Origin of the sequence: Edaphobacter modestus (assembly GCF_004217555.1) — a bacterium.
Lineage (GTDB): Bacteria > Acidobacteriota > Terriglobia > Terriglobales > Acidobacteriaceae > Edaphobacter > Edaphobacter modestus.
The window spans coordinates 3,169,470-3,225,804 of sequence record NZ_SHKW01000001.1 but is presented as its reverse complement, the minus strand read 5'-3'; the positions used below and the strand labels follow the sequence as shown (position 1 = coordinate 3,225,804).

Here is a 56,335-nt window from a genome sequence, read left to right as displayed (position 1 = left end):
CTTCCTGTAGACCGAGTTGTACCCTCTGCACCACGTCCATCGAAATATTGAGCGCGAAACAGGTGGCGAAGACCGCCAGCGCGGGGCCGGCCTCCGCCCTTGCCTGCGGAGAAGTGACACGAAAAAAATCTGCCCAGTTGACGAATCGATAGATAGCAAAAAATAGAACTAACAGCAGCGTGGCGATCATGTTAAGAACCGCGAAGCCACTGGAGACAGCTTTACGGATTCCCTCTTTATCGTCTTTCCCGAAAGCCTTGGCTACGGTATTCAGAACGCCATTGCCGATGCCAAAGTCAGCAAATGTGGCCATTGCCAGCACGGAGCTGATGGTCATCCATAGTCCAAAACGTTCATTTCCCAGGTAATTCAGAGTAAGAGGTACGGTAATCAACGAACTTCCGACCTGAACCACACGCGCAACCGTTGCGACGCTGCCGGTAAGCACCGCGCGACGGTTCCTTTCCGCGCCACGCGTTTCGTCGCTCATGCTTTCCGGGTCTTGAGGAAGCAGCCAGAGCCGGATTCTCCCTATTACTCCCTTGATCATCCAGCGACTCGCGCGACAACAATTCTGTTTCCCACGTACGAGCTTCGATAAAGGCGATTGATGCAACCAGTATTGAACAGGGAACCGCATCCTTCGATGCCATGAATCTCATATCCTTTGCGCAAAAAAGGCTCTGTCAGATACACCCCGTCTTCTCCAGTAATCAAAGCAATCTTTACAGCGTTAGCCCCTGATCCGGTATTGACCAATGATGCTAAAGAATCAATTATATCGGTCAGCTATAGTGGGCGTGATCCATCCAGAACGATGCACTGGTGCTCTTCCAAACCGGATATCCGCCCCATCAGTCTAATTGCCGGCGTTAGTTGGGACTGGATGCGATATCATTCTGTAGGAAATGAAAGCTGCGCAAACACTAGAACCGCTGGCCAACGGTGATCTCTATTCAGGGAGCGAGGATTCCCGATATCTGAGAATGCTTTTGATTCTGCTTCGAAGCCGACTGCGCATTGCGATCATTACCTTCGGTTCGCTTCTCATCGGAGCAGCCATTGCATTTTTGATGAAAGTCACCTTTACTGCGACTGCGACAATTCTCCCTCCCCAAGCCCCGCAGTCCACTGCATCAGTCCTGATGGGACAGCTGGGTTCCCTGGCAGGACTAGGGGCAAGTGGGGCTGCAAGTTTGCTGAAGAACCCGAGCGATATTTACGTGGCAATGCTCGAAAGCCGGACGATCACGGACCACATCATCAATCGATTCCGGCTCGAGTCTCTGTGGAAACAGAAAAAACTGGAGGATACGCGCAAAATACTTAAGGAACACGCGCAGTTCGACGCTGCCAAGTCGGGGTTAATCATCATCACAGTGAAAGATCCAAACCCGAAGTTAGCCAGTGATATGGCAAATGCATTTGTGGATGAGCTGTATCAGATGAATTCAACCCTGGCAATCACTGAAGCCGGCCAGAGGCGGTTATTTTTCGATCGGCAAGTTGAGGAAGAAAAGAGCGCTCTCGCGGCTGCTGAAAACGACCTTCGAACAACTCAAGAGAAAACCGGCCTCATAGAGCTGAGCGGGCAATCAGCAATGGCCATCCGAAGCATCGCAGAAACCGGCGCTGAGTTGAGAAGCCGCGAAGTTGAATTGCAGGCCATGCGAACCTATGCAACCGACGAGAATCCCGATCTCAAGAGACTGCAAACCCAGATTGACGCCCTTCGCCAACAACTATCTGCTTTGCAGAATAACCAGAAGAACATGCTCCCTGGAGACACTCAGGTGCCTGCCGGGCGGGTTCCGAAAGAGGGTATGGAGTATGTCAGGAAATTGAGAGAGGTCCGGTACCATCAGACGCTCTTCGATTTGCTGTCAAGGCAATACGAAGCCGCCCGCATCGATGAGGCAAAATCGGCACCAATCATCCAGATAGTCGACCACGCCGTGCCTCCAGACAAAAAGTCTGGCCCGCCTCGCATGTTGATCACTTTGGGTTTTGGCGTAGTTGGATTTTGCCTCGCATGTTTTTTGGCTCTTGGGCGAGAGGCCCTTATGCGAATGCGAGAGGATCATAGGTCTGCAGTCATATTGGATCAAGTGAGCAAGATTCTTCACGTTCGCTTGTAGGCAGGATAAGTGTCGACATTACAAAAACATATGGGAATGCGTAGTGCCGAGAGAAGCAGCTCGTCTCAGATAATCACCAGACTGTTTGCCGTGATCGTCATTTACAAGATGCAACCTCTTGATTCTTCGACATTGCAAACGCTTCTCGCTTCAGTTGAAAACACTTCCCCAGACAACTTCGATCTAAAAATATTAGTTTGGGACAACACGCCGGGCGGTCAAGACATCGGGAAGCTCCCCGGCGGAATACTGTACGAATCGGCGCCGCATAACCCGGGCTTGGCGCAGGCTTACAATCAAGCCTTGGAACAGGCTGAAGCCGAGGGATACGAATGGCTACTGACGCTGGACCAGGACTCCTGCCTACCGGTGGATTTCTTGGCAAAAATTGCAGACTTTGCCAGTGAACTGAGCCCGGACAAGACGATCGGAGCGATTGTTCCTCAGGTTATTGCAGACGGCCGCATCGTCTCCCCTTTTCGGTTTGTATTCGGTGTGCCTCGTTGGTTCGGCTCAGGATTTGTAGGCACCTCAAAGAGGGCGGCATACGCAGCAAATTCTGGGTCTACATTACGAGTGTGCGCACTCCGAGAGATGGGTGGCTATGATCCTATGTTCCCGCTCGATCTCAGTGACACCAACCTCTTCCATCGTCTTCACGACTCCGGCAAGAGCGTTTTTATTGCCGGTGATGTCTTGGTACACCATGACTTCGCGCTACTGAATAAGCCTGCTCGAATGAGCATTGAGCGATACAAAGAATCCCTTCTGGATGATTGTGCTTTCTGGGATCTCTACATGGGTCCGGTCGCAAGATTCGAACGAATCATACGATTCGCAGGTAGAGCTTGCAAAGACCTTTATTTTTCCAAAGAATCCGGCTTCTGGAAACCAACTCTGTCAGAGTTGAAACGGCGCCTGTTCACTCCAAGACAGAGACGTATTGCCGAGTGGAGGAAGTGGGCAACGTTGCGACGCAACAACTCCGTCCGAGGACCGGGAGGGCAGTCTATCGTCTTGAGGCAGGGTCAGCAGAATTATCCCCAATCGTGAAGGGGCTTCATTGTTGTCAATAATTTGTGTCCAAGCCAACCGACGGATAGCTATTGTATGTTGATCTAGTGCATCAGTATCAGTATTAGCTATACTAGCGAAAATGAAGATATTGATCACCGGAGGTGCAGGATTCATTGGGCAGCACCTCACACGTCACCTGCTCGCACTCCGACACGAGATGACCATATTAGACAGTTTCCTGGATCAGGTGCACGCAGGGAACCGCGTACTGCCAGGTGATCTTGACAAGCATGTAAGGCTAGTGGTGGGGGATGTTGCGGACCCGGCTTCCCTTCGGCCTGCCCTGGAAGGCCAGGACTGCATTGTTCATCTAGCAGCGGAGACAGGGACCGGCCAATCTATGTACGAGGTTTCCCGTTACGAGCGTACTAACATTGCGGGAACGGCACTGCTGTACGAGCTCCTTTCGAAGGAGAACTGCCTCCAAGTAGAGCGGATCGTCGTTGCCTCCTCGAGGGCAATCTACGGCGAAGGGGCATATTGCTGTGAGCGTGATGGAGTGGTCTATCCCGTCTCAAGGTCCGTCGAAGAAAAGCAAGCCGGTCAATTCGATCCCCTCTGTCCCCGATGCGGCGGCGCTTGCGAGACTATACCGACACCGGAGACGGCACCTCATCAGCCGTCCTCGTTTTACGGACTGACCAAGCAGGTGCAGGAACAGATGGCGCTCATGTTTGGTCAGGTCCGAAAAATACCTACTGTTGCCTTGCGCTATCAGAACGTATATGGCCCCGGACAATCACTTCAAAATCCGTACACAGGAATATTAGCAATATTCTCGAATCTAGTCAGGGCTGGACGTCCGATCCATGTTTTTGAGGACGGGCTGGAGAGCCGGGATTTTGTCTATATCGACGACGTTGTGCGTGCAACCTCAGCCGCTATCACTACCCCTTTTGCGGGTTGTGATGCGGTGAACGTTGGCTCCGACGAACGAACCACCGTTCTGGATGTCGCAAGACTCGTCAACGAATTCTTTGGTTCTCCTTCGGAACTGAAGATCACTGGAGCCTTCCGAAACGGCGATATAAGACACGGAATGGCAGATCTGACTCTGGCTGGGCGACTACTGGACTACGAGCCACAACACAAGTTTGGCGAAGGATTGCGAAAGTTTCTGACATGGGCGAATCAAAACGAGCCCAATTGGAATGGATACGAGCGGTCGCTGGCGGAGATCAAGGTGCATGGTCTTTTACATCAGAGATCTTAGAAGAATGGAACGCCAAAGAACGAGCTCGTGATTGCTCGACGAGGAGCCGTTCACTTCGTTAATCAACCCACGTATTACTTTTTTGACATCTAAATCGAATGTTGGATGCAAGACAGTCCGGACTAACTTACGCTGTAGAAGCAGCCCCGCCCCCCCCTGGTCGTAAGTTCGGGCGGCACATAGCTGGTTATGCTTTCGGCTTTGCGGCACTTTGGCTAGTCTTCTATGGAATATTCATCCTATTTCCATTCATTAGCATAGGAGCTGACGTCGTTTACCGTGCCAAATTACAACAAGAATTCCATGGAACAGTGTTTCCCGAGAATCATTCTAGCCAACGGATTTTAATCTTTGGAGACAGCAAAGTTCTTGCTGGATTCATCCCAGATGAGTTTGACCGACTGGCCGCCGCCGACAAGTTGGATTATTACTCTTATAACTCTGGCTATCCTGCACGAGCAGCTTTCGTACCCGAACTCCGCGAAATGGTGAAAAGAGAGTCAGAAGTACCGGATATCCTACTTTTGACAATTCCATGGGAAACCACAACAAACCGCGCCAGCATCTTCCGTCTTCCATGGAACGACCACGATATTGCAGAAAGAATTTTTCCTTTCAGATATCTTGTCCGAGATTTCTTTAGCTTCCTGATAACCTCACGCCAACATGGAGGACCACTCAATTATTACCGGGAGGGCGGTGTCAATGTTTCAAAAATGTTGAAGGATAGAGGCTATTACTTTGTCTACGAACAGAGCCACTATCCGAACGACAGTCTACCTGATGATTTTCACTTGCCATCCGACCAGCCTACGTTAACCATGACACGATCTGCGGATACCGAAAGTGCACAGCTTTCTGAACTCAACCAGATCATCGACGAGCATCATATCCGGTGCTACTTCGTTCCTCGATATGAGCGAGAGGGAGAATATGCCTTGGCCCCAAAGATGGATCAAGCGTTCGCCGACCTTCTCCGACTCAATTCATCCTGCAAACTGCTCGGGCCTGATTACCTTCTGTATGCCAATCGGATGTTCTCTGATCGCGCCCATCTCAACCGCGCAGGAGCACAGGTTTACACGCGAGCCGTCTACGACTTAGTTTCCAAAGAAGAACGCAGGGGGCGCTGAGATTGCTCTTTAATAGTTTTCAATTTCTTCTTTTCTTTGCGGTGAGCTGGTCGCTGTTCTTAGTGCTGCGTGGTACCCCGCGTAAGATTTTTTTACTTATTGCCAGCTATTACTTCTACATGTGCTGGAATACGAAATATATCGTCGTTATCTGGGGCATCACACTTATCGATTTTGCGGCTGGTCTACTAATTGAAAAAAGTAGGATTGGAACTACGAGGAGATTTTTCCTTGGCCTCAGCTTATTTTGTAATATCGGACTCCTAGTCGTTTTCAAGTACTTGAATTTTTTTAATACATCTCTCACCGAGATAGTCCATTTTTTCGGTGGACAACAAGATCTTCCAATCTTTCGGATTCTTCTTCCTGTTGGCCTGTCTTTTCACACATTTCAGGCAATGAGCTACACCATCGATGTTTACAAAAAGAAAGCTCCAGCAGAAAAAAATATATTAGATTATGCGCTTTATGTAGCCTTCTTCCCGCAAATGGTGGCTGGCCCAATTGAACGACCGCGTCAGTTGCTCCCACAGTTCCATCATGAGCCGGTGCTCCGTTCTGATCGCATCAAATCTGGCATCACTCTTGCAACCTGGGGCCTCTTCAAGAAGATGGTCATTGCGGATTCGTTGAGTGGGTTTGTAAATCTAGTTTATGCTAGCCCTCGATCCTATTCCGGAGTCGAATTACTGCTTGCCACTCTAAGCTTTGCGATACAGATTTATTGTGATTTCTCTGGATACTCTGATATCGCTCTTGGAATCGCCCGAATGATGGGTTATGAATTGCGTTTAAACTTTGCGCAGCCATACTTCAGCCGATCGATTGGGGAGTTCTGGCACCGCTGGCATATTTCACTCTCAACTTGGTTTCGCGACTACCTCTATATTCCATTAGGTGGAAACCGAGTGAGGACATTTCGTTTGTACTTCAACCTGCTAGCGACTTTCTTATTAAGTGGGCTTTGGCATGGAGCAAACTGGACGTTCGTGGTCTGGGGAGGACTCCATGGGATGTTTCTCATCTGCTCTCATCTGACAGCCGAATTCAGAGGTAAAGTTCGAACCGCGCTCCGTCTTGATAGGTATCCGAAGGCTCTCGAATCCCTGCAGCTCCTCTTTACATTTATCTTGGTAACGATTGCCTGGGTACCATTTCGCGCCAGCGACATTCGCTCAGCCTGGTACATTCTCACTCATTTCTATCCATTTGGCGGAATGAGCTCAATGGTCCTGGCTGCGGCGGGTATCCCGCGAGCAAACACCCCGTTTTTGCTCGGGTTTGTGACTGTTATGTTCTTGGTAGAATGGTGGATCCAACATCCCCACAAAGCGCCGAATCTTTGGCAATCTTTTTCTTTTCGCATCTGCTGCTATTACGGATGCCTCTACAGCATCATTTTCTTTGGGGTCTTTGGACACACCGACTTCATTTATTTTCAATTCTGATCGACACAGCGATCAGGGGATCAGCATGTCTGCTTCATTGCAGGTCGCCGTACGTTGCACGACTAGAATCGAGTGCATAGACGACCTCATAAGGTGATATGTCACAGCTGTCGTTGTTTCAAAAGCTAAGAGCAGCCCGATGCGCAATCAACAGAAATGCAATCGACCAATACGCTATTAGACATGACCATTATCTTCCCGAACTACAACACAAGGGAATTGTTGAAGCAATGTCTGCCTTCGATCTATGGCTACATGCATGGGATCACATTTGAAGTCATTCCGGAAAGAGCCGCTCAACGAAGACTGGTTACCGAGTGGGACGGATTTGGATCACATTATCAAAAACCTGCATTTCGTACCCCGGGAAACGACTTACAACGATATCGTGGAGTTCGAACAAAGTTGGATATCCATGATGTCCGTCGAAGCAAATGGCATCATCAATGAGAAGGACGTGGTCCTTGATCGGATGCCGGAGAATCGCTTCAATCTCTGCACGAATCGGACATCGAACATCTCCCAAAGCGGTAATCCCCCCTGAGTAATGGCCATCGAGCCAGAACAGGCAACGCTCATTGATGCCACCCAAGACACTCTCGATTGCAGTTGCGCTATCACCGGCAACAAGATGAATATGTGGGTACTTCCTAAATGCCGACTTTGCCCTTTCGTGCAACTCCTCACTTAACTCGATGGAATAGATTTTCTTAAAGTGATCTTTCATCGCAAAGATCATATCCCCGAGGTAGGTTCCGGTCTCTACCAGAGTATCTATATGAAATTTTTGTGCATGATCCAGCAACATGCGCTGCTTAATAATGTGGGGCGGCCCAAATCGGCCTCCTGTTTCCCATGCCTTTTGCTGCTTTCTGGCCCTCATCCCCATTAACAGGTTCAACACGGAGGAGTCCCTGGCCAAAACGCGGGCCTTCATTTTCCAAGTGAAATGCATTTACGGAATCCTAGAAGATCTGCACGGGGAATGCAACCGTGGAAGGCAAGGGTATTGGATCAAAATGGAGAGTTCTTCTTCAAGTGGCAGAGGACTCTCGCAATGTAGCTTTGTTTCCGCAAAACGGTGGTCGGGCCCAGTTGAACGACCTCATCATGAGCCGGTGCTCTGTTTTGAAGGGCTTAGTTTTCCTGTACCAAGAGCAGTGTTAGTCCCGGCCGGTTTAGGTTGCAGCTGATCGCATCAATCGGGCATTTTGGTTTCGATATAATCTATGTTGATGAGTTGCAACACTACAAGGAAACGCTAAGGTTGCTTCGTGCAGCTATACGAAGTAGTTCTCAAAGGCCAAAGAGCAATCCGATGCGCAATCAAGGAAGATGCAATTGACCAATACGCTATTAGACATAACCATCATCATCCCGAACTACAACACCAGGGAGTTGTTGAAGCAATGTCTGACTTCGATCTATGACTACACACAAGGGATCACATTTGAAGTCATCTGCATCGACGATAATTCGTCGGACGGCAGTGCCGACATGGTTGCAGCAGAGTTTCCCAAGGTGATTTTGGTTCGCAATACATCTGGTCAGCTGTATGCAAAAAATAACAATCTCGGCATGAGGATGTCTCGTGCGCGTTATGCATGCCTGTTGAACAGCGACACAAGATTGATTGCAAATGCCTTTCAATCGCTCGTCGAGTTTATGGATAAGCATCCCGATGCGGCAGCCTGCACGCCCAGGCTGCTGAATCCTGACGGTACCACCCAAATGTGCGTCAGAAGATTCGCTCGGATGGGAACGCTCATCCTTCAAGGCTTAAACTGGCACAAGTTGTTCCCAAACGGAGTCGTTAGCACCAACTACTACGCCTCAAACTTTGACCATTCCCGCGAGCAGTTGATCGAGGCCTTAGGAAGCACAGCGTTTGTCATTCGAAGGACAACCTGGGAACAGGCGGGGATGCTTGATGAGCGTTTCCCACTTTTCCAAGTCGATTTAGCGTACTGTTACATGCTAAAGATTAAAGACTATAAAATATATTACACGCCCTGTGCGGATATCATTCATTTTGGTAGCCAAAGCGTTAATCAGAAGGCCACGGCCAGTATTCGGATGCAACACCAAGGATTCATTGATTTTAGCGACCATTACGATTACTTTAGCTCCAACCCTTTAACAAAGTTCTTGATCCGGCAGGCGGTTAGGCTACGGTACTGGCTAAAGCTGGCAGAATTTCATCTAAGTAAAGATAAGCGAGTCATTAAAGGCCCCGGAAGGGCGCCGATAACCAGGAGCAGCTGAAGCTGCTACTTCTAAGCCCATCGGTCATGATCTAATTCATTACTGTGCGGAACGTACCGAAACACATGCCAACGATTACCTCACGTGTTTTCCAAGTCCGAGGGCCATCGCAACTGCCGTTTTATTGCAAACCTCTCAGCCTGTTCGTCGCGGTTTGGTTGCTCATGCTGGGCGCTCTTCAGCTCCGCATCTCATACACTTCCTATCCTGACATCTCCCTCGGCCTGATCCTTTTTGTAGCCTCACTTCTCTCTTTTCTATTTGGATATGCCACAATCCGTGTAGCGTACTTTTCCATAGGGTACGTTCCTTCTGGTTACTCCCACTACCGAATTGACATTACAAGATTGCGACGCTTTCATTTGTTCCTGGTCGGAATAGTGCTTGCAATTATGATCATGAATTGGAGACTGCACGGGTTACCGCCATTATTCGGCTTTATTGGTCTGGATACCCTCGACTACCAGGAATACGGATCATTGCGTCAACTACTCTTTCCCTGCATTCTCCTTATTTTTATATCGGCTCCCTTGGAGACATCTTTACTGCGCAAGGGGTGCCTACTTCTATTTGCACCATTATGCCTTTTAATTTATGTATCTCGCGGCTTAATGCTGATAATGCTATTCCAAGCTTTGGTAGTGTTCTCTATGAGAACGTCGCTCAGCAAGAGGAAGATTTACCTCGTCGCGATATCGACCCTATGCTGTGGACTTATGTTGTCCGACTTTATTGGAAACAGTCGCAGTAGTGTCGGTAGTGCGGGACTACTTAGTTACATGCAAATCAAGAGGATATATTACGACTGGCCAACGGCGTACCTGTGGATGGCCTCGTATATTTCTACGCCGATTTCGAATCTATGCTGGATCGTCCATGTTTATCGTTACGAACATGCATCGTTCTCTTTCCTCTACTCGGCACTCCCCATAGTAATGACGGGTAAGTCTCTTGAGGTTGCGGACCTGGGAAGCGACATGATCGTTGACGGTGTCCACACCTACATCGCCAAATATTTCTTGGACTTCTGGTTCTTTGGAATTTTTGGTATTAACTACATTTGGGGTATAATTGCCGCTTACGTAAGTGCTGGTAATCGACTGACGAGAAGATATCTGCCTGCGGCAGTCTTACTGGGCTGTTTGGGTTTTATTTTTTTCTCCGACTTCCTATCGATCCTCTACATCCTCATTGAATTTTTCGCAATGAGTGTCGCGCAGCAATATTTTACAATTGGGATTAACGATTCTTCGAACGGCACGGTCTTGGACAATGTCTCTCTAATTTAGAGACAGCTTCAGCCCCCGAAACCTGCGACTCCAACACCAAAACAAGGTTCTTCTTTATTCTTTCAGAGATGATACCGAGAACAAATGCGAACACGCGAAGGCATGAAACGTCGCGAGCAGTTAAGCCTCTCGTTTCGATCATCACCGTTGTCTTTCGTGCGCGACAAGATCTTCCGGATCTAATTGAGAGTGTTGCCCGCCTCAAAAACGATAAAAATGTTGAATTCATTGTGATCGATGGCGGATCACAGGATGGAACCTGCGAACTGCTAAGTCAGTACGATTCCGTGATCGATTATTGGGTGAGCGAGCCAGATAAGGGTATCTACGATGCAATGAATAAAGGTATCACTGTAGCCCAGGGTACCTTTCTCTTTCATCTCAATGCGGGAGACAGGCTTCTGCATATCCCATTTCGCGAGCTTGAGGCCGCCAAATCAAGACATGTCGATGTTGTGGCATTCCGCGTCTCGATCGATGGCAAACACGAGTTTCGTCCCGGTCGTGGAATCGCGTTACGACTCAAGAACACCTTGCACCACCAAGGAACGTTCTATAAGAGAGAGGGTTTTCCGTTTTACGACGTGAACTATCGGGTATTTGCCGATTTCGACGCGAACCAACGGCTTGTGCGCAGCGGAGCCCGCATTGAGATCTTCGATCAGGTGGTAGCTTCCCATCAGGGCGGCGGCCTTTCCGATGCCCACACAGAAGCGAACGTTAGTGAGTTTTTTAAGGTCATCAAGAGAAACTATGGTTGGACACATTTGCCTCCGGCCTGGTTGATATGCAAATGGCGAGGTATGAAAACCCGGCTCTCGATGATGCGTCAAAGGTTCTAAACAGAAGATCCGCAAAACCCTCTGTTCAGAACTTTCGCGTAGAAAGGCATCTCGTCATGCCCACAAGATGTGAGCCTAATGTGGTTGCCCACGAGGTTCGCTGCTCTAACCGAACAGTGCTCATTGTCTTCGCGACCATGGTGTAGTGCTGCCTTAATAGTAGTTGTGCGACCGTAAGCGCCTGGTCTTCCCCTGTTGACCAATGGGTGGTCGAAACTGATCTGCGAAGTGTCCACTTATTTTAAGTGGACACTTGGAGAAGTGGTGAAGAGAGTGCGGAAGTGTCGGTATTGTCTACGGCGGCGAGGCCATCTTTCGCGAACTGGGGCGAGACTTCTCAAGACCGGTTTTGGTAAAAGAGCTTTGATTAAACGCTTCATCTTCCTCCAACGACTGAGGGCTGAAATGAATCAGCCACTCGAAATAGACTACCGCACCCAGATAGCGAGCAATTCATACACCGACAACCAGCTCAAACCCCGCGCAAAACAAGAGCATAGGAACTGATCCAAGAAATCTATTCTTCGTCGGATATAACGGGGCGCGGGCTGCTCGTCTAATCGTCCGCCGGCGATTTTGGAAGGAGGTTATGTTACGCCCTGCCCTGTAACCGGCGGGGCTCGATTCTGAGCAGGAAGTGGGACGAATAACTGGGCTGGGCAGTAGAGGAATTGCGGATCCGCAGCCGTGAGAAGGAGCATGAGGCGAAACATCATCTTCCGATATCGGCTCCCTGAAGGGAACCGCAGGGTTCTGGCTGATGTGTCCCCGTAACTTGCCTGGATTGGCAAGCGGAATGCGTCCGGAGCGTCCGGTGGCGAATCGACATCCGTTCGATGACTCGTGACAGCGTGGCGAATGTTAGATCGCCAGGGTCAGTTTCCGGCGTGGCTTGCTCTATCACACCGTTCAACCACTTGGACTCGCTCGAAATCGGTGACGAATGGGGTTGCACGGTATTCGGGAGGGCATCCATGAATCGAGAATTGGCTTTGAAGATTGTGTTGGCGGTGGTCGGGTTGCTTAATTACCCGCTGGCGATCTTTATGCGACAAGAAGCACATCCTTGAGGCCGGCGCGCACCTTCTCTGATTCGAGAGCCTGCTTGGCTCATTGAGGAGTGAGTGGCGAAAACATCCATGATCGCGTGGAGGATCTCTTGTGACAGATCGGGGGAATCCTTCGTGCATTCGGGAGGTTAGCGATATCTTAGCCAGCAGCCTTATAAATCGCCCTCTTACACACCGGATTCTTTCCACCTTCAGGTGCGGAAGGGGCGTTGTGAATTAGGAAGATCGACCACGATGGGTGCGTGAGCAAGCACGTACCTTTCATCTACCACCGCACAGTTCACGAAGGTCGTGCTACCATCGGCGGCCTCCTTCCCGTAGCCACCATGGATGTGTCCGAACACATGGAGTCTGGGCTTGATTTTGGAGACAACCTTGGCAAGCTCCTCGCACCCCAGGTGAGAGCCGAGGATGTTGGCCTTGTCTAACGTCTCGAACGGTGGGCCATGAGTGATGAGAACATCAGTATTGGCCGGAATCTTTTTCCAATAGCGACGAATCGCAGCACCACGATCGACATTGAATGCCCAATTATGAAAAGTCGGCTGAATGGGTGAGCCCCAGATGCGTAAGCCCAAAACCTCCGCTCCAGCGTTTTCGAGGTATCGCGCGTTCTTCAATCTGGCCTGTGCAAGCTCGGGATAAGCCTCAAAAAGTAGATCGTGGTTTCCCGCAACGACGATCTTGTGCCGATGGGGCAGCGTCTCCAGCCAATCGTCAAAATCGACAATCTCCTCCAGGCGTCGACCAGACAGCATAAAATCGCCTGCGTGAATAAGGACATCACCCGCCGACACTTTCAATTTGCGATGCTGCCCATGCGTATCACTAATGCAGACTATGCGAATCGCAGAAGTTTTTGCCACAAAGCCATCCTAAGATTTCCTGGGCGCTCTACATCTCATCTATTACCGGGTTGAACCCAGCCCGTCATACGTCTCAGCTATCTCCCGAAGCGCTTCTGAAACCCTGCCGGTCATTTCCTGCGCGACATCCTTCCTGAACTTGGTGTATCTGGCCTTGGCCAATGCGATCGCTGCTTCTTTGACCTCCAGCGGCATCTCCGGGGTGTAGGTCATGAAAAGCTTCACAAAAGTATCGAACGCAGCGTATTGGACTAGAGCGACAGTTTGGAGCTTATGTAGATCGCGGCTCTGCCTTTCCAGTGTCGCGAGAATGCGCTCCTCCGCCTCACTCAAGGCTCTAGACACACCATTAAGACTGTTCACGCAGGCCTGGCGGATATAGGAAGAAGGAGAAGCATATCCCTCCGCCTTAGCCGCCTTCTGGATAGCCTGAATGAAGGCATGCTCACACCGAATCGTCACTACCTGCTGCTTTTTTGCCATATGGGACTCCTTCTTTGAGTACTTAAATCCGTATCGCAAATGTCATACAGAGCGTCAAATTGACATACGCGATAAATCGCTCATGAAGCAACGGTTACATGCCAAAAAGCCACGCAGTGTAGTGCTTATCCTTTATGTTCCACTACGGATCGTCTGTGGTGATCTTCGTCTTCGTATTGCCGAGAAGTGTCCCGAATTGTTGATTCTTGTATGAAAAGTGTTGACCACCGAAGTTGAGCACGAAATGAGATGTTGAGTTCTGTATGAAGACAGTATGATTTCTGTTACCTACACCGAGAGCGAGTACGCATGTTGTTGACTTTTGTATGAAAGTTGTTGAGTCCCCAAGGGCTTCACGCCGCATGGGATAACAATTGGCATGAAGTACTATTTCCAACCTAGGATCCGCGAAGAGGTCGTTCTTTTTCATCGCGGTTCTGCGGATTCGCCTTGTCATCCCTTGTGTGCCTCAAATCAGCGGTGATGTAACGGGTCTAAAACCACATAACTCCGAGCTCAAAAGGACCGCCATAGCGTGGATCTCGAGTGTCGGAGTGGCGTGAGTGATGTTCCGGGTATGTCTTCACAGTCGTTAGGAGACGTCCGTAGAGGGTGCGGAAAACGCTTTTCCACTGATCCACAATTTTCTTGTCGCCTAACCTCCTGCTAGACCTCTTGAACCTCTTGTACCTCTTGCTTCCTTATATGCGGTTCGAAAACCTACCGGGAAGTCCCCTTTTCCATACCTACAAGTCCCCTTTTTCATACCACCAGGTCCCCTTTGGCATACCTACAAGTCCCCTTGCGATCACGAATTTCCACCCCGAGTTTGTGGATTTCTTCATGAGCAGGGCGCACCGCTCAGCACATATCAGGATCAGGAGAGTCTCCTTCTGATCGCAGCACCAGGCGTCAGGTACACACTGCGATCTGGAGGTGCTACACACAGCCCTTTGGTCGTAGCCTCCGCTCTCAACTGGGGCCAAATCGCACGAAGAACTCGAATGGCTCTTGCAAACCGTTCCCTGATGCGCCATTCATTGGTGTCGTCTTGCCAGAGCTGCTGGCGTAGATACTCCCAGGGAATCAGAGATTCGTTTTGAGCCGCGTAGCACCGCCAGCACAGGAAGAGCACGTGATCCTGAAGCTGCGACTGCCTGCGAGTTGCCTGGATGAGCTCTTCAGGGATTGGAACGTGGTGGCGTATCAACTCCTCGAAAAACACCTCATCGATTTCAATGCCGTATGCTTCCTCGTCCAATTGCAATCTATGCTGCCCGTACCGCTCAGCCCTGCGTTCTAGCGAGGTCGGCAAACGCGAGCGTCGGATAACAGGCATAATCTCCGCCTCACTCGCAACGGCAGTCCTTCGCTCCACTCCAATCGTCAATCCGCGGAGCCTGATAAAACGCTCTCGTAGATCCCGCCGATTTTTGCCGCCTTGTGCCATCCTCATCGCCAACAGAAATTCTGTTGCGGTTTCCCAGTTTACAAATCTCGATTTCATCTTCACCGCCTTGTCGAGTAAGAAATGCAACAGGCTCCGATCACTTCCAAAAGGCATCGATCCTTCGAGGGCCGTGCTGAAGGTCACACTCACCCTATTTCCATTCGCCAGGATGGCTTGTCTTGTGATCTTGCTCTTCGACGTCGGCTGATATGGAAGACCGCACAGGATAAGCGCCTGCGCCACCTGATAGACTTCGCCGCTGACTAGCTCAAAATGTTGCGAAGTGGCAAGGTCGATCACTCTCTGGTCGAAGTGAGGACTGAGATTTTGTCTGCGCCGATGGGGTGGTAAGGACATTCCGCCTCGTCCTAATCGATCCCAATGACTGCTGCGATCCTGACTGTGGAAAAGTACACACGTCTTCCCAACCTCACACGCGCAGCGTTGATTTTGGAAGCCAATTCGTTCTCTGAGCGAAGGCCAATTCTGAGTCCCTCGACGGACCGATCGAGAATCTTTGCCAGCTGAGCTAAGGTGAGCAACGGTCCGTATTGAGCGATGAGTATTTCAGCGGTTGACACCGTAATCTACCTCCTGACTTGCGATAGAGCTACGGTAGCCAAGGAAATCCTCTTCAAAAGTAGGTGCTATTATTTGATCGATATGGTTGACAGAAAAAAGCCTCTCAACCGACCGGACGCCGACCCAATTCAGATCTATCGCGGATGCAACTCCAGAGTCGCATCCGCGGTCAATATGTTTTCGAGACAATGGGCTCGCTATTCGGTTCGATCGCGGCGATACCCGATCTATGTGCTGCTCGCGGATATTGTGGATGGCGCCTGGCGCGATTACATCGCCACGTTGCCTGTGGCTTACCTTGGACGAGTTCTCTGCGAAGGCCAACTACTTAGCATCATTGCTGAACGGAACGGGTTTCCATTTTTCGATGATCTGTTTGCTTGCGTCGTGAATAGCACAGAAGGCGATCGAAAGCTGAACGACTGGATCAGATCCAGAGATGGCGTGCTCCCTCCGGTTGGCGAGTTCAATCTTGAGCAGATCCACCATGAGTTCAGAGCGACGGTAAGTACATTGCGAGAACTTGCATCCCGATGCGAAGGCAAGGAACCCAAGAAGATAAGAGTGGGAAGATTGAACGCCCGCAGACTGAAGCCCTATTGTGAACTCTGCGGTGAAGCAACAGAGTTGGGAATGATTCTCAAAGGGGCTACGTGGCCATTGCAAGACCCAAACAAAAAGGCATCACTCAGCGCGAGGTATTGTTCAAGTCATCGCCCTAAACATCATGATGGAACGTGGAATCCAAGCTATCAGAGAGCGAGAAGAAGCAAAGAAAAATTCGAGTGGGAGATTTTTAAGATTAAGCATCATACAAGCAATGTCCCAGATATTTCCCTAGCGAAGGGCAAAGGAATTGGCGATCCTTTTCTCTGGAACTTGGCACATCAGTTAGACATTGTTCTGTTTGAAAGTGACCGCATTCGGAATGTTGCACGGCAGTTGGTGGACGCAAGAATCAGCATCCGAAAGAGGCAAGCCATCATGCTTCTGACTGCTGGAATCAGTCAATCGGAAATAGCAAGGCGGCTCGGAGTTTCGCGCCAGGCAATTTCAAAGATAGCGTCATCGGAACCGTTTCAAAGAATTTCCATGATGTACCGCTTTGGCAATTAGCCACATCACTAGACCGAACAATCTATGCCACACTAGCGGTGGTTTTTCTGTGAAAGAGCTTGGTCGATGCGTGCAACCAAGTCTTCCGCTCGGAGATGGGTGTAGCGCTTCAACATCTGCATCGATTTGTGACCGCTGATTGCCGAAACTTCCTGATCGGAAAATCCAGCTTCGACGAAGCGGCTTACCGCTTCATGCCTTAGATCGTGAAAACGGATGTCGCCGAGCCCTTGCTCACACTTGATGTTCAGCCATACAGGATTGAATTGGTATGGGCGTCGTCTGCCGTCTCGGCCTGGCTCGCCGAAAAAGATTAGATCCGTGTCTATGGGGCGAATCGGATGATTCAGTGCGTCGCGAAATAGCTCTGTTGCAGTAGCGCTAAGAGGTACGGTGCGCGGCGACGTGTTTTTGGTTTCGAGCAGGCGCACGATGCGTCGCTTAAGATCGACTTGCATCCTACGCAGCGTGACAATTTCCGATGCGCGCATTCCGGTTTCGAGAGCAATGCGCACGATCCAGCGCAGCATTGGATTTGAATGCTTATCTACAGCGGCGAGTAAGCGTATCTCTTCTTCTTGGGACAGACGACGATTGCGTCCCGGTCCGGGAGCAGGCCTGCGGATGTTCAATACTGGGTTCGACGGAAGCCCGACGCCCCACTCTTTGATGGCAACGGTGAACAGATGGCCTAACAATGCCAGGTCGAGCCGGACCGTGTTGTTAGCGCGCGGCAGCGATTTGCCTTGCTTATCTTTGCGGTCTTCCCCGGCGAGACGCATATCGCGGAAACGGGCGATGATCTCCGGTGTCATTGCTGCAAGGGAATACTTGCCAAGGTGCTTGAGCAGGATCACTGCGTGCCGCTTTTCGGCGACCTGCGTCATGGGTCGTTTGGTCGGAGTGATTTCGGCGACGTAGCGCTTGAGAGCGTCCGCAAGGGTCATTCGATCTGCAGATGCCCTCTGCACGTAAGCACCACGCACCATTTCATCTTCAGTACGGCGCGCCCAGTCATCGGCATCTCGTTTCGTGCGGAACGTTTTCGATGTTGTGGGCCAGCCAGTCTTACGGATCAGAGCTTTCCAAGTACCAGATGATGTTTTGACAATGGTCGCCATAGGGCCCTTTCGGTGCAGTGTTGGAGGACAGCACTGTACCGAAATTGTACCTTTTAGCCAAAGTACAGTTAGCCTCATCTTGGACCCAATTGACTGGCCTAGAGAGATACTCACTGTAAGTTATTCATATATAACTGCTAATTGTGATTTACTAAATCGGGATTCGGTGGGCCCGGAGGGATTTGAACCCCCAACCAAGGGATTATGAGTCCCCTGCTCTAACCGTTGAGCTACAGGCCCGAGAAGGTGGATGTACGGATGCGAGGCCGGATGGCTGGGCAAGGTACGCCTTCGGTCTTTTCAGTGTCGCATAGCAGCTCGGGTCCGCGCACGGCCTGGCGTCAGGGCCGGATCGGTGGAGACATTTTTCCCGGCTCGGAGCACAATCACCGCGTTCGCCGTTCTGGTCCGAGTCCGTGATGACTCTCACCCCTGGGAACCCCCGTTCAGTTTTGATGAGTTCTACTGCTTACGCATCCATTTGCGCGCAGTCCCGTTCCATACGCAGTCCTTCAGAGGACGCTCTTGCGCATCCTTATCCTCATCTCGTTCCGGAGCACCGTTGCTGAGTCGGTGTTTGCGTCTTCTTCGTAAGAAACAGGCCGGCGGTGATACGCGTCCTCGGCCTGTTCTGTTTTATGCGCGAGCCTCGAATACGAGGTTGAAGGGAGTCTCGGCTGCGCGGCGGAAGTTGCTGAAGCCACCGGAGGAGACGACTTCCCGCATACGCGCCTCGCCGGCCTGTGCTCCGAGGGCCAGGCCAACCTCCTGCGAACGGGAGGCGGGTGTGCAGATCATGGTTGATGCGGAGTAGTAGATTCTGCCGACGGGATTGAGATTGTCCTCTACCTTGTCGTTGGCAAAGGGCTCGACGATCATCCATGAACCATCTTTGGCGAGCGTGGAGCGGACATGCGTGGAGGCTCCGGCTGGGTCGCCCATATCGTGCAGGCAGTCGAAGAAGGTTACGAGATCGTAGCCGTTGCCGGGATAGTCTTTGGCGGACGCAGTTTCGAAGGTGATGCGGTCACCGACACCGGCGTTTTTTGCCGCTTTGCGCGCCCATTCGATCGAGGCGGGGTGATAGTCGAAGCCGAAGAAGGTGGAGTTGGGAAAGGCCTTCGCCATGAGGATGGTGGAGGAGCCATGCCCGCAGCCGACGTCGGCGACGCGGCCTCCGGCTTCGAGTTTTTGTTTAATGCCGGTCAGCGATGGAATCCATTGCGAGATGAGATTGGCGGCGTAGTTGGGACGGAAGAAACGCTCGGTTCCCTGGAAGAGCTCGGTGTCGTGTTCGTGCCAGCCTACGCCTTTGCCGGTGCGGAAGGCGTCGGTGATCTTTGACTCGTCGCGCATGACGGAGCCGATGATCTGGAAGGCTCCGGGGAGGAAGGCGGGGCTGTCATCGACGGCGAGGGCGAAGGCCTGCTCGGGGGGAAGGGTATAGGTTTGGCTGCCGGGGTCGTAGGTGAGATAGCCGCTGGCGGCGTTGGCGTTGAGCCATTCGCGGACGTAGCGCTCGTCGGTTTTGGTTTTGGCGGCGAGCTCTGTTGGTGTAACAGGATTAGAGTCGGACATCGCCTTGTAGAGACCAAGCTTGTCGCCGATGATGACGAGCGCGGCATGCATGGCCGCCCCCATGTCCTGGAGAGCCTGGTTCATGAAGGTGTTGAGTTTGGATTCGTCGAGAGCGGGTGAAGGAGCGGATGCAGCCATTTGGTTCCCTCCGTTGCGCGGCGATTCGCGCATCTCTTTGGGGCCCGGGTGAGATGCCTACCATGCTGCTCCGCGTCGCAGGGCGATGGCAAGGGGGGAGTCAGGTATCTTTCGATTTCCTGCGCGGGCGATTATTTCTCCGGCGCGGTGCCAGGCGTCGCGTTGGTGTCTTCGGGGGAGGGGTTGATGTGTCCTTCGGCATTTTCAGGAGTGTCGGAACGTACGGACGTTGGTCCGGGTCCTGCTGTTCCAGGATTATCCCCTCGTGGGCCGGAGGGCTCTATCCCATGTCGCTTGGTATCAGGGGATTTGCTGTCGACGGGGGTTCCTACGGGTTGCGGATTCGTGGCCATGGGTCTAGATCCTTTCGCTGTTGAGTAGGAGATCGGGAGTGTGAGCTCCGTTGCCTCGGAGTGGAAGGTAAAATGCAGTGCTGTACTCTGATTTGAGCACCCGGCAGTCTGCGGGCAGGGCACGCGAGGCGACGCTGGTTCCGAGAGGAGTCTTACGAACGACATGGATGCAGAGCAGAGTCTGAGTGGAGGGAATGGAGCGCCCATTCTTGTAACCGGCGGAGCGGGTTTTATTGGCTCGAATTTTGTACTGGAGTGGCTGGCCGGGGGCAAGGGCCCCCTGGTGAGTCTCGACAAGTTGACCTATGCGGGAAATCCGGAGAACCTGACCACCGTAGAGAAGGATCGCGACTATACCTTCGTGCATGGAGATATCTGCGATGCGGCTCTGGTGAAGGAGCTGTTCGAGCGTCACAGGCCGCGGGCGGTGGTCCACTTCGCGGCAGAGAGCCATGTGGACCGTTCGATTCTTGGGCCGGAGGCGTTTCTTCGGACCAATATAGACGGCACCTTTACGCTGCTGCAGGCGGCGCGGGTCTATCTGGATTCACTGGGAGCGGAGGACCGCGCAGGCTTCCGTTTTCTGCATGTGTCGACCGATGAGGTCTACGGCACGCTCGAGCCTGAGGATCCGGCCTTTCACGAGGAGACGCCCTATGCGCCGAACTCACCCTATGCGGCTTCGAAGGCCGCAAGCGACCACTTGGTGCGGGCGTGGGTTCATACCTATGGCTTGCCGGCGATCATCACCAACTGCTCGAACAACTATGGACCGTACCAGTTTCCGGAGAAGCTGATTCCATTGATGATTGCGAACGCGCGCAAGGGTAAGCCCTTGCCGGTCTATGGCGATGGCCAGCAGGTGCGGGACTGGCTTTATGTTGCCGATCACTGCCGGGCGTTGATGGCGGTTCTCGAGCGTGGCCGCGTGGGCGAGACCTACAACGTGGGTGGAGGAAACCAGCGCAGCAATCTTGAGGTGGTCACGACTTTGTGCAGCCTGCTGGACGAGCTGCTTCCGCAGTCGGAGTTTGGTCCTCACAAACAGCTCATCAAGTATGTTGCGGATCGTCCCGGGCATGACCGCAGATACGCCATCGATGCGCGGAAGCTCGAGGGCGAGCTGGGGTGGCGCGCTCAGGAGAGCTTCGAGACCGGGTTGCGCAAGACAGTGGAGTGGTATCTGGCCCATGCGGCCTGGGTGGAAAACGTCACCAGCGGAGCGTACCAGCATTGGGTGACGCAGAACTATGGCGGCCGCGAGACTGCGGATACGACGGCGGGGAGCGCACGATGAAGGGAATCATCCTGGCCGGAGGCTCCGGCACGCGTTTGCATCCGGTAACCCAGGCAGTGTCCAAGCAGCTGCTGCCGGTGTACGACAAGCCGATGATCTATTACCCGCTCTCCGTGCTTCTGCTGGCGGGGATTCGGGAGATCCTGATTATCTCGACCCCGCAGGATACACCCCGGTTCGAACAGCTTCTGGGCTCGGGCGAGCAGTGGGGCATCCGACTGGAATACGCCGTCCAGCCTTCGCCGGATGGGCTGGCACAGGCGTTTTTGATCGGCAAGGAGTTTCTTGGCGGAGAGCCATGTTGTCTCGCGCTCGGCGATAACATCTTCTACGGGCACGACATGGTGAAGACGCTGCGGCAGGCGGCGGCGAACCGCGAGGGAGCAACGGTTTTTGCGTACCCTGTGCTCGACCCGGAACGGTATGGGGTGGTGGAGTTCGACGCGAATCGTAAGGCGATCTCGATTGAAGAGAAGCCGGCGAACCCGAAGTCGCGTTATGCGGTGACGGGAATTTATTTTTACGACTCGCAGGTGGTCGGGATCGCCGAAGGACTGAAGCCTTCGCCGCGGGGCGAGCTTGAGATCACGGATGTGAACCGCTGCTATCTGGAGCGCGGTCAGTTGAAGACCGAGGTGCTGGGCCGCGGAATGGCCTGGTTGGATACGGGAACGCATGACTCGCTGCTGGAGGCGGCTTCGTTTATCCAGACCATTGAGAAGCGCCAGGGATTGAAGGTCGCCTGCCTGGAGGAGATCGTTTACCGGCTGGGATATATCAACGAAGATCAGCTTCGCGACCTTGCGGGCAGGATGGGCAAGAGCAGCTACGGACAGTATCTTGTGAGGTTGTTATCGGAGCCGGTGTTCTGGGGATGAGTGGACGGATTCTGCTGACAGGGGTGACGGGACAGGTTGGTGGGGAGCTTGCCGCTACGCTGGCAGCGGTGGGCGAGGTTGTCGCTCCGGCCCGAGACGAGATGGACCTGGCGAACCCCGCGTCGGTGCGGGAGAAGGTGCGGGCGATTCGGCCGCGGTGGATTGTGAATCCTGCGGCCTACACCGCCGTGGACAAGGCCGAGAGCGAGCCCGATCTTGCGTATGCGATCAACGCGGAGGCGGTGCGTGCGATTGGAGAAGAGGCACGGAAGATTGGCGCGGGAGTAATCCACTTTTCAACCGATTACGTCTTCGATGGTACCGGGAACGCTCCTTATCGAGAGACAGATGCAACCGGCCCTGTGAGTGTGTATGGAGCGAGCAAGCTGGCCGGCGAACGTGCTCTCGTAGAGAGTGGTGCGGGATACATGGTCTTTCGTACCAGCTGGGTCTATGGCGCGAAGGGAAAGAACTTTCTGCGGACGATCCTGAAGGCTGCGAAGGAGCGTGAACGGCTGCGGATTGTGGCGGATCAGCATGGCGCTCCGACATGGAGCCGTGATCTTGCGCGCATGACGGCCCAGGTGATCGGCCGGATCGAAGCGTCGGGCGCGGGGCGGGAGCTGACAGAGGCGCTCGGGGAATCGGGGGGGATCTATCACGCTGCCGGGGCGGGGGAGACGACCTGGTTCGGGTTTGCGGCGGAGGCTATCGAGAGACTGCGCGAGCGAGAGCCCGGCGCAAAACTGGCGGAGGTGGAGGCGATCACGACCAGCGAATATCCGACGCCGGCAAAGAGACCGCTTAACTCGCGCCTGAGCTGCGCGCGACTGGCTGCAACGTTTGACTGGAGAATGATGGACTGGCGGGACTCTCTGCGCGAGGTGATGACGGAGGTATGAGCAGGTTGAAGTTCGATCACATTGGGCTGGTGGTAGGCGATATGGCGAAGGGGAGGGAGTTCCTGGAGAGCATGTTCGGGATCGACCGGTGGACCGAGGTCTTCGAAGATCCTGGAATCGGGGTCTATGTGCAGTTCGGGCGCGCGGAAGACGGACCCTGTTATGAGCTGATTTCGCCCCTGGGCGAGGCGAGCCCGGTGACAACGGCGCTGAAGCGTGGCATCAATATTCTGAATCACGTGGCGTACCTGACGGTTGACCTGGATCGCGACGCGCGAAGCCTGGAGGCGAACGGGTCGATTATGGCCGGTCCTCCCAAGCCTGCGGTCGCCTACCGGGGCGCGCGGGTGCAGTTCTGGATTACGACCGAGCGTTTCATGGTGGAGTTGATTGAAGCTCCGGGACACGAGCACGCCTACAGGATCAAGGAATGAGCGAGAGAGCGCTGTTTCTGGATCGCGATGGAGTCGTGAACGTTGAGATCGGCTATCTGCACCGCATTGAGGATGTGGAGTTTGTCCCGGGAATCTTCTCCCTGTGCCGGACGGCGATGCAGCTGGGGTATCGGCTGATCGTGGTGACGAATCAGGCAGGGATCGCGCGGGGCTTCTATAGCGAGGCGGACTTCGATTCGCTGACGGTGTGGATGCGAGGCGAGCTGCGGGCTCAGGGGGTGGAGCTCGACGCGGTGTATTACTGCCCGTACCACCCGGAACGTGGGATCGGGGAGTATCGGCGGGATCATGAGGACAGGAAGCCCGGAACAGGGATGCTGCGAAGGGCGATGCTTGAGTTTGGGGTGTCTCTGGCGGACAGCGTGATGGTGGGAGACCGCTGCAGCGATGTCGCGGCAGCGAATAGCGCGGGTCTGCGGCAGGCGTTCCTTATCCATGGCACCGAAGAGGCAGGGTGTGGCGGAAGCTACCTCGGGGTCCAGAGCCTGGACGAGGTGGAGAGATGGCTGTTGGATCGCGGCTGAGCGTGAGAGCCTTCCCAGGAGAAGGCCCGGCTGAGTTAACGATCCAGATTCCCGTCAGATCGCTGATTTGGGATTCAGGGAAGTTCGGCGGATTCAAACAGGCTACCCTGGGCGTCCTTACCGCTTACGCAGGGGGAGGCGCCGCCTAACTCTTCCAGGGGCCAGCGGATGTTGAGGGTGGGGTCATTCCATACGATGGAGCGCTCCCCCGCGGGATGGTAAAGATTCGTCGTTTTGTAGAGAACCTCGGCGGAGTCGGAGAGGACAAGGAAGCCGTGAGCAAAGCCCTCCGGGATCCAGAGCAACTCGAGCTCGCCGGATTCGTTGCGGGGACGGAGATGAAAGCCGGCCCATCTTCCGAACTGGGGCGAGTTACGGCGCAGATCGACGGCGACATCCCAGATATGACCCGTAAGAACGCGGACGAGCTTTCCCTGGGGTTTACCTAATTGGTAATGGAGCCCTCGCAGGACTCCCTTCGCAGAGAAGGACTGGTTATCCTGAACAAATTCAGCGGGCAGACCAGCGGAGGAGAAGGCGGAGGTGTTGAAAACCTCTGCAAACCAGCCACGGCTATCGCTAAAGCGGCGGGGCTGAAGGATCTTCACATCGTGCAGCGGGGTATCGTAAACCTGCATCCGACAAGTTTATCCGACCAGGCGCGGGGATGCTGGCCGTTCCGGATTGGGAATGTTGGCTGGAATTGGCCTAAAATAGATTTGTGTTAAACCGAAGCACAGTGATTAGAATGAACGGACTGCGATGATGATGAAATGCCGATGATGATGAAATGCTTTGTCTCCGAGAGGGAGCAATATGTGGGCTCGAAGCGAGGTTTGACGAAAGAGGCTCTGTTCCACCAAAGATAACCCTCGGACGCAAACTGTGACGTGGAGTGGGCAGGGAGTAAGTTTGGAGATTCTGTAGGATTTAGGTCACTGCCGCGACATTTTTATGCACGATAACCAGTATTCCGGGACCAACGCGAAGAAGCGGGGGTAGCGTTATACAGACACAGGATTTCAATGCAGGCAGAATATCAATCTCCTGAGTCGCGGACAGCGGCTATCGAAGATTCTTATTCGTACACAGAGGCGATCAGCAGGCCGGGATCCAGGACGACGTATCCGCTGGATCGAGTGCCGTCCGGACTTTTTCGTTACCGGGTCATCAAGCGCTGTATCGATATCTGTCTGATCCTTATTTCCGCACCGATCGTTCTGATTGCGTTGGGGATGATCTCGCTGCTGGTGATGTTCAGCTCGCCGGGGCCGATCTTCTACTCCCACCGGAGAATCCGGAACCATGGTGCTTTCTTTTCGATGTGGAAGTTCAGAACGATGTGCGTGAACTCGGCCGAGGTTCTCGAGGAGTATCTTTCCCGGCACCCGAAGGCGCGGGCAGAGTGGAACAAAACGCACAAGCTGCGTCATGATCCGCGCATTACACCCATCGGATCTTTCCTTCGCCGCTACAGCCTCGACGAATTTCCTCAGCTCTGGAATGTTCTGGCCGGACATATGAGCCTGGTCGGACCGCGACCGATCGTGGCTGCAGAGGTGGAGAAGTATGCGGATTCCTTCGAGTACTACTGCAGGGTGAAGCCCGGTTTGACCGGACTCTGGCAGGTCTCCGGACGCAGCGAACTGACCTATGACGAACGGGTTGCACTGGATTGCGACTACGTAAACCGCTGGTCTCTGCGCCGGGATCTCAGAATTCTTCTGAAGACGTTTGTGGTGGTTTTGAAGCAGGATGGAGCGTATTAAGCGAATTCTGCTTAAGCGAATTCTGCGAAAAAGTCCGTATGCCGGTGGATGTCGCCTCCCTTAGCTGATCCGCCCGCTTGAGACGTAGAATTGTGCTGTCAGCTGTTTCTGTTCCATCTCCGTCGAAGGCCGGTTTTGAATCCCGACCGAAATCGAAGGATCGCGGGCGAGCTCCGATAAATTATGCAACGGTTTCGGGACGTAATCAGGTTTGGCTCCCACAGCGGGTTGAGTGCGCTCTCAGCCCAGGATCGCCTTGCGATGGCGTGGGTGGTCGTCTGCGGAAGGGCTCTTGCCGGGCGGGGCAGCGTGGTGGGCTATGAGCAAGGCTCTGTCCGAATCGAAGTGCGGGAGACTGCCTGGCTGGAGCAGATGAGGAGCATGAGTGAGCATCTGGCGCGGGAGCTGGCGCGAGTCGCAGGGATGAAGGTAACCGGGCTACACTTTATAGTGAAGAGGTAAGAATCAAAGCGATGAACGGCCAGTCTGGAGTAACGATCGAAGACGTGCGCAGGGTGGCGGAGCTCGCCAATCTGGAGCTGACCCAGGAAGAAGAGCCTCGCATGCAGCGGGACTTGAACGCGATCCTGGATTATGTGGCCCAGTTGAACGAGCTGGACACGAGCGATGTCCCTCCGATGGCGCAGGTGGGCGAGATCCTGGAAGGCGGGGCGGTTCACTCGCACGGGGAAACGCTGCGCGGCGATCGTGTGCAGCCCTGCATTGACCGGGCGGAGGTCATGTCCTCCGCGCCGGAGACCGATGGCCGGTTCTTCAAAGTTCCAAAGGTCATTGAGCGGTAGGTGGCCGGTTCGCCGGTTTCGTGGAGAGATGGGTTTGACAGCAGAGAGTCTGAAGAGTTTGACAATCGATGAGGTGCGGGACGCGATTGCAGCCGGACGCACCACCGCCACGGCGCTGGCCGAGGCGCACTATGACCGGATTACAGCCGAAGACAGGCAAATTAACAGCTATCTTTCCTTGAGCCGGGAACGGGCCCTGACGCAGGCCTCGAAGATCGATGCGATGGCGCAGCGCGGCGAAGTTCTGCCCCCACTGGCCGGGGTTCCGGTGGGCATCAAGGACGTTCTGGTGATGCGGGGGGCTCCGGCTACGGCCAGTTCCCTGATTGTGAAAGGTTACCGGCCGCCTTACGACGCTACGGCGGTGGAGCGGCTCGAGTCCGCCGGGGCTGTCCTGCTGGGCAAATTGAACTGCGACGAATTCGCAATGGGGAGTTCGAACGAAAACTCGGCTTACGGACCGGTTCGCAACCCCAGGGCTCTCGATCGGGTTCCGGGAGGATCGAGCGGTGGCTCTGCCGCTGCGGTGGCGGCGGGTTTTGCCGTGGCGACGCTTGGAACCGATACCGGAGGATCCATACGGCAGCCGGCTGCATTCTGTGGCGTGGTTGGGGTGCTTCCGACCTATGGTCGGGTCAGCCGCTACGGTCTGATCGCTTTCGCCTCATCCCTCGACCGCATAGGACCGTTCACAAAGAATGTGAAGGATGCGGCAACGATGTTGGAGGTGCTCGCCGGGAAGGACGCCTTGGACGCAACTTCCTCAGACAGACCCGTGGAGGGCTATCGAAATGCGCTTGACGGTCCTGTCGAGGGGCTGAAAGTTGGGGTTCCGGAAGAGTATTTCGGTGACGGACTGGACACGGAAATCCGTGCCGCTATTGAGAGGGCGCTGGATGGGCTGAAGGCAGCCGGATGCGTTGTAAAACCGGTTAGTCTGCCTCACACCAAATACGCCGTACCGACCTACTACGTGATTGCCACAGCCGAGGCATCTTCGAATCTCTCACGATTCGACGGCGTGCGCTTTGGTTTACGGGACGCCGAGGCGAAGACTTTGTCGGAGATGTACAGTAGGACGCGAGATGCCGGTTTCGGAGCTGAGGTAAAGCGACGCATCTTGCTTGGAACCTATGCTCTAAGTGCCGGATATTACGATGCTTATTACAAAAAAGCTCAGCAGGTACGAACCTTGTTGACACGGGATTTCCTAGCTGCGTTTACAGATGTTGACGTCCTGGTTGCTCCGGTAACGCCGACGCCTGCCTTCAAATTGGGTGAGAAGACCGATGACCCGGTCAAGATGTATTTAGAGGACATATATTCCGTTGCCGCAAGTCTGTCAGGTATCTGTGGCATGAGCGTTCCGTTGGGAGAAACTAGGGACGGGTTGCCGATAGGCTTGCAGATTCTTGGGCGTCATTTCGGCGAAGCTACCATGCTGCGGGTGGCGAGGACCGTTGAGATGGGGTAACCCCAAAACTAGGGAGCGCCGGTATCGCGGAAGTTGCGTCCTTCCCTTTTCTCCGAGTGAGAAAATCGTTCGAGTATGCTCAAGACAGCGGTTTTGAACTGCGGATGCAGCCTCGCCAGAGGCCTTTCGCGAGGAATGTTCAGAGAGGTTAATCGGTTTGCGAGAATTTGGTAGGGAGCAGTCTGGTTTTGCGCGGCTTCGCGGGTTTACCTATGCCGTGGTTTTTCTGTCTTGCGGAGTTGCAGCTTCGGGACAACTGCCGGTCCAGAGTCTTGGAAGTTCGCCGGGACAAGAGCAGAGTTCGTGTACTCCTGGAGATGTGAATTGCGGGGGGTACAGTGATCAATATCGAGCGCCGCAGACATCGGCACCTTCATCGCCTCAGGGAATTGTCCTGCAGCCCAATTCTGCTGCACAAATGCAGAATGGGAACCAGAACCAGAATCAGCTACAGCAGACGTTCAACCCATTCTCCATATTGCCACTTGATCCTCCAACGGAATTCCAGCAGTTTGTAGCGAACTCCACTGGAAAGATGCTTCCCATTTTCGGGGCTGCTCTATTTCGCAATCCTCCCTCAACGTTTTCCCCGGTCAATACCGCTCCTGTTACTCCGGATTATCTTCTAGGGCCAGGCGATGAACTTCTGATTCAGTCCTGGGGACAGGTCACTCTCAATGGCCGTTTCATCGTAGATCGTTCCGGGGGGATCTTCATCCCGCAGGTTGGAACTGTTCAGGTTGCAGGCTTGAGGTTTGAGCAGGTACAGCCCTATCTGAAGTCTCAGATGAACAAGTTGTTCCGTAACTTTGACCTCAATGTGAACATGGGGCAACTGCGCTCGATCCAGGTTTTTGTGGTTGGGCAAGCCCGCCGTCCTGGCACCTACACGATTAGCTCGCTTAGCACTTTGGTGAATGCGATCTTTGCTACGGGTGGGCCATCTCCCCAAGGCAGTCTTCGACATATTCAATTGAAGCGCGGCGGCAAACTGATCGTAGACTTCGATCTTTATGACCTGCTTGTTCGGGGCGACAAGTCAAACGATGTCGCCCTTCTTCCGGGAGATGTAATTTACATTCCTCCGGTAGGGCCTCAAGTAGCCGTGGCGGGAAACGTGAAGGTCCCGTCTATATACGAGTTGAAATCGGCCGATAGTACTACGGTGGGTGATGTGTTGGACCTGGCCGCAGGGCTGACGAGTATCGCATCGCGCGACGCGATTCGGCTGGAGCGGATCGATGAGCGCCATATGCGCAGCACCCTGGACGTCTCGTTAGATACGCAAGGGAAAGCAACTCCAGTGCAAGATGGCGATTTGTTGGAACTTGTAGCCGTCGCGGGTGAGTTCAAGGGCGCAATTACACTTCGAGGCAATGTGGCGAATCCGGGGCGTTACATGTGGAAGCCCGGGATGCGGGTAAAAGACCTTCTGCCAGATAAAGATTCATTGATTACGCGGGATTATTGGCTCAAGCGCAGCCAGCTTGGTCAGCCCATGATGACCTACATTCCTACATGCCTTCCGAGAACTCCATACGGTGTTCCGACCCTGCGTTATGGTATTCCGGTTGGAGAGGAAGGTGACGATCCGTTCTGGCGTTATTCGTCAACACCGGAATACAGGGCTTTGAGGGGCTACCCAGCTGTAAACGGCGATAGGCGAATGAGTGATCAAGATTCCATGTCGTCCAACTCTTTGCGTAACCCAATGATGGAGGATAGAACTACCGCAACGACCGGCGACGATGAATTGAATTGTGCTAGTCTTTCGGACATTCCGAAGTATGTAGACCGATTGGCTCCGTACAATTCCCAAACCAATTTTCAACAACAGAACAACGCGTTAGGGGCTAGCCAGACACAGCCAATCGACACGACGGGGTCGGAGCGGGCAAGTGCGGCGAGCGCCAGTCTTGGGACGAGTTCTCGTAATGCCTCTTCGGGGCAGTTTCAGCCAAAGAATGACGTCAAACTTAGCGAACCAGATATTGATTGGTCGTACGCCGTCGTTGAAAGGCAGAGCAAAGAAAATCTCACCACCTCGCTGCTCCCGTTTAACCTCGGTAAGGTGGTGCTTGAGGGGGATTCCTCCCAAAATCTAGAGTTGCTGCCAGGAGACGTCGTCACGATTTTCTCCAAGGCTGACATTCGTGTTCCTCAGGCGCAGCAGACCAGATTCGTTCGCTTGGAGGGTGAATTCAACTCCGCTGGAGTTTATAGCGTGAGAGCCGGCGAGACGTTGCGGCAGGTCGTGCAGCGAGCGGGCGGGTTAACGCCTGAGGCTTATCTGTATGGGTCGGAGTTCACGAGAGAATCAACGCGACGAGTGCAACAGGCTCGCCTGAACGAATACGTTGATCAAATCGCGTTGCAAGCTAGCACAGTCGCAAGCGCCAACGCAAGTCGCTCCATCAATCCGCAGGATACTGCCGCAGCAGCCGCAGCCCAACAACAAAATCAGAACATTGTTAACAGCTTGCGTCGAGCTCGAGCTAGTGGTCGAATTGTGCTCGAGCTACCGGTGGATAGTCATAGTATTGAGCAGTTACCCGATCTGCCGCTGGAGGATGGAGACCGATTTATCGTTCCTCGTGTTCCGCCTACGGTCAACGTTGATGGTGCCGTCTACAATCAGAATTCGTTCATGTATGATCCTCACCGACGAGTAGGAGACTTTATACGCTTGGCTGGCGGTGCGAATCGTGATGCTGATAGTAAGCGCGCGTATGTGATTCGGGCTGGAGGTGCAGTGATCAGTAAGCAGTACAGCTCGTCTCTTCGCGGAAACGGTTTTAACTCTCTCCACGTGTATCCGGGCGATACCATCGTAATACCGCTAAACCTCGACCAAGGAAAGACTATGCGTCTTATTGTTGACATCGCCCAGATTGTAGGGCAGTTCGGTATTGCCATCGCCGCCGCAAATACAGTGCTGGGACAATAAGAGGGTCTGGGAAAGGATTCGCCAGTTGGGTCCGTTTGGGCTCCGCGCCCCTATGAAAGTAGCAGTCATTGTTCCGACACTCAACGCTGCAGGTGATTGGCAGCGCGTTAGCCAAGCGCTACTGGCCAATATCTCTGCCGAGATGGTGCTCATACTCGATTCCGAATCGACGGACGGAACTGAAGTTGCCGAATGTATGGTCCGCCGTGTGAATGCAAGGGAAAAGTTTCGAATGAAGGAAAGTCTGCGTCAATGTATTCGGCCTTTTAGGTGGAGAGTTTTCTCCTGGGCTTGATGAGATACGCCGCGTACCTGTCCTTTGAAAACGCCCGGCCTCGTATGGGCCATTTCGGCAAGCAGGTTTCAGGTGCGCCGTTTTGACTGTTCTTTCATCTTCACTTATCCGGTGCAGACCTCGGTGGGGAGAACTTGATGTTGCTGGTTTCTAAGCCTGCTTATACTGTCACTGCCTCGGGTACTGCTCGATAGTGCTGGCCCGTCGAGAGCACTGCCCACGCGATCCGCGCCAGTTTGTGTGCTGTTGCCACGATCAATACGTTTCGTGGCGCCCTCGTCTCAAGCGAGGTCATCCAGGGGCCCATCGCGATTCGGTCCCGCTTGGATCGCAATACGACCGCGCGTGCTCCATGAATCAGGATCTTGCGCAGGTAAGAGTTACCGCGCTTGCTGATTCCATACAGCCTCACCTTGCCACCGGTCGAATGCTGGTTCGGTAGTAGCCCCAACCAGGCCGCGAACTCTCGCCCCTTGCGGAAGGCTGCGCCGTTACCGATGGAGGCCACGATCGCGGTTGCAACCAGCGGTCCGATACCAGGAATCTGCCGCAGTCTCCGACACGCTTCATCGCTCGAAGCGATCCGTTCCACTTCGTCGTTCATCTGCACGATCTGAAGCTCCAGGTCCTTCCACTCGCTCCACAGCATGGCAACCAGGTTCCGCATTCTCGGGGTGAGGTTCTCGTTGACGTTCTCAAGCACCTCAGGCAGAGCTTCCCTCAGCCGAATCGGGCTCTTGGCGAACACTGTGCCTCGCACCAGCAGAAACGCACGAATCTGGTTGATCAGAGCGGTTCTTCGCGCCATGAGCCGGTCACGCACGCGATGGAGAGCTTGCAGGTCGAGCTGATCATCTGTCTTGATCGGCACGAAGCGCATGTTCTCGCGATCCACGGCCTCAGCAATCGCTTCAGCGTCGATGAAATCGTTCTTGTTCGACTTCACAAACGGCTTCACGAACTGGGCTGGAATCAACTTCACATCATGACCTTGTTCCCGTAAAGCACGGCCGAGGAAGTGCGACCCCGAACATGCTTCCATCCCGATCAAGCAGGTCTGCATGTTCGCGGTGAAGGCAATCAACTGCTTCTGGGTAAACTTCTTCTTCAGCAGCACCTTGCCGTTATCACCAAGTGCCACCAGGTGAAAGGTCGTCTTGCCAAGGTCAATACCAACCGATCGAATCTGCATGTCGATGATCCTCCTTGAATCTGCCTACAAGATCTTCCGGGGAAGATCAAGCGGCGGACCATCTTAGTAAGCGGGTTTCCAGACGCGATTGATTCCACGAGAGCAATTCAATCACGGACGCGCCAATTAGGAGTTGAGATTTGTCCGGATGCAGAGATCGTCGTATTTCTCACCCAGGATGCTCCATTGGCGGACTCCACGGCGATTCCTACTCTGATTCGTGCCTTTGAAGATTCTACTGTTGGTGTTGCATATGGGCGTCAACTTCCCCGTCCAGAGGCAAATCCCATCGAAGCCCATGCGCGGCTGTTCAATTATCCGGAGCAATCAAGTCTTCGTGTTCTTGCAGATAGAGAGCAGCTCGGGTTCAAGTCCATCTTCAGCTCAAATTCTTTTGCTGCCTATCGTCGGACTTCCCTCATGAAGGTAGGCGGATTTCGGAAGGATGTAATTTTCGGAGAAGACACGGTTGCTGCGGCGGAGCCTCTTTTGGTGGTTGGAAGATTGCTTATGTGGCTGAAGCCAAGGTTTACCATTCGCATAGCTATACTTGGTGGCAGGAAGTGCGTCGGTACTTCGATATTGGAGTGCTTCATGCGCGCGAAGCATGGCTTCGTCGAGAGTTTGGTGGTACTGGCCGCGAAGGAACGCGTTTTGTGCGTTCGGAGTTGAGCCATCTCTGGCTAGGAGCATGGTGGTTCATTCCGTCGGCCCTTCTGCGCACGGCATTGAAATGGATTGCCTACCGACGTGATTTCATAACAGAGTTTGCTCTGTCGAGGCGCGATTAGACTCTGGGCATCGACGACCGAAGGGTTCGCATGTAATCTTTCGGGCGGAATTCGGTCCGACCCAACCATCTCTCCGATCGCACGTTCGACCATGATTACTACTTCGAACTCCCTGGATAGGGAGCGGGATGCCCAATCAAGTGGGCGGTGATTTACTTCACACCATGGACGTATACAGGCTTTCCCGCGTGCGAACCGAACTGCAAAGTCTGTGGGTAATCGAATTCCTTACGCCACATCCAGTAGAGGCTGACGGCCAGTTTGCGTGCCATCGCAACCTTAGCGATGCGGCGGTCGCGACGCATGGCCAGATGAACGAAGCGACGTCGCCAGTCGGGGTTCCAGCGGACAGCGGCCTGGGCTGCCTCCACCAGTAGAAAGCGCAACAGAGAACTTCCCACAGCGATGGAGAGGCAGAGCGTTTCTATCGCGATCTACAGCGAAGACAGGTCAAGGTTCAGTCGCCGTTCTCGCCCGTCTCCGTATCTAAAAACGCTACCTGCTGAACGCTTGGATGATAATCCACTCCTACAATGATCATGTTCGGCTCCTTCTCCCGAACCCTTAGTCGACGATGATGAGTTTGTTCAACCAAAGCGTAACGAAACAGCTCCTCGGAGTGAGTGCCGTCCTACGCTCAAAAATGCATTGACACGGCCGAGATTGTTAGAGATGGACGTATGGAAAGTAAACTCAACCTCTATTGGAAGCGGCGACTCTCCATGCACCCAAAATTTTGGAGCTAGTCGGAAAACTAGATCGGTCACTCTGCGTCCATCTAATGATGAACTCCAAGTCAACTGGAACCAGTTGCCGGTATTGTGCTGTGATCCTGCCCAATAGGACGGGATGCCTCTCGTATTGAGTGAAGACCTGAGCCCTCCAGTGCCGGTTGATGGCATAAGAGCCATTCACAAATCCATCGGTGATGGCGCCTCCGCCTGAAAGAAACACTTGTAGCGCCACCGTGGAGTCAGCGTCGTTTGTATCGTTGCATGTCATCGTGTAATGCAGACTTGGATAACATTAGCGGCGCAGGCTCAGCTCAGGATTCCACGTAAGCTGGATCCAGCCGCTGGTGTTGTGCTGTGATCCAGCCGCATAGGACGGGATAAGAAAGCGTTCGTACTGGGTGAAGACCTGCGCTGTCCAGTGCCGGTTGATGGCATAGGAGCCGTTCACAAAACCATCGGTGATAGTACCGCCTCCGGGAAGGAAGAGCGTGCTGACTTTATTTTGTCGGTAGCCAGCTTCTACACGGGTGCGCGCGGAGAACCAGTATCCGGTACGCCCTTCGATCGCGCGACCATCTCGTCCAATTGCATTGCCTAACAGAAAGCCTTTGTTCGTATTGCTGTCCAGGTACTGATTGTTCATGAAGAAGTGCTGGCCCCCGAAGTCTGTCGCGAGTCCCTGCGAACTGACGGCTTCGACGCGTAGATCCATATGAGGCAAGAAGGGAAGGCGCGCAAAGTAAATGCCGGGATTCCAGACGGCGCGCCGTGGAGCCGAGATGGGGCTCGGGTCGTCGTCGGAGTAGGCGTCGGCGTACAGCGTAACGATCTTCTGCAGGAACGGCAGTCTGTAGCGGAAGTCGAAGTTGCTCTTGCGATCGCCGGGATCCAGCCGGTCACCATAGGGAGCCGCTCCGTTGCCAACATAGCTTCCGGTTGAATTGAAGCTGAAGATGTTGTCTTTGAAGCTGTGCAGTGTGATGGGATGTCCAACACCCCAGAAGACCGACCACCGGGTGAAGCCGATCTCCAGGTTCTCGCCGAAGTTGAAGGCGATCTTCTGACCGTTGTACCAGGGACGCGCAGGGTAGGAGTGTCCGGAAAGTTTACCGAGTACGACATCGAATCGATAGGTTCCGAGCGATGGGACGAACGGCAGCGGATGCGGCCGGGTGGAGACGAAGCGCAGGCTGTAGGTTGGTTCGGCGTTGCTCGAGAACGCAAGAGGTCCCATGGTGGTTGGGCCCCAGTAGAGTTGCTGCTTGCCGAAGGACAGTGCATTTCCGGCAAAGGCCATGCCTGCGTAGAGCTCAAGGGGGCGCTGGCGGGTGTAGGCTGCCTGCTGGGGCGTGATGGGAATGTAGGGGCTATCCGGTCCAAAACGATCCAGCTGATTGATCAGCTGATTCATCTCGGGAGACTGGGCCGGGTTGCCGGGGCCGTGTTGCAGCTCTTCGCGAGCGTAGAAGAAGAGACGGCCATAGTGAGCGCGTGTCGAGAAGCCGGCGATTGCATTCGAGCCCCTGCCCTGGGGGCGCCCGAAGTCGTTCCACCATGTCTGGCCGAAGTGGAAGCTGTCATTGAGGGCTGGTCCGGCGATGGTTCCATAGCGCGCATAGCCGGACTCGAGAGCCAGTTCCTCATAGGAGGTCGATTCTTTCGAGAGCTCACGGTCGAGGTCGGTCATGAGGCGTCGCGCTTCGGCGACCAGGCGCGGACTGGACAGGCTGATGCGATCGGAGATTTCCTGCGCCTGATGAAGCTGGCGAAGACATTCCTGGCGGGTCCAGGGTCGGATCGATACATTCTGTGTCGGGATCAGGCCCAGGGCGGCGAGCCGCTCGAGTGTGGGATAGATCCAACTGTCCATGGGGACGTTGGTCGATCCGATGGTGTCGGGATCGGCGTCGAAGACCGGCGGTGGCCGGTGTTCGATGGGGTCGGGAGGAAGCCCGAAGCCGGGCGGCGGAGGGGGCGCAGGCAGGGTGGTCGTGTTCTGTCCGGTGGCCGGGTTGCGGGCGATGTAGTTGGCGGGCAGAGGACGAGGTGAGTCGTAGGGATTAAGGGTGTAGTTGTGGTGTGCGTGATAGACGTACCGTCCGATCAGCCATCCGGTGACGCTGCCGACGAGGACGTCGGAGGGGAAGTGCTGTTCGGAGAGGACGCGGCTGACGCTGACCGTTCCTGCCAGGCCGTAGACCGCTGCCTGCGGCAGCCAGCCCGGATACTCCGATGCGATGACCGAGGCCATCGACCATGCGAGGGTGGCGTGGTTCGAGGGAAAAGATCCGTTATTCCAGGGCGAGCTGAAGAACTTACCGTTCGCGTTATCGGTCACAGGGCGGTCCCTGCGGAAGACGACCTTCAGCGCCTCATTGACGGCGAGTCCGTTGATGGCTGCTTCGCCGGCGAGGAGACCGGTCTCGTGCGCCTGAGGAGCGTGGTTGAAGAGGCTCCAGAGGTAGGCGGAGGCGGGGACAGCGCCGATACCGACAAGAGCACCGCTGGAGAGGGTGTTGGCTTTGTCCTGAGCGTCGGTGTTCAGGTGGATCGATTGCGTCATGGTGTGATGATCGCTTCCGATCAACATTCCGGTGGCGACTCCAAAGGGGACGAGCCAGATTCCGTCGCTGGGCTTGAGGCGGAGCGGGCTGGTCCAGATGGCCTTTTGGTCGTTGAGGAGCCGTTTCGGAGTTCCGGCGAGGGTGATGTCCTCGGGCTCCTGGTCGCGTGAGTTCCGGCGCGTCTCGCTGGGTTTGGGAGCGTTTTGCGGCTGGGGGGCGTCGGGAAGGTCAGCGGAGCCGATCGCGGCGTTCGGGGGCGCCGTTTGCGAGAGGCAGGGCTGCTGCAAGGTGAGGAGCAGAAATGCCGCAGAAAGAACCGGCGGCCAGAGCCTTTTCGGGGTCACATCCATAGGGGTGGTTCGAGGTGGCCGTTGAACGGTGCAACCCCTTAGAGGAGGCTACCATAGCGACACCAGCTTAGCGGCATTTTGCGGGTTTAGGGATGAAGCACTCCCTCCCCTTGGTTTTGTTGCAAAATCTTGAATACAGAGGACTTGAATGCGGACCTCCGTACAAAATTCTCTAAGCAAACGGGTTGCAACTAATTCCTGTTTCTAAAGGTGATGTTGGAGAGGTTTCCCCGACTGTTTTCGATGCCTTGAATTAAGTTTAGCAGCCGAGACTTATCGAATCGGCAAATATATCCATAGTGTTTACAGGGCTTTATAAGGTTTTGTCCTTGACAGGATTTTTCGGGTGGCGGCCCGGAGGACGACTCCCAATTTTTTCTGTCCGGCTCACCACCACTTAAATGCGAGATCTTTTCGAGCGCGAGATCGCGGGTGGGCGGTCCCATGAAGCCGATTCCCGCCATGACGAGGAGCATGGACGCCGCGATGAATAGGAAGACGCCGGTGGTGCCGAATCCCTTGAGAATGCCCGTGATGCGAAATACGGTGAAGATCGCCGAAAAGCGGCTGCCGAGCCCGGCCATGAAGCGCCAGAAGTTCAGGCCGGGGCGGTGGTGTGAAAGGCCATGATCCGTCAAAAAAACTGAGCGTAAAATAAGATATTTTATTTTCGGATACATTTGTCCCGAAGAACCCTTAGTAAGTTTGGGCACCCGGTTTATTAAGGAGAACACCATTGAAAAAATTATCGTTAGCTGGATTCGCTTCTCTTCTCTATTTTGCAATGACAGCATCAGTTCGAGCTGATCAAAGCTCACCTGTGATGCGATGGAGCGATCGTCGTCCGATTGGGGAACTGATGCTTGCACCCGTAACGGGTCAAGGCGCCATTAATGCTGGCTTCGGTAATACAAATCCACGTGGCTGGCTCAACGACCGAACAATCGATATTACGAATAGTGCAGGTATCGTCGATTTTCAGCGAAAAATTTTAAAGTACGCTGATCAGAGCATTGGTGTTTTACAAAGCATAAAGGCTCAAGGTGCCATCACCTGGGATCTCGAAGGCGAGCAATATCCGCAAGACACCACGTATATCGGGGATCCGTCGCTTGCTACAACCATCGCTCCTGAATGGGAGTCAATCGTCTCTGGGACAAACACTCCTTATGACGGAATGAAACTCATCGACGCATATTTTAAAAAATTTACCGATGCTGGTTTGCGAACAGGCGTGACACTTCGTCCGCAAACGATGGAGTTCGGCAATTTTTCAGATTGTAAGTTGCCAGGAGATCTCAATCATACTTGTCAGCCTTTTTCGATCGACGAAAAGGCACAAGTAAATGTTTTGAATCAAAAAATCGCCTACGCAAAACAACGTTGGGGAGTCACTCTGTTTTACGTCGACTCAAATGTTAAAGCAGATCAGGTTTGGAGTTGCTATCCCCCTGAGTGCAATAACAATCCGGCTTCATGCCCCGCAACTTGCAGCACAGGTTCAAGTTTAATTTTAGGTGGAGGAAAGAGTCGCTTAGGGAGCGGTCCACTTGAGGCGTCCGTATTTGCAAGTGTTGCTGCCGCGAATCCAGATGTTTTACTCATTCCCGAGCATAATTACAACGTTCATGATGTTGGCCATGCAGATTATTTTGCAGTGACGACTCCACTCTACCAACTCTTTCAAGATTACGGTGGAGTACCCGCGCGCACATCAGATGAAGAACGCGCCTCTGTGCCTGGCGCATTCAGTGCCATCATCATTAATAATGCTGGTCTCACGATCGGAGATCAGCGGTTCCATGAACTTGTTCAAGGTGTGCGGAATGGTGACATTCTGATCGCACGTGCGTGGTTTCAAGAGCCCGATCTTGACATCGTCCGCGCAATCTACAACGAGGCTGGCGTTGCACGAGTGGTGACACAACCGGCTCTGGTGCAAACAGGAAAATAGTTCGGGGGTAGGAGTCCGCACCTTACAGAGGCGGTCTGGGAAAAGAGAGCGCACACCTGAAGGGCGGGGTGCTTTGATTGTAGCCTTGACAAGTTGTGTGGGTTCATCCGCACATTTGATGAAGATGTCGGATGCCCCACTTGGACCGTCCACCTGTCAGCTTGCGTCGGCGTAATGGTTCGGCAGATAAGAGTTGCAAACAATCCTGCGCGTGCCCAATTGTGAGCCTTCATGCGATTAGTCCTGTGAAGTCGGCTTGTGTTTACCGATGTGCTCTAGTTCAAGTGTCCGAATATGCCACTGGCAAGTGGACGACTTGCCGACTCTTCGTCCCACACTGGAATTCAGTGAACCCTACGGCGTTTGTCGTTACTTATCGAGTTGCGAATGTGTAAACAGCGGTCGATGAGCGCCTCAGCCTGAAGTCGTCAACTAAGACGGAGGCAACCCTAATGTTCGTCGACGACCAGGCGTTACTTAATCACGCGACCACCGTATCGGGCCGTGACTTGGCAACATTCCCCGCGGCGCCGATTCGTCCTCGATTCGCGCGGCTCGCGAGAAACTCGGCGAATATCCAGCATGCCCCTATCGCAGTCACATTGTAGACAGCAGCGCCCCATGTTGCCTCATTGTGCAGCCGGATAAAAATAGGAGGTATTTCTACAAAACCTTCGAACAGCAACAGCATCAACGCAAGAAGCCTGGCGGCCAGGATATCCATAATTCCTGAGCAAATTGCACAACCTGCCAGGAAGAAGGCGATGCCGGTCAGCGCCGCCCAAAAATATCCAAACGACATCCAGTGCGGGACGATGCTCGCGAAGACGCGAATGCCGATGACGTGAAATATGCCGAAGATGACAGGAGGCAATCCGAGCATCCAACGTGCGGCGATAACTGCTCTCTTTTGCAACAGGGAATCCGGTGAGGCGGTGGAGGCGTAAACGAACGCTACCGGAGCGATCAGCATCAGCTGTTGAGCGAGCCCGAAAGTGACGCCAAATAAGACGTCGATTCGCCAGCCAAGCGCATGAATTCCGACATAGTACCGAGCCAGCCAAAGCGCCGCAAAGATCAAATAGGCAATGGCGGATGCCGCGGCGCCAATCTTTGCGCTGCGCCGCCACAAAATTGCAAGACCCGCTGCGACCAGCCAGGCGCCCGCGACGTAGGCCAGTATGTGTTCACCGGGAAGATTTTTACTCAGAGCTTGGATGGGCTGATGAGAGGCGTCGAATGAACCCCAGGCGATATTCAGAATGCCGGTGAGAACAGTACCTAAGCCGTAGAACCAAATTCCAACTTTCATCTGTCGATCTTCCATGGGTTCCTCGACAAGAAGCGGGAGCTCAATGACGATACATGCGCTTCTCGATTTCAGAACTGATACTATGGCACCGTTGGTTCATCGAACAGAGCCATTTTCGCGAAGTCTATTGGACCATTTGAGATGCCAAAGGCCATTAGCTCATTCGAGCTCACTCTCAAAAGCCGGTCGCACAATCAGACCCTAACCAATTGGTTGTACGGCGAACTGCGCTCTGCCATTCTTGACGGTCGGCTCGCGCCAGGTGCCAGACTGCCAGCGTCCAGAGATTTCGCCAGCCAGTATGAACTCTCCCGGGGCACAGTCGTCAGCGTTCTGGAGCGTCTACAAGCCGAGGGGTATGTCACCTCCCGTGTCGGATTCGGTACATGGGTCAATCGTGTGGAGGCGCCCCGCCCGGCCCGCCAGGCAACCAGGGTACCTGCATACATTCGTCGCGTCATTGCGACAAATAAACGACCGCAACCCTGGATTGACCAGGCTTTTGTTGAGGGGATCCGCCCCTTTCGGATCGGGGCTCCGGCCATCAACGAATTCCCATCCGAAATTTGGGGACGTATTGCCGCGGACCGGGCACGTAATTTCAGGTCATGGCTAAAGAAAGAGGCTGATCGGCGCGGGTATCAGCCATTGCGCGATGCAATCGCCGAGTATTTGCGCACGTCACGTGGGGTGCGATGCACTGCGGAACAAATCGTCCTCGTTTCCGGAATACAACAGGCGCTCGACCTGTTGGCGCGGCTGCTCTTGAAAAAAGGTGATCCGATATGGATGGAAGACCCTGGATATTTCGGAGCCAGAATCGCGTTCGACAATGTCGGAGCCAGGATGATTCCTGTACCAGTGAATGACGAAGGGCTGTCTGTTTCCGCCGGAACGAAGATCTGTCCGGATGCGAAGGGAGCCTATGTAACGCCGGCTCACCAATTCCCGCTGGGGGTAATGATGTCGCTGGAGCGGCGGATGGCCCTTCTTAGCTGGGCCGCACGCGCTGGCGCTTTTGTTATCGAAGATGACTATGACAGTGAATACAGGTTTGAGGGACCGCCTGTGCCTGCTCTGCAAAGCCTCGATAATCACTCAAGCGTTATCTTCATCGGATCGTTCAGCAAGACGTTATTCCCAGCTTTGCGCGTGGGCTACGTGGTATTACCCGCGCCGTTAGTAGATCCCTTCGTGGCTCTTCGCTACCGAACCGATTTCCGAAATTCATCCTTTGACCAGGCAGTGCTTTGCGACTTCGTCGTAGATGGGCATTTGGCACGTCATCTGCGGAGGATGCGGATTTTGTATGCGGAGCGCCTCGAAACACTTATGGAAGGGGCCAAGCAACATCTGGGTGGGTTGCTTGAGATCTCTAACGTCAGGGCAGGCCTCTACACGATCGGGTACCTCAAGAATGGAATGACTTCACGACAGGCGGAAAAGTTGGCCGCGGCCCAGGGTGTTGAGGTTCTCGCCGTCGATCGATGCACTCTGAGACGTCCTGATCCGAATGCGTTGCTCCTCGGCTTTAGCGGATTCGACGAGCTTGCGATACGGCAAGGACTCATTCGACTCGCAAAGGCATTGAGCTAGCCAGACCTCGGGATATGAGATCAGTTCTCTCAACGAAATGCCAAATCGCCAATGCACTCACTGAGACCAGATAGGTACCCTGAAGTCGGCAAGTGTTTACCGATGTGTCCGATCTGGTCTTAACAGCCAGAATTCCCGTCGACGTGCGAGGAATGTAGGAAATGTCTCTCGTGACCCCCCGAGGAGGCCTGCGGGATGGAAGAATGTGAGGGGAGAGGAGTACGAAGCCATGGCGATGGAAAATACAGGCGGAGAGCAGGCCCGATTGAAGCAGTTGGCGGCGGAGCGCGCGCTGGAGCTGGTGGAGCCGGGCATGACGGTGGGGCTGGGCTCGGGTTCGACGGCGACGCTGTGGATCAAGCTGCTGGGCGAGAAGGTACGCGACCAGGGCCTGAAGATTCGCGCCATCGCGAGCTCGGACGACAGCGAGAAGCTGGGGCGGAGTTATGGGATTCCAATTACGACCTTTGAGGAGAGCCCAAGCCTGGACCTGACGGTGGATGGGGCCGATGAGGTTGCGCCCGGGCTGGCGCTGATCAAGGGAGGCGGAGGGAAGCTGCTGCGGGAGAAGATCGTGGCCAGCGCGTCCAGGATATTTGTCGTCGTGGCCGATGGCTCGAAGCAGGTGGAGAAGCTGGGGAAGTTTCCGTTGCCGGTGGAGGTGATCCAGATGGCGGAGCCGCTGGTGAGCCGGGAGCTGCGGGAGCTGGGCTTCACTCCGAAGATTCGGACGAATCAGGACGGGTCGAAATACATCACGGATGAAGGGAACCTGATTCTGGATTGCTCGGGGATCCTGATGGATGATCCTGCGGCAATCGCGGCGAAGCTGGATGCGATGGTGGGCGTGGTGGAGCATGGGCTGTTCCTGGGGATAGCGAAGCTGGCCCTGATCGCACAGGTGGGTGGCGTTGTGGAGCGGACGCGGTAGGGACCCCTCAGCGGCTAAATGTCGTGTGCTCAACGAGACGGTTCGAGCTTCGCTACGCTGCGATGAGACCGTAGGGATGGGGCACCCGGCAAGGTCCCAGCACAGCGTAGCGATGGCCACCAGATTTATAAAACCAGCATCAAATCCAGTACAGGGGGTTGTCTAGGCTAGGACCCCCCTTGAGCGCTCAGCTCCTCAGGCTCTGCGCTCCGGCTCAGGGCCTCGGAGGAGGCTCTACAGATCTCCCCGAGGCTCGTATTGTTTAAAGGCAATTCGTCAATTGAGGACATCCAGGTGCGATAGCTGTCGGCATCAGACGATCTTGTCGAATGCCCCCACACACGCTGAGATTTATAGTAGCGAGAAGCTGGCCTGCTGCCTATTATGCTTTGGTATTAGACGCCTAAATAGACTCGATTACCGGCCGCGGAAAGCCGAGCGAGACGATCAACCTCGCCGTCACTCACTCCAGCCTCATGCACCATTCTTGCAGTACTTCTCCAAGTCCGTGCTCAGCTTTGCAGGCGCACAATCAGTCACGGAAAACACCTTGGTTGTTGAAAATTTCCGTGTTTGACCTGATGACAGGGATGGGTGCGATCTGCAGGTCCTGGGCTGCCGTGAGATCTCCGATTGGCGAAGTTGTAGAGGAGATGAAGTGCGAGGCGGCGGACACGGGATGTTCGCCGCCTCGCATTTGAGGGGGCGTAAACACACGCCAGGGAGAAAGTTGCGCGCAACGGGCTGACTGAATGGGTGTTCAGTATGGATGTAGTTTGGAGGTTGTTATGAAGGCCACTCTGAAGGCGATGATTGCGAAGGGAATGACGGCTGGTTTGCTGGCGGTGCGTTTCTGTTGGTGAGCCCGAAGAAGGCCGAGGCTGCACAGGTGAATCTCGGGGTGCAGATCGGGCGGCCTGTTGTTTATCCGGATTACTATGGGCAGCGGAGAGCCTACTACGATCGCCTGCGCTGGGAGCAGGCTCGCAGGGACGAGATGGCTCGCCGTGAGGCGTGGCGGCATGAGCAGTGGGTGAGAGCGCATCGGGTTGCGCCTTATCCTTATGGTTATTACGGGCGGTAAACAGCTTCCTGTTTCAAGGGATGGGGCGGTTGCGGAGATCCGCGCCGGCCCTCTCTTTGTTTGATCCCCTGATGGCGATTGGAGGGCCGATTTTGTTGCGCAGGCACAGAGGCAACGGTGGGTCCTTATCTTTCGATTGCTTCCATCTAGGACATATGGGAAATGTCGAAGGGCGGGAAGGATGAGAAGATGCCCCTAGGAACAAATCAACAGGAGACTGAACGATGAAAAAGCTGTATTCGCTGATGCGGAAGCGCGGCCTTGTGCTGGCCGGGATCATGACCGTGTGTGCCTCGGGCAGCGCCTTCGCCCAGAACAAGGCCATCGACTTCAAGCAGGGAATGCCTTTCAGCGATGGATTCGTCGCGGGCAACACCCTTTATGTCGCCGGACAGCAAGGGCCGGATGCCAATGGCAAGGTTACCGGGACCGACATCACGCTGCAGACCACCAATGCAATTGCGGCCATCAAGAAGGTTGTCGAGAAGGCGGGCTTCAAGATGTCGGACATCGTCTCGGTCACGGTGTATGTGACTGACCTGAACGACGTCAAGAAGATGAACGAGGTCTACATCAAAGACATGGCGGATCCGAAGCCCGCCCGCGCCACGGTGCAGGTTGCAGGCCTGATCGGCGGAGCGAAGATCGAGATCTCGGCGATTGCGGTCAAGCACTAAACAGATTTTCTTTCTAACGGGAACGGATGTTTTGTCATCCGAAAGCAGCCAACAACCCCGGGTCCATCCCTTGCGAAGGACCCGGAGGGTCTGCATCCCAACTTGATGCAGGTTTTATTTTTCTTCCAGTAGTTAGGAGATACGAAGAAGCCACTCGCGTGTCGTCATGCCCTCCCAGCCTTCCGCAATAATGTCCGGATGGAAGATATTGACGAATTCCTCCGCGAGATGTGAATCCTTGTCGCCATAAGTGGCGATAAAGCGTTGAATATCCGTGACCGTTCCCTCAGGTCGCGATAATCTCTTCGAGCGTATTTCCATTGATCTCGAAGTCCTGATGAAAGTACGCGCCAAGCAGATAGTTGAGATACGGAAATCCAGTCTTGTCTGGATAACGATATGGGCTCATCGGCAAGCCTTTCGCTTCACGGTTTCGGAATTGGGTAAGAAGTCAGGACATAGTAGAGTTTACCGGCCTGCCGCGTCACTCTCAGAACAATGCGAACCCCCTGCATATCGGTCAGCGCACCGGTCGAGCGCACGACCCCATAGCCCACATTGGAGCCGGCATCGAAATCAAGAACCAGCGGCTTCAGATTATTTGCTGCGGATGCCCAGGCGCGAATCTGCGCAGTATTTGCCTTAGGACCGTCAGAGACCGCCTCCTCAGCCACATGGAGGGAGGAAAAAGAACTGGCTGACGGATGGCCAGAAGGCGCCGCGCCGTTCCGCGTCCCGTAATCCTCAGGCTTCTCTGCGGCTTCGCAGCACGGCGACCAGTCCTGTAATCCCGCTTGCCAACAGGAGGAACGAGGATGGCTCCGGGATCGGCGCGACATCCGATTGGAACTGTCTGGCCAGAATGGCGTCTGCGGCCGTCGTTGGGTGGAGGTCATCCCAGAAAAGATACTGGCCTGGATTGGAACAGACGGTGAATCCGTTGAAGCAGGGCTCCGTCACATTGGTAAATCCATATGCGCCGGGATTCTGGGTTACAGAGTTCAGAAGACCGAAGACGTCGGAATAGATGACATCGGAGGGAAGAGTGGATTGCAAGCCCTGATTGAATTGCTGGCTGAAGAGTGTTGCTGCGGGATCGCCGTAAAACTCAGGGGTCAGGCCGAGGTCGGGCAGTCCCGGGACCAGGATGTGGGTTGCGCCGCTGGCTTGGAGCGAAGCGACGATTGCGTCGATGTCGCTGATGGCGGTGGTCACCGAGCCTCCGGCTTCGAAGTCGTTGGCGCCTCCCCAGACGACGAAGAGCGAGCTTGGGGCGAGGCCAGGAGGCACAGTGGAGGTAGCCAGCTCCGTCAGCATTCCGGGGAGGTGTAAAAGACCGAGGCTGGTCTGCGTACCGGCGTCGCCACCGTTGCCGACGCCGGTGGTGGCTCCGCCCCAGGCGAAGTCAAAGAGGGGAGCAACGAGTTGCGCGGCCAGCTGTTCTACCGCGACCGGACCGTTGGAGAAGCGGCCGTTGTAGTAAGGTGCCGGGGGAAGTCCGACGGCGGAGTGGAGATTGCCGTTGTCGGACAGGCTATCACCATAGGATAGGCAAAAACAGCGGAGAACGAATCGGCGCCGGCAGTCGGAGTGAACGACAGAAGGATGACGGCGGTGAGTGCCGAGAGGATTGGATTCCTGTGAGTGGGCACGATGGACTCCTTGGGTAGGACTTTCTCGCTCCTGTAATCGGAACGAGGAAGCTTCAACGCTGCGGATTGTCGTGGGGGCCCGATCTGAACGGGTCTGGCGCGACCGCGTTTTCAGAATGACGACATCGTAACACCTGTGTCCGCCGGTAGAAACCCGCCGGTTTGCGAAGATGCGGGTTCCAGGAACGAAGAGCGGGAGGCGTGCTTTCTTCCGAAAGGGAGTCGTGATGACGAACAGGCTCCCGGCGAGGAGACAGCGCGAGTTGAAGCCGTGTTTTCAGTCCAGGGCTCGGTAGTAACGGGCTTCGGGCGAGGCGCAGGACTGGCAGAGGATGCGGCCGTCGGGGTCGGTGAGGTTGCGGTCGTAGTTGATGCCTTCTCCGCAGAGGGCGCAGGCGATGCGGGGGGATTTGTAGCCGGGCATCTCGCGGGGGTGGATGGGGACCTGGACCCACTGCTCGTGGAAGAGGTCGGCGTCGGGGAGCTCGCGGTAGGCGAGCATCTGCTGCTGGTTCTTGTCTTCGATGTGAGGGTAGAGGTCGCGGGCGCGCTGCTTGGAAGATTCGAGGGCGGCGACGCGGATGCCCTTGTAGGTGGGGGCGTCGTTGTCGGGCGCGAGAGGGGCGTTGAGAGCTGTTATCGGAGAAGCCAGATCGACGAAGGTAGCGGCCATCTTTCCCCAGTCGCGGAACTTGAGGGCGCGCTTGCCGAGGCGGCAGCCGGTGACGACGGCGATGGCGTCGGTGGCGCAGCGGTCGATCTCGACGAAGGTGACGAGGCGCTTGCGGTCGGTGGTGCGAGGCTCGGCGATGCCGAGGCGCTGGCAGCCGAGCATGGCCAGGCGCACGCCGAGGATCTGGCCGGCGCAGAGGTGGCCGTGGGCGAGCTCGGCCTGACGGAGGAGGTCGTCGAAGGGCTCCATGGAGTCATGATACGGCGTTGTTGGTAGTGGGTCAGTTTGGAGTGAATGACTGAAGTTGCCGAAAACCAGACTCCTCAGGCGCTACAAGTCCCCGAGGTAGGAGGACGTATACTGGACACTGTTATGCGCCGTTTTGCCAGCATCGTTGCCATCCTCCTGCTGCTCACCGCAGCCGCGCCTGTTATGGCCTGCTTGACGAGTAAGGTGATGAGCCATGAGGAAAGTGCTTGCTGCCGTGCGATGCACGGGCAATGCGGACACATGGAGAAGATGGGTTGCTGCCGGACGGAAGTTCGGACCGATGAGACACCTCAGATTGCAGCCGCGTCTCCGGCGACCGATGTCCAGTGGGTTTGCGTGGCGCACCTGCCCTACCTTCTCACCCAGGTTCACTTTGTATCCTCTACCGTATGGCGTGCGCCTGATGAGCACTCCCCGCCCAGGCTTCTAACTGCGAAAACTACTGTCCTAAGAATCTGATTCGCTCCGCATTCCAATGACCTGCGCACCGTCCGTGTGCCTGTGCCTCATTTGGTTTGATTAGGAGCATTCATGAAATCTCGAATGGTTTTGGCCTGTGCCGTCCTTGTGACGGGCACAGCGTTTGCCGCTGACCACGGCCCCGTCTTCAGCTACGCGACTCCGGTAAATTCGCAGCGTGAGTTTAGTTTCAATACGGGGATTTTTGGCCGTAACGGTTCTCGAGGGACTCAGTTCTCTACGGGCTCCGGGTTCGGCTATGGCGTCACCCCTCACATCACCATCAACGCATTTCTCCCGGCTTCCTTCGGCAGCGGCAATCTACCAGAAAGCCGCATGATGAGCGGAACCGAATGGTCTGCAGGAGCATCATGGCGGTTTCTGCACTCCGTTACGAGTGTCGGGAAGCGAATCGAATCGACTGCCTCACTCGGTTTGGTGGTTCCCGGCCCTCAGCAGGATTCGGGGGTGCTTGGTACCTTGCACCGCGCTCCGGGCGTTGCTGGCACACTCGTTACGGGGCTGGCCTCTCGCAGTCAGTACGTGTGGGTCGGTGGCGGCTACACCCGCTTTGCAGAGGCGTCCAACGATAGACGACCAGACACGCTCTCCTGGAGCGCCGTCTACGGCTACCGTCCGTCCCGCCTTCGCCGTGGATACGACAAATGGGATTACCGTGGCTTTGCCGAACTCACAGGAGAGCATACGGGCTCGATTCGTTCAGGCGGCGTCATCCTTCCCGACAGCAGCTCCACAACCGTCTGGTTAGGGCCGTCCGTGCTTGCGATCTTCAAGAACATCGCTATCGAGGGCGGAGTCCAGGGGCCACTGTTCCGCGATGTGTCCGAATCGGTGTATGGCCGTGAACGTGTCCGCTTCGCAATCAATCTCAGCTATCTCAAATACTCCTCCCATACCAGCTCCCACTGAAAGGACTGAACATGAAGAAGATCTTCGCTTTAGGCTTCCTCGCTTTCTCTGCTATTGCCGCTCATGCTGAATACGAGCAGGTCTACCTAACCGTCTTTGGAATGGACTGCGCTCCGTGCGCTCATGCCATCCACGTTTCAATGAAAGGCATTCAAGGAGTGAGCACCGTAGATGTTGACTTGAATACCGGCCTCGTTTCCATCAAACTCGCGCCGGGCAATAACGCGGCCATGCGCCAGTTCAATGAGGCCGTCGAAAAGAACGGCTTTACGCATAAGGATGCAAACTTGATCGTGCGCGGGCAGTTGTCAGGATCGTCGCAAGCCCCATTCCTGGAGGTCACCGGGACAAAGGATCGATATGCGTTGACGCCTCTCTCAGCCGGAACGGACATCTCGGCTCTGCTCGGCAAGACAGTAGTGGTCGATGGGACACTCCCGCAGTCTGGCAAAGGGAAGGTTTCCGATACGCTCCGCTACAAGTCCGTGACGGAGGCCAAATGACAATGTCGGCTGATTCACACGCCCCCGTCCAACGCGCGAGACGGGCTGCACTGCTCAGCTACTTTTCTCTCTTCAGTTCGTTCAGCACATTGCTCTGTTGTGCGCTTCCGTCGGTCCTCGTTCTCCTGGGAATGGGGACGACGGTGGCATCGCTGCTGTCGGCGGCCCCTTGGCTGGTCAATCTGTCGAGACATAAAGTCTGGACGTTCAGCATCGCGGGCGTACTGATTGCGATGAGCTTTGTGATGACCTATGCCATTGCTCCCCGATTACGCGAGGGAGAAGTCTGCGATGCAGACGACCCCACAACCTGCGGCGCGGTCAGCAAGATTAGTCGGGGCATCCTTTGGGGATCAGCCGTCATCTGGTCATGCGGTTTCTTTGTGGCGTATTTACTAGGGCCGATTCTTGAACGAATAGACCGCTAGACAAAGGGTCGATATTCAAGAGATATTGACCCCTTGCAATACCATCTCCAGGCGACCTTCACGTTGCGCATGGAAAACGGGGTTATAGGTAACTTTGGATGCCCTGGTTTTCAAACTGGTCCACTACCGAGTTGTTGAGAGCCTCGGGGTTCGGGAGGATCTTGCGGTATTGTTGCAGGAGTCGTGCGGTGAGTGAGCGGCTGGACCTGGATGGATTAGAGCTGTTGCACGGGGAGGGTATGTGGGGATCGTGTGGACGCACTTTGCGATTGGCTTCAGCGCGCTGCTGCCGCTGGTGAATCCGCTGGGTTCTGCGCTGGTGTTCCTTGGGCTGGTGGGGATTCAGCCGGCGGTGGTCTACAAGTCGCTGGCACGGCAGATTGCGATCAACATGGCGCTGTTCCTCGCCGTGATTGAGCTGGTCGGGTCGTACCTGTTGTCCTTCTTCGGGATCTCCATGCCGATTGTGCAGCTTGCGGGCGGGGTGGTTGTGGCGGCGATCGGCTGGGGAGTGTTGAACCAGAGCGACGTCGAAAGCAGCTCGAAGAACGCGGATGCACAGGCAGGCGCGAAGGAGATGACGAGGGAGAACTTCGAATCGAAGGCGTTCTATCCGTTGACGTTTCCAGTGACGGCGGGACCGGGATGTCTTGTGGTGATGCTGACGCTGAGTGCGCACACGATGGAGAGTCTCAATCTGACGGAGACGGTGCTGGCTCGCGTGGGACTGATGCTGGCGGTGGTGCTGCTGAGTGCCCTGGTGTACGTGTGCTACGCCTATGCGCCGCAGATTACTCGGGCGATCTCGCCTTCGACGGTGCATGGGATCCTGCGGGTCATCGCGTTCATCCTGCTGTGTATCGGGGTGCAGATTGCGTGGAACGGACTGGAGGCGCTGATCAAGCCGCTGATCCAGCAGCATGGGTGAGGGGGCGACTCAGGCGACCGCTGGGTTGATGGCGACGACGAGCTTTCCGTGTCCCTTGCGATTGGCGACTTTGCGGTTGTAGGCGCTGCCGGCCTTGTCGAAGGGGACGATGGCATCGACGAAGGTTCGGAGCTTGCCGGTGTCGATGAGGGCTGCGATCTCCATGAGCTGGCGCTGGTGGGGCTTGACGATGAAGAAGGCGTGCTTGATTCGGGGATCTTCGGACGACTCTTTATCGGAGGCGATGGTGACGGCGAAGCGTCCGGGCTTGACGAGGGGAAGCGAGCGCAGGAGGGTGTCTCCGCCGACGGTGTCGAAGACGATGTCGACGGGCTGGGTGATGGCGTCTTCGAAGCGGGTGACCTGATAGTCGATGATTTCGTTGGCTCCGAGCTGGCGGACGAGGGAGGCGGTGGCGGGTGAGGCGGTGGCGATGACGTGGGCCCCGTGCAGGTGGGCGATCTGGACGGCGAAGTGGCCGACGGCTCCCGCGGCTCCGTGGATGAGGACGCGGTCGCCGGGATGGAGGTGGCCGTGTTCGAAGAGGCCCTGCCAGGCGGTGAGGGCACCGATGGGGACGGAGGCGGCCTGGAGGGGAGTGAGGGTGATGGGGGCGGGCGCGATGAAGGAGGTCTCGGTGAGGCAGAGCTCGGCGAGCGCGCCCGCGGCGAACCAGTCGTTCATGCCGAAGATGGATTGGCCGAGGGTGAAGTCGTGGACGCCGGGGCCAAGGGCAGCGATGGTTCCGGAGAACTCGTGGGAGGGAACGGCTGCGGTGCGTGGAGCTCCCGCGTGGTCGTGCGTAGTGGGGTACCAGCTGAGCTCGGTGGGGGTGATGCCGGCGGCCGAGACGCGGATGACGACCTGCCCAGGACCGGGCTGGGGATCGGGAAGAGTGGCTTCGACGAGCGTGGGGGAGTTGCCGGAGTCCGCAAGGTGCATGACCTTCATGAGTACCTCCAGGGGTAAAGGAACGGGAGACGATTCCAAACTAACTAGGGTCGAAGAGCGCGGCGAATCTTTTGGTCGGTGTTGTATTGACTGAGAGCGTAGACGGCCCAGATGGTAGCAGGAATCCAGCCGATGAGGGTGACCTGGAGAACGAGACAGATCATACCGGCGAGCGGGCGCCCGATGGTGAAGAAGGTTAGCCAGGGAAGCAGGAAGGCGATGAGCAGTCTCATGGGATGCCCTCTTTTGCAGCAGATTGTCTCTTTCTAACAGATGCTGGATTGCGCGCAGCGGTTAGAGAATTTGTTTCTTGAATGAGTGACAGTCTGCCGGTTTCCGATCCGATTCGCAAGCCGCGGCTTCAGTTGCCATCGTCGTTGTCGCCTTCTTCGACGATGGAGGAGGTTCCAACGACGTCGTAGGTGGTGCTTTCGCCGCCCGTGGGCTGGATGGCGACACGGAGGGGAAGGCGATCCCACTTTGCGGGCTGGCAGACAGGGGTGGCGCGGTTCGGTTGCGGCCATTTTCCGAGGAGTTTCTGGACGACGGGGCGGCGGGCGCCGAGCTGGGCGACGATGACGTAGAGGCTGGCTCCTTTGGCGGTGGTGGCGGTTCCACAGTAAGCGGCGTAGTCGCGGAACCAGACGGCGTCGGAGACGAGGGGGTCGAAGTCGGGAAGGTGGAGCGCGGTGATGTGGCCGGTGACTCGGTCGACGGTGATCCAGGGGCCGGGCTGCCAGATCCAGCGAGGGGAGGCATCGGAGGGCAGGGCATCGTTGACGCGCAGGGCGCGCCGGATGGCGAAGGTGCGGTCGGTGATCTCGTGGGTATTTCCGGTCGTCCAGTCCTTCTGGCGGCCGTCGAGGATGAGGGGGCGAACCTTAATGGCGGAGGTCTGGTCGATCTGGGCTTCGGGTGTGGCGTCGGGCTGGGTGTAGGAGACGCGACGCGCGGCCCCGAGGGCGACGGTATGGGTCTTGGGAGCGGCAGCGAAGAGGAGAGAGGGCAGAAAAGCGAGGCTCAGCGAGAGAAGGGCAGGGTGGCGTTTCACGTATGTTTTTCTCGGGAGGTGGTCGGCCAGCTCAGGGGTTTGTGGGGAGAGCCGGCCGGATGGGATAGAAGCTCGCGAAGGTTTCCGCAGCCAGGGGGGAGAATTGCAGCCATGCTACCGAAGCCTGGGAGGTTGGCGCATTGCAAGGCCTGCCACTTTTGGGGAGTGGAACAAAAGGGGTTATCTGTGGAACAAAGTTCATGGGAGGGGGAAAGAGCTTCCCGGGAGTGCTGAGGAAGGTTCAAGAGCTGTGGAATACGCGGTAAATGTTGGTTAGTCCGCGATGCGGCGCGGAGTAGTATCGTGACAATAGAGCGTGTGCCTTTGCGCGGCGCGCCAGTGGAGCCCGCAGAGAGTGGTCATCTCCAGCAGTGAGGAAAGGATACGAACAGATATGTGGAAACCGAATCAGCCGGGAAGCAATACCCCCTCAACTCCAGAACCGTCGCGGCCGACTCCCCCGGCGCCGAGCTACGAGGCTCCGCGTGCGGCTTCTCCCGGCGCAGGCACCACTGCAGCCCCGGCTACGGGCGAACAGGCAACGATCGGCAAATCGCTGGTTGTGAAGGGTGAGGTGACCGGTTCCGAGTCGCTATACATCGACGGCAAGGTAGAAGGCGCGATCAACCTGCCCGGCAACCGCGTGACGGTGGGCCGTAACGGACAGGTCGCGGCGAACATCGTGGCTCGCGAAGTTGTGGTGCTGGGCAAGGTGCGCGGCAACTGCCAGGCGAGCGATCGCGTGGACATTCGCAGCGAAGGCTCACTGACCGGCGACGTGATTGCAGCGCGCATCTCGATCGAAGACGGTGCGTTCTTCAAGGGCGGCATCGACATTCGCAAGCCGGGTGGAACCGACCTGAAGGGCGGATCGGCCCAGCCGGTCTCGGAGAAGGAGCCTGTAACGGTCTAGTCGTAAGACAATCGGTTTGTGATTTCAGAGATGGCCCCGGCGAAGATGTCGGGGCCGTTTTGCGTTTTGGGTGCTGGTTCGGTCGGAGGTCGTATGCAGCAAAGGGGTGTATGCAGCAAAGGCTTGGAGGTATCAGAGATTGCGGGCCAAGGTGAAGAGCGCTGCGATGGTGAGGATGGCGGAGAGCGCTACCGGGGAGAGGTGAAACGGACCTGGATTTTTTTTGCGATAGGCGATCCAGCCGAGGGATGCCGGTATGAGCAGCGTGGTGAGAGCGTTGAGCTGAAGCGCCTGCAAGAGATGTCCGCACAGAAGAGCGGCGAGTGCGCGTGTGGTTCCGCAGCCCGGGCAGAGGATGCCGAGATAGAGGTGAATGGGACACTGCGGATAGAAGCTGTACTGCGTGGGCGGGAAGCGGAGGAGGATTGCGCCTACGGCGAGAATGGCGAGGATGAGAGTCGCGGTTGTTCGCCGCTGCGACAGAGCGATGGCGGCACGGCTCGCCTTGGGCGTGATGAAGCCGCGCCGAAGATGGGGCACCCAGCAAAGGAGATGGCCTTGAGAGCGCTGCAGTGTTGGTCGATGAGCCGCCACGATCAAAGGCCGCTGCGGTAGCGAATGGCCTGCTTCAGAGCGTTGAGGCGATTGAAGTGGTACTGGAAGTAGAGACCGCCGAAGAAGAAGGTCATGATGGGCCCGAGCCGGAGACCGAGCGGCTCAGCGTTGTTGAAGTGGTGCTCGAGCGAGTCGCGCATGGAGAAGCGGTAGAGGATGAGGAGGACCAGTACAGCGATGCTGATGAGGATGGACCACGGCGAGGTGTGACGATGGCCAGTGTGCATGGCGATCGCGCTGGCGCGCATGGAGAGGCCCCCACTAAGAAAGGACAGAACGGCGTAGGCGATGAAGTAAGGGAAGGCCCTGGTCTGGGGCTCGATCCGCTTCATCCAGAGAACCTGCACAAAGTCCCAGATGACGGCGAAGATGCCACAGGAGAAGATGGCAAGGACGAGGACGAGAGCCCAGTGGAGGTTTGGCGGATCGGGGTAGGGCGAGACGGCGTAGGGAGCCGGTTGTCCGTAGGGTGCGGCGGGCGGAGCGTAGGAGGGCGGGATGGGAGCGCCTGTGGCAGGGGTGACGCCTGCGGCGGGAATAGCACCTGCGGCAGGGTTGAGAATCTGTGCGACAGGAAGCCAGTCGGCCATCTCGTCGGATTTCGCGAGGTCGGTGAGGAGGACATTGCCGGAGGCGACGTAACGCTGCAGGTCTTCGAGGGTATAAGGACCGTAGGTCTGGCCTGCGCGAGAGATGAGGTAGGGCATGGTGTCTCCTGATGTGCAAGACCGATGAAAACACGCTGAGGCCCCGAGCACAAATCTTTTTCCGGCGTCAGGATGCCGGAGATTCCTGCATCGCGAAAACCATTTCAGATGCAGATTTGCAGGAGGGCAGATGGACGGTGACCGTCGTCGAGCCTTCCCCGTCGCGGCGTCCCACTCCTCCACTCTCTTGCCCTTACTCCGCAGTAACGCTTCGCTGACAAATTTCTGAGCCAGAAGAGCACGCCGACGACTCTCAAGGACAGATACCACTGCGGAAGGATTCGAAAGCCATGCACCTTATCGACATTCTTACCATCGTTCTTGCCGGATTGATGGTCGGCAACGAGCTTACCGTCTCGCTCTTCATCAACCCGGTGATGTGGAAGCTGGATGCCGGAGCGCAGGCGAAGGCCCTGAGTCTGTTCGCCGGCATCCTGGGCCGCGTGATGCCGTTCTGGTATGGCCTGTGCCTGATCCTGTTTCTGATCGAAGCGGTCGTTCACCGGGGTGAGCCAGGCTTCTATCCGCTGGTTGCGGCTTCGATTCTCTGGGCTGCGATCATCGTATTTACGATTGTTTGGCTGGTTCCGATCAACAACCGTGTGGCTGCGCTTGCCGAGGGAGCTCCTCTTGAGAGGTGGCTGCCTGAGCACAGGCGCTGGGACCGGCTGCATCGGGTTCGTATTCTTCTGCTGCTTGTGGCGCTGGTGCTGGCAACGCATGCACTGTTGCAGTGCGGCCGATAATTTCTCCCGGGTCGCGATATGCTGGAGTCCGGATGGACCCAGTCACGCACTTTATGACCGGCGCTGTTCTCTCCCGCGCCGGCTTCAATCGAAAGGCCGCGTACGCCACCCTGGCGATGACGCTTGCCGCCGAGGCTCCTGACCTTGACGTTCTCTGGTCGTTCAAGGGGCCGATTGCTGGCCTGGAGCATCATCGTGGATGGACCCATACGTTCTTGGGCGTGCCGTTTGAGGCCGTCGTTATTACGGGCGTGGTCTGGCTGGGCCATCGCCTGCTGTTGCGTTGGCGGAGTTCGAGGGGGACGCATGCTTCGAGGGGGTCGGGCGCTGCAGCTCCTATTCACTGGCCACGCCTTTATTTGTTCTCTCTTATCGCGCTGCTCTCGCATCTTCTGCTGGACTGGACCAATAACTACGGTCTCCGTCCATTTTTTCCTTTCAACCCTCGGTGGTACTCCGGCTCTTTCGTCTTCATCTTTGAGCCGGTGATCTTTCTGCTGCTGCTGGCCGCGCTGGTTGCCCCCGCACTGTTCGGGCTGGTGGGCAGTGAAGTGGGTGCCCGGCGGCCGGCGTATCGCGGGCGCGGCTGGGCTATCGCCGCGCTTGTGGGAGTGGTTGGTTTCTGGGGCTGGCGGTATGTCGAGCGCGAGAAAGCGATTGCGCTGACCCGCGAGGCGGGTCTGAGGCAGGAACAGACTCTGCGGATTACTGCCAATCCGTACCCGATCAATCCATTCCGCTGGCAAACGCTGATCGAGACGCCGCTCGTATACCAGATTGCTAACGTGAACACCCTGAACGGGAACGTCAGCTCGAGT

57 protein-coding genes and 1 tRNA gene (2 of these 58 only partly in view) are annotated in these 56,335 nt (G+C 55.5%); 33 read left to right on the top strand and 25 right to left on the bottom strand.

The genetic code is table 11. From position 1 onward, the window contains the following. Positions 1 to 550, bottom strand: the beginning of a protein-coding gene (locus BDD14_RS13645; RefSeq protein WP_165420071.1) for a lipopolysaccharide biosynthesis protein. The gene continues 878 nt to the left of window position 1, outside the view; only the first 550 of its 1,428 coding nucleotides appear in the window; the start codon lies at positions 548 to 550; its stop codon lies off the left edge, out of view. A 358-nt stretch (positions 551 to 908) separates the two neighbouring features. Here BDD14_RS13645 and BDD14_RS13640 point away from each other — a divergent pair, with 358 nt between their 5' ends. The 5 genes from BDD14_RS13640 (at position 909) to BDD14_RS13620 (ending at position 7,009) form a co-directional block, all read left to right on the top strand. Next, a complete protein-coding gene (locus BDD14_RS13640) occupies positions 909 to 2,138 on the top strand; it encodes a GumC family protein (protein WP_130419287.1) in 1,230 nt (409 codons plus the stop codon). A 9-nt stretch (positions 2,139 to 2,147) separates the two neighbouring features. After that, positions 2,148 to 3,191, top strand: a complete 1,044-nt coding sequence (locus BDD14_RS13635) for a glycosyltransferase (protein WP_130419286.1) — start codon at positions 2,148 to 2,150, stop codon at positions 3,189 to 3,191. 103 nt (positions 3,192 to 3,294) lie between these two features. Then, positions 3,295 to 4,428 carry an NAD-dependent epimerase/dehydratase family protein gene (locus BDD14_RS13630; protein ID WP_130419285.1) on the top strand — a complete coding sequence of 378 codons (1,134 nt, stop codon included), beginning with the start codon at positions 3,295 to 3,297 and terminating at the stop codon, positions 4,426 to 4,428. A 311-nt stretch (positions 4,429 to 4,739) separates the two neighbouring features. Further along, on the top strand, positions 4,740 to 5,561 hold the full coding sequence (locus BDD14_RS13625; protein ID WP_130419284.1) for a hypothetical protein: 822 nt from the start codon (positions 4,740 to 4,742) through the stop codon (positions 5,559 to 5,561). A 2-nt stretch (positions 5,562 to 5,563) separates the two neighbouring features. After that, positions 5,564 to 7,009, top strand: coding sequence for an MBOAT family O-acyltransferase (locus BDD14_RS13620; protein WP_130419283.1), 1,446 nt, complete (start codon positions 5,564 to 5,566; stop codon positions 7,007 to 7,009). Between the two features lie 310 nt (positions 7,010 to 7,319). Here the strand turns inward: BDD14_RS13620 and BDD14_RS13615 are convergent, their stop codons facing one another. Next, positions 7,320 to 7,964 carry a hypothetical protein gene (locus BDD14_RS13615; RefSeq protein WP_130419282.1) on the bottom strand — a complete coding sequence of 215 codons (645 nt, stop codon included), beginning with the start codon at positions 7,962 to 7,964 and terminating at the stop codon, positions 7,320 to 7,322. A 386-nt stretch (positions 7,965 to 8,350) separates the two neighbouring features. Between BDD14_RS13615 and BDD14_RS13610 the strand changes: the two genes are divergently transcribed. The 3 genes from BDD14_RS13610 (at position 8,351) to BDD14_RS13600 (ending at position 11,405) form a co-directional block, all read left to right on the top strand. Further along, complete coding sequence (locus BDD14_RS13610; protein ID WP_165420070.1) at positions 8,351 to 9,274, top strand: glycosyltransferase family 2 protein; 924 nt, start codon at positions 8,351 to 8,353, stop codon at positions 9,272 to 9,274. Positions 9,275 to 10,251: 977 nt separating this feature from the next. After that, positions 10,252 to 10,563: a hypothetical protein gene (locus tag BDD14_RS31825; RefSeq protein WP_165420069.1), complete on the top strand. Its 312-nt coding sequence runs from the start codon at positions 10,252 to 10,254 to the stop codon at positions 10,561 to 10,563. Between the two features lie 68 nt (positions 10,564 to 10,631). Further along, the gene (locus BDD14_RS13600; RefSeq protein ID WP_130419279.1) at positions 10,632 to 11,405 is read left to right on the top strand and encodes a glycosyltransferase family 2 protein; all 774 of its coding nucleotides are present in this window, start codon (positions 10,632 to 10,634) and stop codon (positions 11,403 to 11,405) included. 1,261 nt (positions 11,406 to 12,666) lie between these two features. On the opposite strand, the gene BDD14_RS13595 is transcribed toward BDD14_RS13600, so the two are convergent. The 3 genes from BDD14_RS13595 to BDD14_RS13585 form a co-directional block, all read right to left on the bottom strand. Then, positions 12,667 to 13,341: a metallophosphatase domain-containing protein gene (locus tag BDD14_RS13595; RefSeq protein WP_207231734.1), complete on the bottom strand. Its 675-nt coding sequence runs from the start codon at positions 13,339 to 13,341 to the stop codon at positions 12,667 to 12,669. A gap of 42 nt (positions 13,342 to 13,383) precedes the next feature. Further along, a complete protein-coding gene (locus tag BDD14_RS13590) occupies positions 13,384 to 13,824 on the bottom strand; it encodes a hypothetical protein (protein WP_130419278.1) in 441 nt (146 codons plus the stop codon). A gap of 877 nt (positions 13,825 to 14,701) precedes the next feature. Next, entirely contained in the window at positions 14,702 to 15,631 is a 930-nt protein-coding gene (locus BDD14_RS13585) for a replication initiation protein (RefSeq protein WP_130419277.1), read from the bottom strand. Between the two features lie 306 nt (positions 15,632 to 15,937). Here BDD14_RS13585 and BDD14_RS13575 point away from each other — a divergent pair, with 306 nt between their 5' ends. Beyond that, a complete protein-coding gene (locus tag BDD14_RS13575) occupies positions 15,938 to 16,972 on the top strand; it encodes a helix-turn-helix domain-containing protein (RefSeq protein WP_242618244.1) in 1,035 nt (344 codons plus the stop codon). A gap of 32 nt (positions 16,973 to 17,004) precedes the next feature. Here BDD14_RS13575 and BDD14_RS13570 read toward each other — a convergent pair whose 3' ends face one another. The 4 genes from BDD14_RS13570 to BDD14_RS13555 form a co-directional block, all read right to left on the bottom strand. Next, positions 17,005 to 18,093, bottom strand: coding sequence for a site-specific integrase (locus BDD14_RS13570; RefSeq protein ID WP_130419274.1), 1,089 nt, complete (start codon positions 18,091 to 18,093; stop codon positions 17,005 to 17,007). 167 nt (positions 18,094 to 18,260) lie between these two features. Beyond that, positions 18,261 to 18,333: transfer RNA gene (locus BDD14_RS13565), tRNA-Ile, on the bottom strand. Between the two features lie 396 nt (positions 18,334 to 18,729). Next, positions 18,730 to 19,809 (bottom strand): class I SAM-dependent methyltransferase, encoded by a 1,080-nt coding sequence (locus BDD14_RS13560; RefSeq protein WP_130419273.1) that lies wholly within the window; start codon positions 19,807 to 19,809, stop codon positions 18,730 to 18,732. Positions 19,810 to 19,940: 131 nt separating this feature from the next. Next, on the bottom strand, positions 19,941 to 20,162 hold the full coding sequence (locus BDD14_RS13555) for a hypothetical protein (RefSeq protein ID WP_130419272.1): 222 nt from the start codon (positions 20,160 to 20,162) through the stop codon (positions 19,941 to 19,943). A 163-nt stretch (positions 20,163 to 20,325) separates the two neighbouring features. On the opposite strand from BDD14_RS13555, the gene rfbB reads away from it, so the two are divergent. Genes rfbB through BDD14_RS13530 form a run of 5 tightly spaced genes read left to right on the top strand, consistent with a single transcriptional unit; the run spans position 20,326 to position 24,218 of the window. Next, positions 20,326 to 21,459: a dTDP-glucose 4,6-dehydratase gene (gene rfbB / locus BDD14_RS13550; RefSeq protein WP_130419271.1), complete on the top strand. Its 1,134-nt coding sequence runs from the start codon at positions 20,326 to 20,328 to the stop codon at positions 21,457 to 21,459. Beyond that, positions 21,456 to 22,337 (top strand): glucose-1-phosphate thymidylyltransferase RfbA, encoded by an 882-nt coding sequence (gene rfbA / locus BDD14_RS13545; RefSeq protein ID WP_130419270.1) that lies wholly within the window; start codon positions 21,456 to 21,458, stop codon positions 22,335 to 22,337. Before rfbB ends, rfbA begins: the two co-directional genes overlap by 4 nt. Continuing rightward, positions 22,334 to 23,239, top strand: coding sequence for a dTDP-4-dehydrorhamnose reductase (rfbD, locus tag BDD14_RS13540; RefSeq protein ID WP_130419269.1), 906 nt, complete (start codon positions 22,334 to 22,336; stop codon positions 23,237 to 23,239). The genes rfbA and rfbD overlap by 4 nt, the downstream gene beginning before the upstream one ends. After that, positions 23,236 to 23,673, top strand: a complete 438-nt coding sequence (locus tag BDD14_RS13535) for a VOC family protein (RefSeq protein WP_130419268.1) — start codon at positions 23,236 to 23,238, stop codon at positions 23,671 to 23,673. The genes rfbD and BDD14_RS13535 overlap by 4 nt, the downstream gene beginning before the upstream one ends. Next, entirely contained in the window at positions 23,670 to 24,218 is a 549-nt protein-coding gene (locus BDD14_RS13530; RefSeq protein ID WP_130419267.1) for a D-glycero-alpha-D-manno-heptose-1,7-bisphosphate 7-phosphatase, read from the top strand. The genes BDD14_RS13535 and BDD14_RS13530 overlap by 4 nt, the downstream gene beginning before the upstream one ends. Before the next feature lie 74 nt (positions 24,219 to 24,292). Here the strand turns inward: BDD14_RS13530 and rfbC are convergent, their stop codons facing one another. After that, entirely contained in the window at positions 24,293 to 24,856 is a 564-nt protein-coding gene (rfbC, locus tag BDD14_RS13525) for a dTDP-4-dehydrorhamnose 3,5-epimerase (protein ID WP_130419266.1), read from the bottom strand. Positions 24,857 to 25,243: 387 nt separating this feature from the next. Between rfbC and BDD14_RS13520 the strand changes: the two genes are divergently transcribed. From BDD14_RS13520 to BDD14_RS13500, 5 genes are all read left to right on the top strand, one after another. Continuing rightward, positions 25,244 to 25,987, top strand: a complete 744-nt coding sequence (locus BDD14_RS13520) for a sugar transferase (RefSeq protein ID WP_130419265.1) — start codon at positions 25,244 to 25,246, stop codon at positions 25,985 to 25,987. 183 nt (positions 25,988 to 26,170) lie between these two features. Next, positions 26,171 to 26,449, top strand: a complete 279-nt coding sequence (locus BDD14_RS13515; RefSeq protein ID WP_130419264.1) for a DciA family protein — start codon at positions 26,171 to 26,173, stop codon at positions 26,447 to 26,449. A gap of 11 nt (positions 26,450 to 26,460) precedes the next feature. Continuing rightward, the gene (gatC, locus tag BDD14_RS13510) at positions 26,461 to 26,790 is read left to right on the top strand and encodes an Asp-tRNA(Asn)/Glu-tRNA(Gln) amidotransferase subunit GatC (RefSeq protein ID WP_130419263.1); all 330 of its coding nucleotides are present in this window, start codon (positions 26,461 to 26,463) and stop codon (positions 26,788 to 26,790) included. A gap of 28 nt (positions 26,791 to 26,818) precedes the next feature. Then, positions 26,819 to 28,264, top strand: coding sequence for an Asp-tRNA(Asn)/Glu-tRNA(Gln) amidotransferase subunit GatA (gene gatA / locus BDD14_RS13505; protein ID WP_130419262.1), 1,446 nt, complete (start codon positions 26,819 to 26,821; stop codon positions 28,262 to 28,264). Positions 28,265 to 28,682: 418 nt separating this feature from the next. After that, entirely contained in the window at positions 28,683 to 31,211 is a 2,529-nt protein-coding gene (locus tag BDD14_RS13500) for an SLBB domain-containing protein (RefSeq protein WP_130419261.1), read from the top strand. Between the two features lie 455 nt (positions 31,212 to 31,666). On the opposite strand, the gene BDD14_RS13495 is transcribed toward BDD14_RS13500, so the two are convergent. Further along, positions 31,667 to 32,698 carry an IS110 family RNA-guided transposase gene (locus tag BDD14_RS13495; protein WP_130419260.1) on the bottom strand — a complete coding sequence of 344 codons (1,032 nt, stop codon included), beginning with the start codon at positions 32,696 to 32,698 and terminating at the stop codon, positions 31,667 to 31,669. Between the two features lie 512 nt (positions 32,699 to 33,210). Here BDD14_RS13495 and BDD14_RS13490 point away from each other — a divergent pair. Further along, the gene (locus BDD14_RS13490) at positions 33,211 to 33,489 is read left to right on the top strand and encodes a hypothetical protein (protein ID WP_130419259.1); all 279 of its coding nucleotides are present in this window, start codon (positions 33,211 to 33,213) and stop codon (positions 33,487 to 33,489) included. A gap of 152 nt (positions 33,490 to 33,641) precedes the next feature. Here BDD14_RS13490 and BDD14_RS13485 read toward each other — a convergent pair whose 3' ends face one another. The 3 genes from BDD14_RS13485 to BDD14_RS32405 all read right to left on the bottom strand — a co-directional run bounded on the left by BDD14_RS13485 (position 33,642) and on the right by BDD14_RS32405 (position 37,817). Next, a complete protein-coding gene (locus BDD14_RS13485; RefSeq protein ID WP_130419258.1) occupies positions 33,642 to 33,875 on the bottom strand; it encodes a hypothetical protein in 234 nt (77 codons plus the stop codon). Between the two features lie 640 nt (positions 33,876 to 34,515). Further along, positions 34,516 to 37,137 (bottom strand): capsule assembly Wzi family protein, encoded by a 2,622-nt coding sequence (locus BDD14_RS13480; RefSeq protein ID WP_130419257.1) that lies wholly within the window; start codon positions 37,135 to 37,137, stop codon positions 34,516 to 34,518. 191 nt (positions 37,138 to 37,328) lie between these two features. Continuing rightward, positions 37,329 to 37,817: a hypothetical protein gene (locus BDD14_RS32405; protein ID WP_207231733.1), complete on the bottom strand. Its 489-nt coding sequence runs from the start codon at positions 37,815 to 37,817 to the stop codon at positions 37,329 to 37,331. 56 nt (positions 37,818 to 37,873) lie between these two features. On the opposite strand from BDD14_RS32405, the gene BDD14_RS13470 reads away from it, so the two are divergent. Continuing rightward, the gene (locus tag BDD14_RS13470) at positions 37,874 to 39,091 is read left to right on the top strand and encodes a hypothetical protein (RefSeq protein ID WP_130419256.1); all 1,218 of its coding nucleotides are present in this window, start codon (positions 37,874 to 37,876) and stop codon (positions 39,089 to 39,091) included. Positions 39,092 to 39,572: 481 nt separating this feature from the next. On the opposite strand, the gene BDD14_RS13465 is transcribed toward BDD14_RS13470, so the two are convergent. Beyond that, positions 39,573 to 40,418: a hypothetical protein gene (locus BDD14_RS13465; RefSeq protein ID WP_130419255.1), complete on the bottom strand. Its 846-nt coding sequence runs from the start codon at positions 40,416 to 40,418 to the stop codon at positions 39,573 to 39,575. Between the two features lie 126 nt (positions 40,419 to 40,544). On the opposite strand from BDD14_RS13465, the gene pdxR reads away from it, so the two are divergent. The 4 genes from pdxR (at position 40,545) to BDD14_RS13445 (ending at position 44,691) form a co-directional block, all read left to right on the top strand. Further along, positions 40,545 to 41,999 carry a MocR-like pyridoxine biosynthesis transcription factor PdxR gene (pdxR, locus tag BDD14_RS13460; protein ID WP_130419254.1) on the top strand — a complete coding sequence of 485 codons (1,455 nt, stop codon included), beginning with the start codon at positions 40,545 to 40,547 and terminating at the stop codon, positions 41,997 to 41,999. Positions 42,000 to 42,228: 229 nt separating this feature from the next. Next, positions 42,229 to 42,930: a ribose-5-phosphate isomerase RpiA gene (gene rpiA / locus BDD14_RS13455; protein ID WP_242617933.1), complete on the top strand. Its 702-nt coding sequence runs from the start codon at positions 42,229 to 42,231 to the stop codon at positions 42,928 to 42,930. An 859-nt stretch (positions 42,931 to 43,789) separates the two neighbouring features. Beyond that, complete coding sequence (locus BDD14_RS13450) at positions 43,790 to 44,014, top strand: hypothetical protein (RefSeq protein WP_130419253.1); 225 nt, start codon at positions 43,790 to 43,792, stop codon at positions 44,012 to 44,014. A 224-nt stretch (positions 44,015 to 44,238) separates the two neighbouring features. Continuing rightward, a complete protein-coding gene (locus BDD14_RS13445; RefSeq protein ID WP_130419252.1) occupies positions 44,239 to 44,691 on the top strand; it encodes a RidA family protein in 453 nt (150 codons plus the stop codon). A 286-nt stretch (positions 44,692 to 44,977) separates the two neighbouring features. Here the strand turns inward: BDD14_RS13445 and BDD14_RS31820 are convergent, their stop codons facing one another. The 5 genes from BDD14_RS31820 to BDD14_RS13425 all read right to left on the bottom strand — a co-directional run bounded on the left by BDD14_RS31820 (position 44,978) and on the right by BDD14_RS13425 (position 47,265). After that, entirely contained in the window at positions 44,978 to 45,100 is a 123-nt protein-coding gene (locus BDD14_RS31820; protein ID WP_165420066.1) for a contact-dependent growth inhibition system immunity protein, read from the bottom strand. 16 nt (positions 45,101 to 45,116) lie between these two features. After that, positions 45,117 to 45,530, bottom strand: a complete 414-nt coding sequence (locus BDD14_RS33720) for an RNase A-like domain-containing protein (protein ID WP_278045480.1) — start codon at positions 45,528 to 45,530, stop codon at positions 45,117 to 45,119. Then, complete coding sequence (locus BDD14_RS13430) at positions 45,436 to 46,224, bottom strand: SGNH/GDSL hydrolase family protein (protein ID WP_242618243.1); 789 nt, start codon at positions 46,222 to 46,224, stop codon at positions 45,436 to 45,438. Before BDD14_RS13430 ends, BDD14_RS33720 begins: the two co-directional genes overlap by 95 nt. Further along, positions 46,134 to 46,343 carry a hypothetical protein gene (locus BDD14_RS33020; RefSeq protein WP_242617932.1) on the bottom strand — a complete coding sequence of 70 codons (210 nt, stop codon included), beginning with the start codon at positions 46,341 to 46,343 and terminating at the stop codon, positions 46,134 to 46,136. Before BDD14_RS33020 ends, BDD14_RS13430 begins: the two co-directional genes overlap by 91 nt. 277 nt (positions 46,344 to 46,620) lie before the next feature. Beyond that, positions 46,621 to 47,265, bottom strand: a complete 645-nt coding sequence (locus BDD14_RS13425) for an FmdE family protein (RefSeq protein WP_130419249.1) — start codon at positions 47,263 to 47,265, stop codon at positions 46,621 to 46,623. A 45-nt stretch (positions 47,266 to 47,310) separates the two neighbouring features. On the opposite strand from BDD14_RS13425, the gene BDD14_RS13420 reads away from it, so the two are divergent. The 5 genes from BDD14_RS13420 (at position 47,311) to BDD14_RS13400 (ending at position 50,534) form a co-directional block, all read left to right on the top strand. Further along, positions 47,311 to 47,745 carry a hypothetical protein gene (locus tag BDD14_RS13420; protein ID WP_130419248.1) on the top strand — a complete coding sequence of 145 codons (435 nt, stop codon included), beginning with the start codon at positions 47,311 to 47,313 and terminating at the stop codon, positions 47,743 to 47,745. Between the two features lie 72 nt (positions 47,746 to 47,817). Further along, entirely contained in the window at positions 47,818 to 48,675 is an 858-nt protein-coding gene (locus BDD14_RS13415; RefSeq protein ID WP_165420065.1) for a hypothetical protein, read from the top strand. An 11-nt stretch (positions 48,676 to 48,686) separates the two neighbouring features. Then, positions 48,687 to 49,178 (top strand): heavy-metal-associated domain-containing protein, encoded by a 492-nt coding sequence (locus tag BDD14_RS13410; protein ID WP_130419247.1) that lies wholly within the window; start codon positions 48,687 to 48,689, stop codon positions 49,176 to 49,178. Beyond that, positions 49,175 to 49,606 (top strand): hypothetical protein, encoded by a 432-nt coding sequence (locus BDD14_RS13405; RefSeq protein WP_130419246.1) that lies wholly within the window; start codon positions 49,175 to 49,177, stop codon positions 49,604 to 49,606. Before BDD14_RS13410 ends, BDD14_RS13405 begins: the two co-directional genes overlap by 4 nt. 241 nt (positions 49,607 to 49,847) lie before the next feature. Beyond that, positions 49,848 to 50,534, top strand: a complete 687-nt coding sequence (locus BDD14_RS13400) for a MarC family protein (RefSeq protein WP_130419245.1) — start codon at positions 49,848 to 49,850, stop codon at positions 50,532 to 50,534. Positions 50,535 to 50,543: 9 nt separating this feature from the next. On the opposite strand, the gene BDD14_RS13395 is transcribed toward BDD14_RS13400, so the two are convergent. From BDD14_RS13395 to BDD14_RS13385, 3 genes are all read right to left on the bottom strand, one after another. Continuing rightward, on the bottom strand, positions 50,544 to 51,485 hold the full coding sequence (locus tag BDD14_RS13395; protein WP_130419244.1) for an NADP-dependent oxidoreductase: 942 nt from the start codon (positions 51,483 to 51,485) through the stop codon (positions 50,544 to 50,546). 44 nt (positions 51,486 to 51,529) lie between these two features. Next, positions 51,530 to 51,718 carry a YqaE/Pmp3 family membrane protein gene (locus tag BDD14_RS13390; RefSeq protein WP_130419243.1) on the bottom strand — a complete coding sequence of 63 codons (189 nt, stop codon included), beginning with the start codon at positions 51,716 to 51,718 and terminating at the stop codon, positions 51,530 to 51,532. A 128-nt stretch (positions 51,719 to 51,846) separates the two neighbouring features. Further along, complete coding sequence (locus BDD14_RS13385; RefSeq protein WP_242617931.1) at positions 51,847 to 52,536, bottom strand: hypothetical protein; 690 nt, start codon at positions 52,534 to 52,536, stop codon at positions 51,847 to 51,849. A gap of 394 nt (positions 52,537 to 52,930) precedes the next feature. Here BDD14_RS13385 and BDD14_RS13380 point away from each other — a divergent pair, with 394 nt between their 5' ends. Beyond that, the gene (locus BDD14_RS13380) at positions 52,931 to 53,449 is read left to right on the top strand and encodes a bactofilin family protein (protein WP_130419241.1); all 519 of its coding nucleotides are present in this window, start codon (positions 52,931 to 52,933) and stop codon (positions 53,447 to 53,449) included. Between the two features lie 132 nt (positions 53,450 to 53,581). Here the strand turns inward: BDD14_RS13380 and BDD14_RS13375 are convergent, their stop codons facing one another. Beyond that, positions 53,582 to 53,989 carry a DUF2752 domain-containing protein gene (locus tag BDD14_RS13375; protein WP_165420064.1) on the bottom strand — a complete coding sequence of 136 codons (408 nt, stop codon included), beginning with the start codon at positions 53,987 to 53,989 and terminating at the stop codon, positions 53,582 to 53,584. Positions 53,990 to 54,045: 56 nt separating this feature from the next. Then, a complete protein-coding gene (locus BDD14_RS13370) occupies positions 54,046 to 54,771 on the bottom strand; it encodes a DUF4339 domain-containing protein (protein WP_130419239.1) in 726 nt (241 codons plus the stop codon). Between the two features lie 290 nt (positions 54,772 to 55,061). Between BDD14_RS13370 and BDD14_RS13365 the strand changes: the two genes are divergently transcribed. Continuing rightward, the gene (locus BDD14_RS13365) at positions 55,062 to 55,517 is read left to right on the top strand and encodes an anthrone oxygenase family protein (RefSeq protein ID WP_130419238.1); all 456 of its coding nucleotides are present in this window, start codon (positions 55,062 to 55,064) and stop codon (positions 55,515 to 55,517) included. 32 nt (positions 55,518 to 55,549) lie between these two features. Further along, positions 55,550 to 56,335, top strand: partial view of a metal-dependent hydrolase gene (locus BDD14_RS13360; RefSeq protein WP_130419237.1) — the 5' portion only. Its footprint extends 282 nt past the window's final position; only the first 786 of its 1,068 coding nucleotides appear in the window; the start codon lies at positions 55,550 to 55,552; the stop codon falls past the right edge of the window.

Excerpts from the sequence above, each read along its gene's own strand:
- BDD14_RS13405 (WP_130419246.1), top strand. The coding sequence starts at position 49,175 with ATGACAATGTCGGCTGATTCACACGCCCCCGTCCAACGCGCGAGACGG.
- BDD14_RS13555 (WP_130419272.1), bottom strand. The coding sequence starts at position 20,162 with ATGGCCACGAATCCGCAACCCGTAGGAACCCCCGTCGACAGCAAATCC.
- BDD14_RS33720 (WP_278045480.1), bottom strand. The coding sequence starts at position 45,530 with ATGTCGCGCCGATCCCGGAGCCATCCTCGTTCCTCCTGTTGGCAAGCG.
- BDD14_RS13615 (WP_130419282.1), bottom strand. The coding sequence starts at position 7,964 with ATGCATTTCACTTGGAAAATGAAGGCCCGCGTTTTGGCCAGGGACTCC.
- rfbD (WP_130419269.1), top strand. The coding sequence starts at position 22,334 with ATGAGTGGACGGATTCTGCTGACAGGGGTGACGGGACAGGTTGGTGGG.
- BDD14_RS13585 (WP_130419277.1), bottom strand. The coding sequence starts at position 15,631 with ATGTCCTTACCACCCCATCGGCGCAGACAAAATCTCAGTCCTCACTTC.
- BDD14_RS13370 (WP_130419239.1), bottom strand. The coding sequence starts at position 54,771 with ATGCCCTACCTCATCTCTCGCGCAGGCCAGACCTACGGTCCTTATACC.
- BDD14_RS13530 (WP_130419267.1), top strand. The coding sequence starts at position 23,670 with ATGAGCGAGAGAGCGCTGTTTCTGGATCGCGATGGAGTCGTGAACGTT.
- BDD14_RS13640 (WP_130419287.1), top strand. The coding sequence starts at position 909 with ATGAAAGCTGCGCAAACACTAGAACCGCTGGCCAACGGTGATCTCTAT.
- BDD14_RS13415 (WP_165420065.1), top strand. The coding sequence starts at position 47,818 with ATGAAATCTCGAATGGTTTTGGCCTGTGCCGTCCTTGTGACGGGCACA.
- BDD14_RS13560 (WP_130419273.1), bottom strand. The coding sequence starts at position 19,809 with ATGGCTGCATCCGCTCCTTCACCCGCTCTCGACGAATCCAAACTCAAC.
- BDD14_RS13570 (WP_130419274.1), bottom strand. The coding sequence starts at position 18,093 with ATGGCGACCATTGTCAAAACATCATCTGGTACTTGGAAAGCTCTGATC.
- BDD14_RS13500 (WP_130419261.1), top strand. The coding sequence starts at position 28,683 with ATGCAGAATGGGAACCAGAACCAGAATCAGCTACAGCAGACGTTCAAC.
- BDD14_RS13535 (WP_130419268.1), top strand. The coding sequence starts at position 23,236 with ATGAGCAGGTTGAAGTTCGATCACATTGGGCTGGTGGTAGGCGATATG.
- BDD14_RS13600 (WP_130419279.1), top strand. The coding sequence starts at position 10,632 with ATGATACCGAGAACAAATGCGAACACGCGAAGGCATGAAACGTCGCGA.
- BDD14_RS13520 (WP_130419265.1), top strand. The coding sequence starts at position 25,244 with ATGCAGGCAGAATATCAATCTCCTGAGTCGCGGACAGCGGCTATCGAA.
- BDD14_RS31825 (WP_165420069.1), top strand. The coding sequence starts at position 10,252 with ATGATCGTTGACGGTGTCCACACCTACATCGCCAAATATTTCTTGGAC.
- BDD14_RS32405 (WP_207231733.1), bottom strand. The coding sequence starts at position 37,817 with ATGTATCCGAAAATAAAATATCTTATTTTACGCTCAGTTTTTTTGACG.
- BDD14_RS13425 (WP_130419249.1), bottom strand. The coding sequence starts at position 47,265 with ATGGAGCCCTTCGACGACCTCCTCCGTCAGGCCGAGCTCGCCCACGGC.
- rfbA (WP_130419270.1), top strand. The coding sequence starts at position 21,456 with ATGAAGGGAATCATCCTGGCCGGAGGCTCCGGCACGCGTTTGCATCCG.
- BDD14_RS13410 (WP_130419247.1), top strand. The coding sequence starts at position 48,687 with ATGAAGAAGATCTTCGCTTTAGGCTTCCTCGCTTTCTCTGCTATTGCC.
- BDD14_RS13365 (WP_130419238.1), top strand. The coding sequence starts at position 55,062 with ATGCACCTTATCGACATTCTTACCATCGTTCTTGCCGGATTGATGGTC.
- gatC (WP_130419263.1), top strand. The coding sequence starts at position 26,461 with ATGAACGGCCAGTCTGGAGTAACGATCGAAGACGTGCGCAGGGTGGCG.
- BDD14_RS13480 (WP_130419257.1), bottom strand. The coding sequence starts at position 37,137 with ATGGATGTGACCCCGAAAAGGCTCTGGCCGCCGGTTCTTTCTGCGGCA.
- BDD14_RS13395 (WP_130419244.1), bottom strand. The coding sequence starts at position 51,485 with ATGAAGGTCATGCACCTTGCGGACTCCGGCAACTCCCCCACGCTCGTC.
- BDD14_RS13495 (WP_130419260.1), bottom strand. The coding sequence starts at position 32,698 with ATGCAGATTCGATCGGTTGGTATTGACCTTGGCAAGACGACCTTTCAC.
- BDD14_RS13590 (WP_130419278.1), bottom strand. The coding sequence starts at position 13,824 with ATGGCAAAAAAGCAGCAGGTAGTGACGATTCGGTGTGAGCATGCCTTC.
- pdxR (WP_130419254.1), top strand. The coding sequence starts at position 40,545 with ATGCCAAAGGCCATTAGCTCATTCGAGCTCACTCTCAAAAGCCGGTCG.
- BDD14_RS13445 (WP_130419252.1), top strand. The coding sequence starts at position 44,239 with ATGAAAAAGCTGTATTCGCTGATGCGGAAGCGCGGCCTTGTGCTGGCC.
- BDD14_RS13575 (WP_242618244.1), top strand. The coding sequence starts at position 15,938 with ATGGTTGACAGAAAAAAGCCTCTCAACCGACCGGACGCCGACCCAATT.
- BDD14_RS13630 (WP_130419285.1), top strand. The coding sequence starts at position 3,295 with ATGAAGATATTGATCACCGGAGGTGCAGGATTCATTGGGCAGCACCTC.
- BDD14_RS13465 (WP_130419255.1), bottom strand. The coding sequence starts at position 40,418 with ATGGAAGATCGACAGATGAAAGTTGGAATTTGGTTCTACGGCTTAGGT.
- rpiA (WP_242617933.1), top strand. The coding sequence starts at position 42,229 with ATGGCGATGGAAAATACAGGCGGAGAGCAGGCCCGATTGAAGCAGTTG.
- BDD14_RS13380 (WP_130419241.1), top strand. The coding sequence starts at position 52,931 with ATGTGGAAACCGAATCAGCCGGGAAGCAATACCCCCTCAACTCCAGAA.
- gatA (WP_130419262.1), top strand. The coding sequence starts at position 26,819 with ATGGGTTTGACAGCAGAGAGTCTGAAGAGTTTGACAATCGATGAGGTG.
- rfbB (WP_130419271.1), top strand. The coding sequence starts at position 20,326 with ATGGATGCAGAGCAGAGTCTGAGTGGAGGGAATGGAGCGCCCATTCTT.
- BDD14_RS13515 (WP_130419264.1), top strand. The coding sequence starts at position 26,171 with ATGCAACGGTTTCGGGACGTAATCAGGTTTGGCTCCCACAGCGGGTTG.
- BDD14_RS31820 (WP_165420066.1), bottom strand. The coding sequence starts at position 45,100 with ATGAGCCCATATCGTTATCCAGACAAGACTGGATTTCCGTATCTCAAC.
- rfbC (WP_130419266.1), bottom strand. The coding sequence starts at position 24,856 with ATGCAGGTTTACGATACCCCGCTGCACGATGTGAAGATCCTTCAGCCC.
- BDD14_RS13420 (WP_130419248.1), top strand. The coding sequence starts at position 47,311 with ATGACTGAAGTTGCCGAAAACCAGACTCCTCAGGCGCTACAAGTCCCC.
- BDD14_RS13390 (WP_130419243.1), bottom strand. The coding sequence starts at position 51,718 with ATGAGACTGCTCATCGCCTTCCTGCTTCCCTGGCTAACCTTCTTCACC.